Here is a 57,671-nt window from a genome sequence, read left to right as displayed (position 1 = left end):
TGGTTCTGAAAATGAACTCGACCAGCTCAAGTTCTTCCGTCATTTCTGCGGAACTATGGAAAAAGAACCTGGATGCAATCGGAGTAAAAGTTGAATTTAAAGTCAGTAACTTTGCCGACAATTTAAAAGAAGCCACCCAGTGCAAACATATGATGTGGGGTGGCGCCTGGATTGCAGATTATCCGGAAGGGGAAAACTTTGCCCAATTGCTGTATGGCCCAAATGCCCAGCAAGGTAACCTGAGCTGCTATACCTCTAAAGCCTATGACGCGCTGTATCAAACTGCGATGAAACTGCCGCCTCAGCAACGCACTCCATATTATGAGCAGATGAACCGCCAGATGGAGGCCGATAATCCATGGATTTTGCACAATACCCGGGTACGTAACTGGCTGATTCACCCACAGGTACAGGGCTTTAAGGCACATCCGGTGACTAGAGCAGTTTGGCAATATCTGGATATTGAACCTGTTAAAAAATAACTTGAGAAGATTAAGAACCAGTATGAATGTGAATACAAACGCTTTAAAAAAGCTGGCCAGTGGGGTTTTAATGGCCAGTTTAATGATGGCCGGTGCTGCACCCACATGGGCTGCCAATCCCGCCAATCCAAATAAAGTCTTAAAAACAGTCTTTCCCGCGGCTGAAACCGGTTTCGACCCCGGTTATATCCATGACCGTTATTCGGCCAAGATTAACTCGGCGATTTTCGAAACCTTATATACCTATGATTATCTGGCTTCCCCAGCGAAACTGGTGCCATTGACTGCGGTAGATATGCCTCAGGTCAGTGCAGATGGTTTGACTTATACGATTAAAGTTAAAAAGGGCATTTACTTTGCGGATGATCCGGTCTTTGGCGGTAAAAAACGTGAACTGACTGCCTATGACTATGCTTATTCTCTAAAGCGTCTCTTAGATCCAAAGCTTAATTCACCAAATAGCTGGTTGCTGGATGGTCGGATCAAAGGGCTGGAAGCATGGACAGCCATGGCCAAAAAAAATGGCAAAGTCTATGAAAATCCATTTGAAGGTATTCAGACTCCAGATCGCTATACCTTGGTACTCAAGCTGAATAATCCGGATCAGAACTTTCCGATGTTGCTGGCCCACGGTCCAGCTGCCGCAGTTGCACACGAAGTCATTGAAAAGTATAAAGACAAAGCTGGCTGGGTAATGAGTAAGCCGGTCGGTACAGGGCCTTATGTACTTAGTCGCTGGACACCGGGATCACGCATTATCTTAAAGCCAAATCCGGCTTACCGTGGTTTTGTCTGGAATTATAAAGCCAATAGTGCAGAAGACCAGGCGATTGTCAGTGCGATGCAGGGCAAAAAAATGCCTCAAATCGGCACCATTGATGTGCGTGTCATTGAAGAAGCCCAATCACGGATGTTGTCATTCAAGAAAAATGAACTGGATCTGGTGGAAATCGACGGCGATCTGGTCGTGCAGGCATTGGATGGTGACAAGTTAAAACCTGAACTGGTCAAGCAAGGCATCAAGCTGTCGCGCATGTTGGAGCCATCGATTAACTACCATTACTGGAATATGCAAGACCCGGTGGTGGGTGGCTTTACGCCAGAAAAAATTGCCTTACGTCGTGCGATGGCAATGGCTTTTTCTGTTGAAAATATGATTAGCGTATTACTAAAAGGAGATGGTGCAAAACTACACATGCCTATTCCGCCAGGAGTTGCAGGCTATTCACCCGCTTATAAAACCAGTACGCCATATTCGGTCAAGGCAGCCAACATGTTGCTGGATCGCTATAACTATAAGATCGGTGCGGATGGCTGGAGGAGAACTCCTGAAGGCAAACCTCTGGTGATTGAACTGATTACGGCCAATACCAGTCGTGGTCAGCAACAGGGCGAATTCTGGAAAAAGACCCTAGATAATATTCATATCAAACTGACCAGTAAGGCCATGCCATTTGCTGAAGGCATTAAGCTGGAAAAGCAATGTAAAACCATGTTTAAAAGCTCTGCATGGATTGCCGACTATCCTGATGCAGATAACTTCATGCAGCTGTTCTATGGCAAAAACGTCAATGTCACCAATAATGCCTGTTTCAAGCATGCGGAATATGACCGTTTATATGAACAGAGTCAGAGCATGCCACCGGGTCCTGAACGGGATCTGGTTTATCGCAAAATGACCCGTATTCTAGAGGTCAATATGCCAACCATGATGCTGTATAGCACCTACCGTAATGCATTAGCGCAACCTCATGTTATTGGACACAAGTCCCATCCGATTCTGTCCACAGAATGGATGTATATCGATATTGATACTAAAAAGTAAGAAAAAGCTGGAGATGAAGATGACATTAAAACACTTGAAATTTACCACACTCTGTCTGGCGATGATCGGGGGATCTCAAACCGTCATGGCAGAGACCCAAACCCAGCTTTTGCCTTTATTCAAGGCTGCAGAAATTCCGGCATTGTGCGATGCCAATCTGGATAAAATGCAAAAAGATATCCAGAAATTTGAAAGCCAGAAAATCAAAAATAAGGCTGAAGCCCGTCCTTATCTGGCAGCTTGGGATACATTGCAGGCATCGATTGGTGATTTTGTTTCACCTATCGGTTTATATAGCAATGTTGATCCTGATCCGGCCTTGCGTCAGGCAGCAGATGACTGTGAGCTGAAAATCAGTAAATACCTGACTTCCATGTATCAGAGTCCAAAACTGTATGCCCAGTTCAAGAAACTGAAAGCCACAGATCCGGTCGATGAAAAATTCCTGAAAGATATTCTGAATCAGTTTGAAAAAACCGGGGTACAACTCAGCGCAGAGAAACAGAAGCGTCTGAAGGAAATTATTGAAGAAAGTACCAAACTGGGGCAGGACTATTCCAAGAATGTACGTGATAACCCTGAAAAAGTTGAATTCACTGTTGCAGAGCTGAAAGGTTTACCTGCGAGCTATATCGCCGGTTTAAAGAAAAATGAAAAGGGCAATTATCTGCTCGGCTTCGACTATCCGGAATATCAGCCATTTATGGAGCTGGCAGAGAGTGATGAAGCTCGTAAACGTTATCAGACTGCCTATACCCGCCGAGGGACTGAGAAAAACCTCGAATACATGAAAAAGGCTATTGATCTGCGTTATGAACTGGCCCAACTATTCGATAAAGACAGCTATGCTTATGTTGTCTTAAAAGATCGTATGGCTAAAACCCCAGAAGCAGTGAATGGTTTTCTGGATGAGGTCTATGCCAAAGTTGCGCCATTAGAAAAGCAGGATGTTGAAGAATTACGTCAGTTCAAGGCAGAAACCTTAAAAATTCCTTTGGAAAAAGCAGAAATTGAGCGTTGGAGCCAAGGCTACTGGAGTGAAAAACTGCGTCAGGCCAAATATAAGGTGGATCAGGAAAAACTGCGTGATTATTTCCCGACTGAAGCCGCTCAAAAATGGTTATTTGCCGTATCCTCCGAATTATATGGGATTGAATTCAAGCCGGTAAAAGTCAAAGCCTGGCACGATGAAGTTGAATACTATGCCGTGCATGACAAAGCCACCGGTGAGTTTATGGGCGGACTTTATGTCGATAAATATCCACGTGAAGGCAAATATGGCCATGCTGCAGTCTGGGGCGTTTATGGTGGCAGCCGTTTAAATCATCGCCGTCCGGTCTCTGTTTTGGTGACCAACTTCAACCGTAAAGGTCTGAACAGTAATGAGCTGGAGACTTTTGTACATGAAATGGGTCATGCGCTACACGGAATTTTATCGAAAACCCGTTATACCGAGCAGTCAGGCACATCGGTAGAGCGTGACTTTGTTGAAGCACCTTCACAAATGTATGAAGAGTGGGCGCGCCGTTTCGAGACTTTATCTAAAGTAGCAGATTACTGTGAACCTGCTTGTCCGCGTGTCGATGAAGCCATGACCGAACGTTTAAAGAACGTGAAAAATTATGGCCGCGGCCTGCATTATGCCCGTCAGACTTTATATGCTCAGTACGACATGGCCCTGCACGGTAAAGATGCGAAAAGTATTGATCCATTAAAACTCTGGCAAGATATGGAAAGTAAAACTGCATTGGGTTCTGTTCCAGGTCAGCAATTCCCGGGTCAGTTCGGACACTTGATGGGTGGCTATCAGGCGGGTTATTACAGCTATATGTGGTCTGAAGTGCTGGCACTCGATATGTTGTCTGCTTATGGTGACCATCTGATGGATCCAAAAGTCGGCATGCACTATCGCGAGACTGTACTAGCACAAGGCGGACAAAAGCCGGGCGATCAGATGGTTAAGGATTTTCTGGGCCGTGATCCGGACAGCAAAGCTTTCTTTAATGAAATTTCAGGACATTAAGTCAAGGAAGGAAAGCGATGCTGGCATATATTATTCGAAGGATTTGGCAAATGATCCCCACCATGCTGGGGGTGATTCTGCTGATATTCCTGTTATTTAACTGGGTCGGAGGAGATCCGGCCTATATCTTGGCCGGTAAAATGGCCAATGCTGAGCAGATTGAAAATATCCGCCAGCAGCTCGGGGTCGATCAGCCTTATTACGTACAACTGTGGATTTTCATCCAGCAGATTTTGACCTTTGATTATGGCGTGAGCTGGAGTACCGGTGAGTCGGTATCCCAGATTATTACCACGCGTTTGGGGCCATCACTGACCATTTTGATTCCACTCACGATTCTGCAAACGATTGTTTCAATCATTCTGGCGCTCGGGGTGGCTTCAGTGCGTGGTTCGCTGACTGACCGCATGATCATGATGCTGTGTACCATCGGTATGTCGATCAGTATTCTGGTCTATATCATCGTATTCCAGTACGTCTTGGCTTATGAACTGAGCTGGTTCCCGGTACAGGGCTGGAGCGATAACTTTACTGAAAACTTATTCAAATATGCACTATTGCCAGTATTAATCATGCTGGTGGTGAGTATTGCACCGACTTTACGTCTCTACCGTAGTTTTGTCTTGGATGAAGTCAATCAGGACTATGTCCGTACCGCACGCGCCAAAGGTCTGGGCGAAAGCCGCATTCTGGGCGTGCATGTATTGCGTAATGCATCAATTCCAATCATTACCGATGTCATGGCGGGACTCCCGGCTTTACTGATCGGTGCTTTCCTGATTGAACGTTTCTTTGGTATTCCAGGCATTGGCCGTGAAGTGATTATCGCAGTTGAACGTTCTGACTTTCCGGTAATTAAAGCGATTACGGTCTATGTTGCGGCTGCGACCATGTTATTTAACCTGATTGCCGATCTGATCTATAAATGGGTCGATCCACGTGTACAGTTGAAGTAGGTGAATTATGCTGAGTGCGATATTTAAAAAAGAGCAACATGCTTCAGCAGTGCCTGAGTCTGCTTCAACCGGATTATGGCAGCTGGCGTTGCGTCGTCTGAAACGTGACCGCATTGCGATGTTCTCCCTATTTGTGGTGCTGTTTTATCTGCTGATGTTGCTGCTTTCCATGACAGGTGTGATTGCCAAGGACTGGAATAAGGAAGTGGCGGTGAGTTATGCACCCCCAAGTTTTATCTATACACCGTCTATGCCTGGAGCGGCAGGTGAAGATCAAAGTACTGAATCTGCCGTAGTACCAGTTAATCCAGTTGATCCTTTAAAAGATGTGATTGCAGAACTGGAAGCAGAAATTGCTGCTAAACAGGGCGCAGGTGTGATTGATTATTATGGTGTAGTCGATCCACTGGCTGAAGATATGAAAGCCATTGATCAGGAATTAGGGGGGCAGTTACTGGATCAGAGTAGTGAGCTTAAACAGAGCCTGTTCTTTGGCGCAGATAAATGGGGTCAGGATGTACTACTGAAAACCATTAAAGGTGCAGAAACTTCGATTTTAGTTGGCCTGATTGCTGCGCTGGTTGCGGTGGTGATTGGTACAGTACTTGGTGCGATTGCTGGCTATTTCGGTGGTTGGGTCGATGATGTGCTGAACTGGTTCTACAATATCTTTACTTCTATTCCTTATCTGTTGCTGGTGTTAGCGATTGCAGCAGTACTGCAACAAAAAGGGATCTTATCGATTATCCTGATTTTGGGTCTGACCGGCTGGACCGGGGTATTCCGCCTGGTTCGTGCGGAATATATGAAGCATACTGCACGTGAATATGTACTGGCAGCGAAAGCCATTGGGGTAAGCAATATGCGCCGTATCTTCGTGCATATTTTTCCGAATGTCAGTCATATCGCTTTGGTTCAAATGTCCATTCTTGCAGTGGCCTTTATCAAGTCCGAAGTCATTCTCAGCTTCTTAGGCTTTGGCGTACCGATTGGTGTGGTGTCATGGGGTAGTATGCTGAATGAAGCGCAAAGCGAGCTGATTTTAGGCAAATGGTGGCAGTTGACTGCGGCATCGGTGGCGATGGCGGTACTGGTGACAGCTTTCTCAATGTTTACTGATGCATTACGTGATGCATTAGATCCAAAACTGAAATAGGAGCGCAGCGATGTCTGAAATGAATCCAAGCACAGCACCCGCGTTACTTCGCGTAGATAACTTACGTGTCAGTTTTAAAGGTGAAAATAAACAGTATGTGGAAACGGTCAAAGGAATTTCATTTGAAATTCCGGCCAATACTACAGTGGCGTTAGTCGGTGAATCCGGAAGTGGTAAATCTGTGACTTCATTAGCAGTGATGGGACTATTAGCACCTGAGAACTCGAAGGTCGCTGAAGACAGTCAGATCCTGTTTGAAGGTCGGGACTTATTGAAACTCAAGTCGAGTGAAATGCGTCAGATCTGTGGCAAAGAAATTGCCATGATCTTCCAGGAGCCGATGTCCTCATTAAATCCGGTGTTTACCGTAGGCATGCAGATTTCTGAAATTCTACGCCTGCATTTGGGCATGAATAAAAAGCAGGCCCGTCAAAGAACACTGGAACTTTTGCAGGAAGTCGGTATTCCTTCACCGGAAACCAAGATTGATGCTTATCCGAGTCAGTTATCTGGTGGACAGCAGCAACGGGTGATGATTGCCATGGCTATTGCCTGTGAACCGAAACTCTTGATTGCTGATGAACCAACGACGGCATTAGATGTGACTATCCAGAAACAGATTCTGGACCTGCTTGAATCCTTGCGTCAGCGCCGTCAAATGTCGATGTTATTCATCAGTCATGACCTGGCGGTAGTTGGTGAAATTGCGGATCAGGTCATTGTAATGCGTTATGGCGAGATTCGTGAGCAAGGTTCGGTGACAGAAGTCCTGAACAATCCTCAGGATATTTATACCCAAGCCTTGTTGCATTGCCGTCCACAGCTGTCGCACCGTCCTTTGCGTTTGCCGGTGATTAGCGACTTTATGAAACAGGATAGTCTGGCGCATGACCTGCATGCGAACGCTCCGCTACAACAGGAACGTTCCCGTGGTTTAAAAGGTAATGAAGAGATCATTCTCGATGTACGTGATCTGAAAAAATCCTTCTATAGCCGTAAAGGCCTATTTGGCAAAGATGAATTTCAGGCTGTGAAAGGCGTGTCTTTTCAGCTGGCTAAAGGCAAAACCTTAGGGCTGGTTGGGGAGTCAGGTTCTGGTAAAACCACGATTGGTTTGCTCCTGATGCGACTGCAACAAGCTACAGGCGGCAAGGCGTTGTTTCAGGGTAAAGATATCTTGTCGATGACTGAAAAAGAGTTTACGGCCTATCAGCGTAAAATCCAGATCATTTTCCAGAACCCTTATGCTTCTTTGAATCCGCGTTTTACCGTGGGACAAATCCTGATGGAGCCGATGCAGATTCATCATATTGGCAAGGATGATGCAGAACGTAAACAGATGGCACTTGATTTATTAGAAAGGGTCAGCTTACCGGCTCAGGCCTTCTATCGCTATCCACATGAGTTTTCAGGTGGCCAGCGTCAGCGGATTGCAATTGCACGCTGTCTGACCTTAAAGCCTGAGATTTTGATCTGTGATGAATCAGTGTCCGCACTGGATGTATCCGTACAGGCGCAGGTACTGAACTTATTGCAGGATTTACAGGATGAATTTGGTCTGAGTTACATCTTTATTTCGCATGATTTGTCAGTGGTGAAATATATTTCTGATCAGATCATGGTGCTAAATCATGGTGATCTGGTGGAAATTGCCAACTCAGATGATCTGTATCAGTCTCCGCAACACGACTATACCAAGCGTCTGTTAAGTGCGATTCCTCAGGGTATTCCGCAGTAACTTGCTAAAGTACGAAATAAAAAATGTCCACATTGCTGGGCATTTTTTTATGACAAGAATTCACTTTTAGGAAATAGAAGGGAGATACCCGCCTTTTATATCGGGTTCTATTGAGAAGACTAGGGATAGATAAAATTAGGTCATTATTATTGTTCCTGCAAAAAAAAGAGCCACCGAAGTGACTCTATCTTATTCAAAGCCTAGAACTTTTTAAAGCCTTTATTCGCACCATATAAACCGCGTGGTGCATTACCTTCACGGTTTTCGCGGCGGCCAAACTGGTTGTCTTCACGGTTGTCACGACGTGCAAACTGGGTGCCATTCTGGTTTTCACGACGACCAAAGCCTTGATCATCGCGACGTTCACGGTTGTTGTATTGCGGCTGCTGCTCATCGGTATCACGGCGTTGCTGACGCAAGTAACCACCACGGCGCGCTGCCATTGGTTTTTCCTGCATACGCTCATTACGACGTTTCGCCATGCCGAATAAGCCGGTACCTTGACGCGGTTTCAGCTCAACTGATTTGGTCAGGTTATCGATATCCTGTTTATCCAGTTCAATCCAGCGACCTGTACGAAGTTCACGTGGCAGAATCACGGTACCGTAACGGGTACGTAATAAACGGCTGACTTTCAGGCCTTGTGATTCAAAGATACGACGAACCTCACGGTTACGACCTTCTTTCACGACAACTTGATACCAACGGTTGATCCCGTCACCACCCAGTTCAGAGAATGATTCAAACTTCGCAGGACCATCATCTAGCACCACGCCTTTCAGCATGTTGTTTTTCAGTTGTGGAGTCACTTCACCCATGACACGAACCGCATATTCACGTTCGATTTCATTTGATGGGTGCATTAAACGATTCGCCAGTTCACCGTCATTTGTGAACAGTAACAGACCGGTCGAGTTAATATCCAGACGGCCGACCATGACCCAGCGATCGCCTTGAATTGATGGCAGGTTGTCAAATACTGTTGGACGCTGTTCAGGATCATTACGTGAACAGATTTCGCCTTCTGGCTTATAGTAAATCAGGACACGACGACGGATTTCGTCTTCGATCTGGAACTGCACTTTACGACCATCGATGCGAAGCTCATCACCCGGTTCGATTCGTTCACCCACTTGGGCAATCTGCCCATTCACACTCACACGACCTGCGGCAATGACTTCTTCCATATAACGGCGAGAACCCAAACCAACACGTGCAAGCACCTTTTGCAACTTTTCACTCATGACAGCATAACCTTAGAAATAATTATTCAACAGTTCACCTATTTATGACTTCGGTGCATTCGCATCGAGCGCCATAAAAGCTTCCTTGGCATCCTGCAGGGGAGGCAATTGGCCTAAAGAATTTAAGCCAAACGCATTTAAAAATTGTGGCGTTGTCACTAACAACGCAGGTCTTCCAGGGAGTTCACGAAAGCCGGATTCTTTAATCCAGTTCCAGTCAAACAGCGTACGCAAAATCTGACTGTTATTCGTGACACCACGAATTTGTTCAATATCAGCTCGGGTCACTGGCTGATGATAAGCAATCACCGCAAGCATCTCCAGTAATGAAGGTGACAGGCGTGTCGGTCGCTCGGGCCAGGTCTGTGCAATAATATTACGATATTTTACACGCACTTGAAAACGGTAACCTTGCACAGTTTCAACCAGTTCAATAGAACGGCCATGCATCAGCATGGAAAGCTGCTGTAAATACTGGCGCAGCTCCTGCTTGCTATAGCGATCCTGAAATGCTTCTTTCAGTCGAGCTAAGGAAACTGGGGAGTCACTGGCAAAAATAATGGCTTCCAGCTGCATCAGAATTTCATGCAGATTATCTTCCGCAGACAAGGAGATATTGTGTTCTGTGTTCATACGTGTGCTCCTTGAATTGCGAGCGGTGCCTCAATGCCTGAGGCAATAATTTGAATTTTTTGCTGGCGGGTAAGTTCTAGCACGGCCATAAAGGTCACGACTACACCCATGCGTCCCTGACTTGGCTTGAGTAAGTTATCAAAAGACAAGACTTCACCGGATTCCAGACAGCTTTCAATATAGGCAATCCGTTCTTCCAGTAAAACAGGCTCCTGTTGCACCTGATGAATGACCGGTTCAGGACGGTTAAAGACGCAAAGCAAGGCATCACGCAGCAGATCAGCACTATGGCCTTCATTGGGTTGGATAAACTCGCCTAAGTGAACATTGGTCTCAAAGGTATCACGTTCCAGAATCGTCATCTGACCCAGACGTTCTGCAGCCTGCTTGATCCGTAAATAATTTTCCAGGCGCTCAATCAGGTCTTGTTTTGGATCCTGTTCAACCGCAGCCACGCTTTTCGGTTTAGGTAACAATAAACGAGATTTGAGATCGGCCAGTAAAGCAGCCATCACCATATAATCCGCGGTTAGTTCAATATTCAGGGATTTCATCGCATCCATATAGGACAGATATTGGGAGGCAATGGGCGCGATATCAACCTGTAACAGGTCAAAACCATTTTTCTGGATCAGGTAGATTAAAAAGTCGAGGGGGCCTTCAAAATGTTCTAACAGAATTTCAAACGCTGCTGGAGGAATATACAGATCCTCTGGAATCGTATTTTGCCATTCATCCAGAACCCGGATGTTTGGAGCAGATTCCATAGCGTTATGGGGCATTTGAGTCATTACAATTATAAGCCACGCGAATTTTCAAAGGCATGAAATGGCTTATTCCCCGAGCTGTTGTCAGGAGAAAAAGCACATAATTTAGTAGTTGGCATTGTACTGGAAAATTGTCGTTAAATAAAATAGATATGCATTCAAATGCAAAAAAACCATATTTATTTTAGGAGAAATTTTATTTTTTTAATTGGGTAAAACGCACAAGTCTGATATTAAACAGCATATTAGCTAAAATTAAATACAATATGGTCTGGGTGGCTTAAGAAACTGTAACTTCATATAGAAAATTTTTACAAGATTCTCAGCACCTATTAAATAATGACTGAGTTAAAGCTCATCAGGAAATATGTGATAAAAATAAGAAAAAACAGTTATCTATCGCCTAAAAAATAAACTAATATAGCCAAAAAAATATTGATAAATAACAATCATAGATCAGGTTAATTATAAAAATGCCAATCATACTTGTGTTAATCGGCGTCATCGGCTTAGGGGTATTCTGGGGCTATCCTCAATATCAGCTCATGCAGCTTGAAAATGAAATGCGTACCAATCTGAAGTCTGGCGGCTTTTCCAGCTTTGTCGAGCAGGCCAAACCAGTGATGCAGGCCATGAAACTGGATTTTAGCGTACTGGACCAGTATCCTCATATTCGTTTCTATATGCGTAATACGCTTTATACGGGCAAAGATTTACCCGACGGTGTTACTGCAATGGTCAAAACCATGAGCTGTAATTCTATTGATTCTTTTAGGACTATGGAATCCACAGCCCGGACTGCGTTATTGAATGTGCTTGAAGAGGATCAAATCACTTTTCATGTTTCAGTCAAAAACAGGTTTGGTGCTGAACTTGCAACTCATCAGCAAAAACTGTCGGAATGTCCAAACTTCTTGCAGTTAAAACATTATAAAGAAGGTGATCCGTTACCCCCAATGCCAAGTTTGAATAATCAGGTTCCTTCGATTGCACCAGCGGTCAGTACATCTACTCAGGAGCGTGCAGCGAGCTATTAAATCCTGGCATGCGTGATAAGGTTATTTTAATTCTGCTCTCGTAATACATATTCGATGATACGTTGGCAGGTAGCTGCCAGACAAACATTGCTTGTTGAATAAACTTGTAGAAGTTTTCTTGCCATCGCGATCTCAAGAAAGTATGAGTATTCAATATTGTTGATATTCAGATTTAATTCTGGCTTGGAATTTTTATCGATAGATATTGCCTTGGATTCCAGTGTCCAAGGCAATTCGGCATAGATCAGATGATCGGCAGGAAATTCATTCAGGTTCAGGAGGATATAAAACAGATCCATTTTATTTTCTGCTGAGACTTCATTAGAAGCGACTTTATTTATTCAAAAGCACTGACATCACCAACACCACGACGGATTACTTCAGGCTGATCTCCTGACAAATCCACAATAGAAGTCGTACTTAATGTGCCCAGTCCACTGTCGATAAACACATCAATACGCTTACCGAGTTGCATCTCAATGTCATAAGGATCATCTAAAGGATCCGTCTGATCTGGTAGGATGAGTGTTGACGTTAGTAACGGTTCACCGAGTTCTTTCAGCAGCATCTGGCACACAGGATTGGTAGGGATACGCAAACCAATGGTTTTTTTCTTTGGATGCATTAAACGTTTAGGCACTTCGCTGGTTGCCGGAAGAATAAACGTGGTCACAGCAGGTGTATTATTTTTCAGCAAACGATAGACGGCATTGTCGACTTTGGCATAAGTCGCAAGATCGGATAAGTCACAGCAGATAATGGCATATTGGTGCTTAGGTCCTAGACCACGAATCTGCGCGATTCGCTCCATCGCATGTTTATTACCAATCTGGCAGCCAATCGCATAGGCTGCATCGGTCGGATAAACCACAACATCACCGGCACGAATACGTTCTACCGCCTGACTGATCAGACGAGCTTGCGGATTATCCGGGTGTACACGTAAATGCAGCATAAATATTCCTCCCAACCTGCCTTAAACTTATTATGAAATGCCTTTGTATAAAGTAACAATAACAAACAGGTAGATTTGTGTAATTTAATCAAGCATTTCACGTTGAAATTCATCAGATTGTAAACTTTTGCCCGCACGGATGCAGACACAGATACAATCAATGAAGCGTTTGGCATCACGTGGCAGTTTGGCTTCATCACTAAAATAGCGTTGCACCTGGGTATAGACATTATCTTTAAAGCTGGAACCATCGCCACCATCACCGGTTAAATTATCCAGAGACACACGGAACTTACGGCCAAATGCTTTGGAGAACATCCATTCAATCGCTTGTGGCTTGATTTCGACCTGCTCAAATAATGCCTGCTGTTCCTTGGTGCGGCCATCTGGCGCATACCAGTAGCCCAGATCTGGCAGCAGACGGCGCTTGTCACCGGCAATCGTCCAGTGACTGATTTCATGCAGAGCACTATTAAAGAAGCCATGCGCAAACTGGATCCGGGCAGGGCTATCTTTTGTTGCCGGGAAATACTCCGGTTCAAACTCACCACGGACTAAAGTGACATTTAGGTGGGAAAACCAGTGATTAAAGTGTAAGATGAGCCAATCAACCTGTTCCGCTTCTGAGGATAAATTCGCCCACGGTAAGCGTTGCACTTGCTGTAGTGAGCTGTCAGAATCGGAGGTTGAAAGTGTGCTAACGAGTGATGAAACATTCACTTCTGTTTGCGGCTGCAACAGATGCATGACTGAAATTACCCAATTGGTCTGTCTAAAAATAAGTACAAAATTGTATCTTAATCTTTGACAGAGTTCTGATGAATTTGTAGAATTGCCGCCTTAATTATGTCAGCAAATACCTTTCCGGCACAGATTGAGCCGTTTAAATGGGCTGAACAGGGCTTTGTATGGTCAGGAAACCTGCCATTATCTCGCTTTGTTCGTATTGCTCGTGAAGCTGTTGGATCAATTGATGATCAATTGATTAACATAGACTGTAAGCTATCAATGGATGCCTATCATCGCATTGCATGGTTGGATGGTCATGTTGAAACGAAAGTTCCAATGGAATGCCAGCGTTGTCTGGAAACTGTTGAAATCGAACTCGTTTCAGATTTTCATCTAGCTCTTGTGGATGATGAGTCACTGATAGAGCGCTTGGATGAGGATGCTGATTTCATCGTCTTAGGTGAAAGTGAAGCAACGACGAAAGGTTCATATGATGCACCTGCCACCGCTGACTTGCTCGCACTGATAGAAGATGAATTGTTATTGTTGATGCCGCTGTCTCCTAAGCATGATGTTTGTGAGCATAAGCATCAACCTGCCGCAGAAGAAGTTGTTGAAGAAAAACGGGATAATCCGTTTGAAGTTTTGGCAGCTTTGAAGGGTAAACTTAACTAATTTTTGTGTTATACTCATGCGTATAAGACAATCGAATTTGTTCTGATCCATTTTTTCGATATTTGTAAGGAGCCATCATGGCCGTTCAGCAAAACCGTAAAAGTCGCTCTCGCCGTGACATGCGCCGTTCACATGACGCTTTAACTGAGAATGCATTAACTGTAGACCAAACTACTGGTGAAACTCATCGTCGTCACCACGTATCTAAAGATGGTATCTACCGTGGTCGTCAATTATTCGCTAAAGCATCTGCTGAATAATTGATGATGTATTAAGCGTTAAAGCTTAGTAGAAAAAATGGGAGCGTTAAGCTCCCTTTTTTTATGCTTGATTTTATACATAGGTTTTGCGGTCATCATGTGAAGTCGCGGTTTTTGTTGTATTTGGCAATTACCCAAGCCAAAATTACGTGTTAAATTGCGCTCCACAATGGGTAAGGTGATCTGATCGGCCAACTTTTAGGTCTAAGAAAAGATTCGCACCTCTTGAATGAAAGGATTTTATTTATGTCTGCTAAACAACTCGAACAAGCAGCTCAAGCAACTAAAACTGCATTTGTGTTCCCAGGTCAGGGTTCGCAAAAAGTCGGCATGCTCGCTGAACTTGCAGAACAGTTTAGTGGTATCCGCGATACATTTGCTGAAGCATCTGAAGCGGTGGGTTTTGATCTGTGGCAGATTGCACAGACGGGTGAAGGTCTGGATCAAACCGAATTTACTCAACCGGTACTATTAACAGCATCAATCGCTTTATGGCGTGTATGGTTAGAGCTGGGTGGAGTAGCACCAAAATATATGGCGGGCCATTCACTCGGTGAATACAGCGCGTTAGTTGCAGCGGGTGCTTTAAGTCTGGGTGATGCAGTCAAGCTGGTGAACCTGCGTGGTAAGTTGATGCAAACTGCTGTACCTCAAGGCGTAGGTGCAATGGCAGCGATTCTGGGTCTGGATGATGCCAAAGTGATCGAGCTTTGTGCACAAGCAACAGCAGCAGGCGAAGGTTCAGTTGAAGCAGCCAACTATAATGCTCAGGGGCAAGTCGTAGTTGCTGGTAATAAAGAACGTGTAGAAGCCGTGATGGCACTGGCCAAAGAAAATGGCGGTAAAGCGATTGCACTACCAGTTTCAGTTCCTTCACATTGTTCACTGATGAAACCTGCCGCTGAGCAGTTCGCAACAGCTTTGGAACAAACTGCCATTGAGATGCCACGCATACCTGTATTACAAAATGTAGGCGCAAAAGCAGCTGCGGACGTGACTGAACTTCGTCAGGCTTTGACTGAGCAGCTGTATGAGTCAGTGCAATGGACTAAAACACTACAATTCCTTCAAGATGAAGGCGTTGAGTACATTGTAGAATGTGGCCCAGGTAATGTACTGGCCAATATGGCAAAACGTTTACCGAATATCGAAAAAGCACTTCCATTAGATACTCAATCTCGTCTGGAAGATGCGCTTAACACCGTATTGGTGGCAGAAGGGAAAATTGCATGACACAGGAACGTAAAGTTGCCTTGGTGACAGGTGCAAGCCGCGGCATTGGTGCTGCAATTGCACAACAATTAATTCAAGACGGTTATTTTGTCGTAGGTACTGCAACTTCTGAAGCGGGTGCAGAGAAACTTAACGTACAATTTGCTGAACATGGTGCCGGTAAAGTTTTAGATGTACGTGATGGTGCTGCGATTGATGCACTGGTCAGCGATATTGAGCAAAACTATGGTCCTGTGCTGGTACTGGTGAATAATGCCGGTATTACCAAAGACAATCTGTTATTGCGTATGTCGGAAGACGACTGGGATGATATTTTAAACATTCATCTGAAAGCCGTTTATCGTTTATCTAAACGTGTGCTGAAAGGTATGACTAAGGCACGTTTCGGCCGTATCATTAATATCAGTTCTGTGGTGGCGCATTTTGCTAACCCAGGTCAGGCAAACTACTCTGCAGCAAAAGCAGGTATTGAGGCATTTGGTCGCAGTCTGGCTAAAGAAATGGGTAGTCGTCAGATTACTGTCAATGCTGTTGCACCAGGCTTTATCGCGACTGAAATGACTGAACAGTTAAGTGAAGAAATTCGCAAGAAAATGAGTGATCAAGTGGCTTTAAACCGTTTAGGTGATCCACAAGATATCGCGAATGCCGTAAGTTTCCTGGCATCGGACAAAGCCAGTTACATTACAGGTACAGTCATTCACGTTAATGGTGGTTTATACATGAGCTAAACGGCACATGTATTAACTTTCCAAATTTTATAGATTCAATTAAACTAACGGCATTAAAAACGCCACAAGCAATGAGGAGAATTCCTGTGAGCGATATCGAACAACGCGTTAAACAAGCGGTTGCAGAACAACTTGGTATTAAAGTCGAAGAGATTAAAAACGAAGCATCTTTCATGGATGACTTAGGTGCTGACTCTCTAGACCTAGTTGAACTTGTTATGTCTTTCGAAAATGACTTCGACATCACTATTCCTGATGAAGATTCTAACGAAATCACAACTGTTCAATCTGCTATTGACTATGTTACTAAAAAACTTGGTTAATACTGATTTTCAGCTTTGCTGAACCTAAAGACCACCGCAAGGTGGTTTTTTTGTGCCTGTAGAATAGATATAGGGTGATTTTACAATCGATAACCTTTTGCTTACCAATGACTAACTTTGTATCTGCTGCTTTCCTTGTACAAATAAGAATGATCTGATGAATAACAAGAATGGAGTCCACTATGGGTCTTTTTGATTTTGTAAAAGGCGTTGGTAAAAAGAACACTGCAGCTGCGGAGCCACAACAGACACCGGCAGCAACTCAACAGGCACCTGCCGCTGCACCTAAAGCAGCATCGGCTGAACCTTCTGCACAGGAAATAGCGAACAAATTATTAGGCCATGTTAAAAGCCTAGGACTGCCAATTACAGGATTGTCGATCAGCTATAACTCAACCTCAGATCTGGCAACCGTACGCGGACAGGTACAAAGTCAGGCGGATCGTGAAAAGATTATTTTAGCGGTAGGAAATGTTGATCATGTCGCTAAAGTGGATGACCAGCTGACTGTAGCGAATCCGGAACCTGAAAGTAAGTTCTATACGGTTAAATCGGGTGATACCTTATCTAAAATTTCGAAAGAATTTTATGGTGATGCCAACCAGTACAACAAGATTTTCGAGGCAAATCGCCCTTTACTGAAAAATGCAGATGATATTTTCCCGGGTCAGGTACTACGTATTCCTGCCTAGTTTTAAATAATCATCAATATAAATAATAAAATTTTATTTTAAACTTATCTAATTCAGATAAACGGTTCACAACAAAGCCCCTTATGGGGTTTTGTTGTGTCTACCACTTGAACTCGGGTCAGAATTAGATTCCTACATCCAGATATGAACTTTCCTTTACTTCTTCCATCACCACATAACTATGTGAGGAAGCAGAAGAGGGGAGCTTTTTTAATAAATCCCCAAGCAGACGCCGGTAAGCACTCATTTCCTTTAGGCGGGCTTTCACCAGGTAATCAAAATCTCCCGAGATCAGATGACATTCCAGCACTTCAGGAATTTCACTTAAGTCACGCGCGACCTGTTCAAATACATCGCCCGATTTGGCAGAAAGTTTGATTTCCAGAAATACTAGTAAGTTCTTTTCCAGCTTTTCCGGATTGAGCCGGGCATGGTAACCCATGATGATCCCATCCCGTTCCAGTCGCTTGACCCGCTCGGAACAGGGTGTGGTGGAGAGGTTGACTCGGGAGGCAAGTTCACTAATGGCAATGCGTCCATCGCGCTGCAGGATATCTAAAATCATGCGATCAATGCGGTCTAATTTGCGCATCTATTATTCCCTTAATTTTTAAAAATGACGCGAAGAATCTAGTGAATTTGCTGAATATATCAGTTTAAAACAGTGAAATTCACTATTGATCCAAAAATATACTGGTGAAATAAACTATAAATGTCATTGAGGGTAATGTCATGCGCGTAATTGTATTGGGTGGTGGTGTCATTGGTGTAACAAGTGCCTACTATCTTGCGCAGCAGGGAGCAGAAGTGACTGTCCTTGACCGTCAGGCAGGTCCGGCTGAAGAAACCAGTTTTGGTAATGCGGGCCAGATTTCTCCTGGTTATTCGACACCATGGGCAGCACCTGGCATTCCATTTAAAGCAGTGAAATGGATGTTCCAGCATCATGCACCATTGGCGATTAATGTTGATGGTAGTCTGTGGCAGTTACAGTGGATGGCCCAGATGCTGAAAAACTGTAATGCTCAACATTATGCAGTGAATAAAGAACGTATGGTGCGGGTCGCTGAATATAGCCGTGACTGTTTACGTAATCTACGTCGTGATATCGGCATTTCTTATGAAAACCGTTCTAAGGGAACCTTGCAGATTTTCCGTAAGGAAGCACAGCTCGACGCAGTGCAACGTGATATCGAAGTGCTGAAAGAAACCGGCGTGGATTTTGAGTTGCTGGATCGTGAGCAGCTAGCCAAAGTTGAACCGGCACTGGCAGAAGCTAAAGATAAACTAGTAGGTGGTTTGCATCTGCCAAATGATGAAACCGGTGATTGCTACCTGTTTACCAATGCACTGGCCAATTACGCCAAAGGCATGGGCGTACAATTCAAGTTTAACCAGCAGGTTGAAAAACTGCTGTTTGAAGGTGACCAGATTAAAGGTGTGCTGGTCAACGGTCAGGTATTGACCGCAGATAAATATGTGCTGGCTTTCGGTAGCTATTCCCGTGATTTCCTGAAGCCGTTACACCTGGATCTGCCGGTGTATCCGGTTAAAGGTTATTCATTGACCATTCCAATTGTGGATCAGACTCATGCACCGCAATCGACTGTGCTGGATGAAACTTACAAGATTGCATTGACTCGTTTTGATCAGCGCATCCGTGTCGGTGGTATGGCAGAGCTGACAGGCTTTAATTTGGGTCTGAATGAAGATCGTCGCGCAACCTTGGAAATGGTCACTCGTGACCTGTTCCCGGGCGGCGATATGGCGCAGGCCAGTTTCTGGACCGGCTTACGTCCAATGACCCCGGATAGTACGCCAATCATTGGACCAACACGCTTTAATAACCTGTTCCTGAATACTGGACACGGTACCCTAGGCTGGACCATGGCCTGTGGTTCAGGAAAGCTGATCAGTGATCTGGTACTGGGTCAAGCACCTGAGATTAGTACTGAAGGCTTGTCGCTGAATCGTTATCAGCAGGTTGCTTAAGCTTTTAAGGATTATCAGTTTCAGGGAAGAAATTTATGCCACGTCCAATACACGCGGTGATTCATCAACAGGCATTGCAACATAACCTGCAAGTTGCACGTTCCTGCGCACCTCAAAGCCAGGTCTTTGCAGTGGTTAAAGCTGATGCCTATGGGCACGGTATTGAGCGGGTTTATCCCGCATTAAAAAGTGCTGATGGTTTTGCCTTTCTGGATCTTACTGAAGGAAAGCGTTTGCGTGCCTTAGGCTGTGACAAACCCTTATTGTTACTGGAAGGCATTTTTGGCCTTGAAGATTTATTCGACTGCGCCAAGTACGGGATAAGTTTTGCAATTCATGCCCAGCATCAACTGGAATGGTTAAAAACCTTTGTCGACTTACAACCAGACGTACAGTTTGATGTCTTTTTAAAAATGAATAGCGGAATGAACCGACTGGGTTTTTTACCTGAGCAGTATCGTGTCGCTTTTCAGGAATTAAAAAATATTAAGCAAGTATGCTCCATCAGTCATATGACACATTTTTCCGATGCGGATGGCATGCGCCTTGGACAGGAAGGTATTGAACATCAACAGCTGGTCTTTACCGAAACCATTCAAAATCTGCCGGGCAAAACTTCACTCAGTAATAGTGCTGCCATTCTGCGTCATCATCAGCATATACAGTCAGACATTGTACGTAGCGGCATCATGCTTTACGGCAGCTCACCTGACTATCCCGCCCATACGATTGATCACTGGAACTTAAAGCCGACCATGAGTCTGCGTAGCGAACTGATCGCGATTCAGCAGGTTCGGGCAGGAGACAGCATTGGTTATGGCTCTACTTTTATAGTTGAGCAAGATATGCAGATTGGAATTGTGGCCTGTGGTTATGCGGATGGTTATCAGCGAATCACACAAACTGGAACACCAGTTTTGGTAGATGGGATTCGAACCCAAACGGTCGGTCGCGTCAGTATGGATATGCTGGCGGTTGATCTAGGTTCTGTACCTGATGCGCAGATTGGTAGCGAAGTTGTGCTGTGGGGACAATCCATACACGGCACAGTATTGCCGATTGATGAAGTGGCCGCGGGTTCGGGTACGGTTGGCTATGAGCTGATGTGTGCCATTACTCAACGTGTGCCCGTGCAGATTGAAAGCTAAAGATTAAACAAATATTAGAAATAAGAGAGGATAAAATTATGACGGAACATGCAGATATTCAGCGTTTGAACAGCAATCAGGTCATGAGTGCTGTCACCATTCACAATAAAACGGTGTATTTATCAGGGCAGGTGCCAGACAGCAGCAGTCTGGATATTCGTGGTCAAACGCGTGAAGTGCTCATGAAGATTGATCAACTCCTTAAACTGGCAGGTACAGACAAAAGCCGTCTGTTATCTGCACAGCTCTTTGTTAAAAACCTGGAAGACTTTCAAACCGTCAATGCGCTCTGGATTGAATGGCTCGAGGGATGTGGTACACCAGCACGCGCAACCATTCAGGCGGATCTGGTGAATCCCGCCTGGTTAATTGAAATTGCAGTGATTGCAGCGCTCCCTTAAGTTGTTTCAGATTTTTATATCTCCCAACTTGATTTTGTAAGCACATCTGGCCTGATCATTTAATTTATTAAATGAAACTGCATCTGTAATCAGGATTTCAGGAAGAAATCCGATCAGATGAGCGAGGGCCTGATGTGAAAAAGGAACCGAATATGAATACAGCCTCTTCTAAAGATGATGCATCATCATCTCCCCATGAATTACAACGTAAGCTCTCTAACCGCCATTTGCAGTTAATTGCCATTGGTGGTGCCATTGGTACAGGCCTGTTTATGGGTTCTGGTAAAACGATTGCACTGGCAGGGCCTTCAATCTTGTTTATCTACATGATTATTGGAGCCATGTTCTTTTTCCTGATGCGTGCATTAGGGGAAATCCTGTTATCCAATTTGCACTATAAATCCTTCATTGATATGGCGCATGACCTGATTGGTCCGGGGGCTGGCTATTATATTGGCTGGTCGTACTGGCTGGGCTGGATTCTGGTCGGTATTGCCGACTTAGCGGCAATTATCAATTATCTGAATTTCTGGCTGCCACCCGATATGGCTTTTACACCCATGGGACAGGCCATGATCAGTGCGGGCTGTGTATTGCTGGTACTGGGAATTAACCTGCTGACCGTGAAGCTGTTTGGTGAAATCGAGTTTTGGTTCGCCCTGATTAAAATTCTGGCGATTCTGGGCCTGATTGTGATTGGCGGATATATGATCTTCAGCGACTTCCAGGCACCAAGTGGATCGGCTGCCAGCCTGACCAATGTCTGGGCCTATGATGGTATGTTCCCTAAGGGCACAATGGGCTTTCTGGCTGGCTTCCAGATTGCGATGTTTGCTTTCGTAGGTGTAGAGCTGCTGGGTACGATGGCGGCTGAAACCAAGGATCCGGAAAAGAACTTGCCTAAAGCAGTGAATGCGATTCCTACGCGAATCATCCTGTTCTATGTATTGTCTCTGCTGGTGATTATGTCTGTAACACCGTGGGTAGAAATTCCTGCTGATCAAAGCCCTTTCGTGACCCTTTTCCTGCATGCGGGTATTCCAGTGTCAGCCATTATCATGAATCTGGTGGTGCTGTCTTCTGTGATGTCCTCCATGAATAGTGGCGTGTTCTCTACCAGCCGGATGCTGTTTGGTCTGGCACGTGATGGTCAGGCACCTCAGGCTTTGGCTGAGCTTTCAAGTCGCGCAGTTCCGGCTAAAGGTCTGTTATTTTCTTGTGCCTTTATTATGGCAGGTGCAGCTTTCCAGTACTTTGTACCGAACACGATGGAAGCCTTTACGCTGGCCAGCTCACTCTGTGTGATTCTATTTATCAGTATCTGGGGGCTGATTATGGTGTGTTATATCCGTTACCGTAAACAGCAACCTGAAAAACATGCCACTTCGACCTTCAAGATGCCAGGCGGAATCTGGATGTCCTATCTGGTGCTGATCTTCTTGTTCTTTGCCTTAGTTATTTTAAGTCTGGAAGCAGATACCATGAAGGCACTGATGATTAGTCCGCTGTGGTTGGTGATTCTGTTTACTACTTATCATACTTTGTATAAACCACGTCTTCGTAAACGTCAGCAAATTCTCTCCGGAGAATAAAGTGCAGACATAAAAAATCCCCGATCAATCGGGGATTTTTTATTTTAGGGAATTTTAGAAAGTAGGTTTTACCACCACTAAAATCACCACAGCAAATAAAATCAGCGTTGGCATTTCATTAAAGAAGCGCCAGAACTTGTGTGACTTGTAATGGGCATTTCCCATCAGTTTCTTACGATAATAACCACATACCAAATGGTAAATGACCAGCAAGCCAACCAAGCCGACTTTCAGATAGAACCATAAGGCTTCATGGTAATGACGCGTTGCATCACCCCAATCGACCAGAAAGTGTGCTGTGATCAGCGTGGCGACCATAGCTGGCCACATAATCCCGCGATACAGCTTGCGTTCCATAATTTCAAAGCGTTGATGACTTACGACATCTTCGCTCATGGCATGGTAGACATAAAGCCGTGGCAGATAGAACAATGCAGCAAACCAGCAAACCACAGCAATAATATGTAATGCTTTTACCCACAAGAAAGCATCAGAAGGAGCATCCATCAAGTCACCCTAAAATGGGCGGCTTAGCCTTCCCATTTTTTGAAAACGAGACAAGCATTTACGCCGCCGAAACCGAAACTGTTACTCATCACAGTATTCAATTTTGCGTCACGTTTTTCAAGTACGATATCAAATGGTTTTGCGCCTTCATCCAGTTCAGTCACATTGATGTTTGGTGCAATAAAGTCATTTTGCATCATCAGGATAGAGTAGATCGCTTCCTGTACACCTGCAGCACCCAGGCTGTGACCTGTCATAGATTTAGTCGAGCTGAGTGGAGGAACCTGACCTTCACCGAAGGCACGTGCCATAGCTTTAAGTTCAGTAACATCACCTGCTGGGGTAGAAGTACCATGTGTATTCACATAGTCAATTTTATCTACACCATGCTGTTTGGCTTCTTCTAGAGCCATCAGGATACAACGTGTTGCACCTTCGCCAGATGGAGCAACCATGTCAGCACCATCAGAGTTGGCTGCATAAGCTACAACCTCAGCCAGAATATTCGCGCCACGTGCCTGAGCATGTTCCAGTGACTCAAGCACCACAAAACCGCCACCACCAGCAATCACGAAACCGTCACGGTCTGCTGAATATGGACGAGAAGCTGTTTCAGGTGTGTCGTTGTATTTAGAGCACAGTGCACCCATCGCATCAAACAGCAGGCTTTGAGACCAGTGATCTTCTTCGCCACCACCGGCAAGCATTAGATCCTGTTTGCCTAATTGAATCAGGTTATAAGCATAACCAATGGCATCGGCAGAAGTTGCGCAGGCGCTGGTAATCGAGTGGGCAATCCCTTGTAATTTGAATGCCACACCGACGTTTGCTGTAATGGTATTCGACATGTTACGTGGTACGAAGAATGGACCAACTTTGCGTGCGCCTTTTTCTTCCAGCAATTTTGTCATTTCTACTACAGAAGCTGTCGAGTTGCCACCTGAACCACCCGCAATACCATAACGTGGATTATTCGCCAGATCTTCCTGCTTTAAACCCGCATGCTCAACAGCAGCCACAGCAGCATTATAGGCATACATCGCGCACACGCCCATAAAGCGTTTCAGCTTACGGTCAATACCATCAAAATCCTGTTCAGCAGCAGCGCTAACATGACTCTTGAAATTCAGTTCAGCATAAGTCGGATTAAAACGTGTTCCTGAAATCCCGTTTTGTAAAGAGTGATTCACATCCTCTAATGTATTACCAATGCACGAGTTAATACCCATACCAGTGATGACAACACGTTTCATCTACAGATCCTTATAGTTTATCTCTGGGGCAGCGGGAGATATTTGGCGTTGATAAGACAGCAAAATATAGCGCTGACCCCTATTTCACAATGCAGAACATCATAGCAGAAAGATTTTTGAAATCTTATGGCAAATGTTATGCCGTGTGACAGTAGGTTGAGTTTATAAAGTACTGTGTAGAGCTTTTACTAAATGAAACAGAATAAGGTTGAGATAAATGCTGACTACACCTAGTATTTATACCAAATACAAGCACGTGCATGCTGAGGTAAAAAATGGTAAATGCTAATAATAAACAATCTAATGGTCTGATTTCGAATGCCTTTGGAGTGGCGAAAAAGTTCAGTTCAACAGGTTTGGAACTGTTAAATCATGTTGCACCAGATTCTGTGACTAAAACCTTCAATACCGATCATGCTGTTGATGGCTCGGCAAAAGTCAAAAGCCCTTTTGCTTCAAAAAAATATGAAAATCCTAAAGACATGCTACGCGAACATCTTCCAAATGTTTCCCGTCAGCTGCTGGGCCGTCGTTTTAATACCGTGAATAATGTCGCGCATTTTGTTTCTCCCCAGCTGGCCGACAAAGTATCTGACTACTTTTATAATCACCTGAATCAATTCAGTAACCAGATGAGTTCGGTTGATGCCATTCTGAATGAAGCAGGGGCGAAGGATCTGGAAGAACTGACTCAGGATACTACGCGTTCACAACGCATTTCTCAGGCGTTTGCCGAACAAAATAAATGGATGGCGACGGTACAAGGCGCTGTAAGTGGCGTCACTGGCGTATTGGGAACTGCGATTGATATTCCAGCTTCTTTATTGATGGCACTGCGTACCATCTATCAAGTAGGACGTTCTTATGGTTTTGATCTGAGCAAGGAAGACGATCAGGAAATCGTACAGCATATCTTTAGACAGATTGATCTCAGTCTGATTGCAGAAAAACAAGCACTCTTGATGGGGCTTAAAGCGCTGAGCAGTACTTTAAAGACACATGACCTTTCCCAGTTGCAGACTATGCTTGGATCAAGCAACGATGTAGAAACACTGAAAAAATGGCTCAGCAATCAGGATGGCAGCATGAAGTGGGAATGGATGAACCATTTCCCAAAACTGTCTTTATTAGAACAGTTAACCAAATTGACTCCATTGGCGAGTGCAGGGATTGGCGCAGTCTATAGTCATCGCTTTGTGAATGATGTGAACCAGAAAGCTCAAGAAGTATTCTCGCATGCTCGTCAGTATCTACAACAGCATCAGGATCTAGGTTTGTCACCATACGCTGCCTATGAAAAAGCAGTTGATCTGCTCCAGCAAGCAGCACCGAAGCTGATGGAAAATCTTGATCATTCAGCAGCGGACAAAGATAAGCCAATTCTGGATAAAGAAATCCCAATTGAAGGCAATCAAACTATTAAGCAGGTCAAGCTGGTTAAGAAGGATCAGGAAAGTCTAAGCCCAGAAGAAGCTGAAGTGAAAAAAGATGAAAAAGTCAGTGAAGGTCTGGATGAATTGACCGATAAACTGGTTGAACATGCCGACGCTAAACAGGAACAAAAACCAGCTATTCCAAAAGATTCTTTTGATGCAGATGCAGCACTGGAAGAAGAGCTTGGCTTACAGGAAAATGACACAGAAATGTTACAGGCAGCCGCTGAAGAAGAGACGGATACAAACAATCCAGAAAACTCCGAGACTGTAGGCAAACAAACGCAAGCTGAGGAAACTACGGAAGATGTTACAAAAAATGCTGCCACAAAATCGAAAAAATAAGTGATTTTCGCCATAAAATAAACGCTTAAAGTCGAGATGCGATCGTGTTTTGCCTGACTCCGGCATATTGACCGATTTTGCATCTTGACATACAATTGCATGCCCTCAAAAAGTAGTATTTTTTTGGGGCTTTTTATTAACGGGAGAATTGCCACATGGCAACAACAAATCAGTTGATCCGTAAGGGTCGTACGACTTTAGTTGAAAAATCTAAAGTTCCTGCGTTGAAGGCTTGTCCACAGCGCCGTGGTGTTTGTACACGTGTTTACACAACTACACCTAAAAAACCTAACTCAGCAATGCGTAAAGTTTGCCGTGTTCGCTTAACTTCAGGTTTCGAAGTTTCTAGCTACATCGGTGGTGAAGGCCATAACCTGCAAGAGCACAGTGTTGTTCTTATCCGTGGTGGTCGTGTTAAAGACTTACCAGGTGTACGTTACCATACCGTTCGTGGTTCTTTAGACTGTGCTGGTGTTAAAGATCGTAACCAAGCTCGCTCTAAATACGGTACTAAACGTCCTAAGAAATAATCTTTCGAGATTAAGCTCTTAGTTCGCTAGAACTGCAATCCTTTATCGTCTCGCTTGTCTGATTTCTGCATTTAATTTTGTGAAAATTCAAGCGACGTGTAGTAAGGCCAGCGAATGCACACGACACTTTGTGCTACTGCTGGATTAACCTGAAGTGTCATATTTATAGGTAGTTTTAAAATGCCAAGACGTCGCGTAGTCGCTGCTCGTGAAATCCTTCCGGATCCTAAGTTCAGCAGCCAAACAATCGCTAAATTCATGAACCACGTAATGCAAGATGGTAAAAAATCTATTGCTGAAAGTATCGTTTACGGTGCTTTAGACCGCGTTCAAGAAAAATCTAAAGTAGATCCAGTTGAATTTTTCGAGACTACTCTTGAAAAAGTTCGTCCTATGGTCGAAGTAAAAGCACGCCGTGTTGGTGGTGCTACATACCAGGTACCTATGGAAGTGCGCCCATCCCGTCGTACTGCCTTGGCTATGCGTTGGTTAGTAGATGCTGCTGCTAAGCGTTCTGAAAAAACTATGGCTTTACGTCTTGCTGGTGAGTTGCTTGATGCAGCTGAAGGTAAAGGCGCAGCGGTTAAAAAACGTGAAGATGTGCACCGTATGGCTGAAGCCAACAAAGCCTTCTCTCACTATCGCTTCTAAGCGGTTAAAACAGCCCCTATTCAGGAGGATGATGAGCCAGTTTTCGCTGTTTTGTCATCGAATCGCTTTAAGTTGCCCAGCAGCTTAAAGCGTCCTGTTTTAAACAACAAAATTTAGGAATGCAAGAAATCATGGCTCGTCAAACCCCAATTTCTCGTTACCGTAACATTGGTATCTCAGCGCACATTGACGCTGGTAAAACAACGACTTCTGAACGTATTTTGTTCTACACAGGTGAGAGCCACAAACTAGGTGAAACTCACGAAGGTTCGGCAACTACGGACTGGATGGAACAAGAGCAAGAACGTGGTATTACCATTACTTCAGCAGCTGTAACATGCTTCTGGAAAGGTATGGGCAACCAGTTCGAACAACACCGTATTAACGTTATTGACACCCCAGGACACGTTGACTTCACAATCGAAGTTGAGCGTTCTATGCGTGTTCTTGACGGTGCGTGTATGGTTTACTGTGCTGTAGGTGGTGTACAACCTCAGTCTGAAACTGTATGGCGTCAAGCGAACAAATATAAAGTTCCACGTATTGCGTTCGTTAACAAAATGGACCGTACTGGTGCGAACTTCTTCCGTGCGGTTGAACAAATGAAAACTCGCTTGGGTGCTAACCCAGTGCCAATCGTTGTTCCAATCGGTGCTGAAGAAAACTTCCAAGGTGTTGTTGACCTTATCGAAATGAAAGCGATTATCTGGGATGAAGCATCTCAAGGTATGAAGTTCGAATATGGCGACATCCCAGCTGACCTAGTTGATACTGCTAATGAATGGCGTACAAACATGGTTGAAGCAGCTGCGGAAGCATCTGAAGAGCTTATGGACAAATACCTTGAAGAAGGTGATTTGACGAAAGAAGAAATCGTAGCTGGTTTACGTACGCGTACGCTTGCAAACGAAATTCAACCGATGATGTGTGGTTCGGCGTTCAAAAACAAAGGTGTTCAACGTATGTTGGACGCAGTAATTGAATTCCTTCCAGCGCCGACTGACGTTGAAGCAATCAAAGGTATCTTAGACGACAAAGACGAAACTGAAGGTTCTCGTGAAGCGTCTGATGATGCACCGTTTGCTGCGTTAGCGTTCAAAATCATGAACGACAAATTCGTTGGTAACTTAACGTTCGTACGTGTTTACTCTGGTGTTCTTAAAGCGGGTAGCCCGGTTTATAACCCAGTGAAAATGAAACGTGAGCGTATCGGCCGTATCGTACAGATGCACGCAAATGACCGTCACGACATCGAAGAAATTCGTGCGGGCGACATCGCGGCATGTGTAGGTCTTAAAGATACAACGACTGGTGATACATTATGTGATGAAAACCACGTAATTACACTAGAGCGTATGGAATTCCCAGAGCCAGTAATTGCACTTGCAGTTGAGCCTAAAACTAAAGCTGACCAAGAAAAAATGTCAGTTGCTTTAGGTCGTTTGGCGAAAGAAGATCCATCGTTCCGCGTACGTACTGACGAAGAATCTGGTCAAACCATCATTGCTGGTATGGGTGAGCTTCACCTTGACATCATCGTTGACCGTATGAAACGTGAGTTCAACGTTGAAGCAAACATTGGTAAACCAATGGTTGCTTACCGTGAAACGATCAAAAAATCTGTTGAACAAGAAGGTAAATTCGTTCGTCAAACAGGTGGTAAAGGTAAATTTGGTCACGTATACGTACGTCTTGAGCCAATGGACCCTGAATCTGGTAAAGACTACGAGTTCGCTGAAGAAGTTGTCGGCGGTGTAGTACCGAAAGAATTCTTCGGTGCGGTTGACAAAGGTATCCAAGAACGTATGAAGAATGGTGTCCTTGCTGGTTACCCAGTAGTTGGCATCAAAGCGACATTGTTCGACGGTTCTTACCATGATGTCGACTCTGACGAATTATCGTTCAAAATGGCGGGTTCTTATGCCTTCCGTGACGGTTTCATGAAAGCAGATCCTGTTCTTCTTGAACCAATCATGAAAGTTGAAGTAGAAACTCCAGAAGACTACATGGGCGATATCATGGGTGACTTAAACCGTCGTCGTGGTATGGTTCAAGGTATGGACGATCTTCCTGGCGGTACTAAAGCAATCCGTGCTGAAGTTCCACTTTCTGAGATGTTTGGTTACGCAACTCACATGCGTTCTATGTCTCAAGGTCGTGCGACTTACTCTATGGAATTTGCTAAATATGCTGAAACTCCACGTAACGTGGCTGAAGGCATCATTGCTAAGTTCCAAGCTGGCGGCAAAAAAGGTGACGACGAGTAATCTTTCGATTACTATATTGCCTAACTAAATTTATAGTTAAAATCTAATACTCATGCAGGTTTACTGCATGAGTAATCTACAAAGGAAGATGAACATGGCTAAGGCTAAGTTTGAACGTAATAAGCCACACGTTAACGTGGGCACAATCGGTCACGTTGACCATGGTAAAACAACTTTAACAGCTGCGATTGCAACTGTATGTGCTAAAAAATTCGGTGGTGAAGCGAAAGACTACGCTGCAATCGACTCTGCACCAGAAGAAAAAGCACGTGGTATTACAATTAATACTTCACACGTAGAATACGATTCTCCAACTCGTCACTATGCTCACGTAGACTGCCCGGGCCACGCCGATTATGTTAAAAACATGATTACTGGTGCTGCTCAGATGGACGGTGCGATCCTTGTATGTGCTGCGACTGACGGTCCAATGCCACAAACTCGTGAACACATCCTGCTTTCTCGTCAGGTAGGTGTACCTTACATCGTTGTATTCTTGAACAAATGCGACCTTGTAGACGACGAAGAGCTTCTTGAACTGGTTGAAATGGAAGTTCGTGAACTTCTTTCTACTTACGACTTCCCAGGTGATGACACTCCTGTAATCCGTGGTTCAGCACTTGCTGCACTGAACGGTGAAGCTGGTCAATACGGTGAAGACGCAGTTGTAGCTCTTGTTGAAGCGCTTGACTCTTACATCCCAGAACCAGAACGTGCAATCGACCAAGCATTCTTGATGCCAATCGAAGATGTATTCTCAATTTCTGGCCGTGGTACAGTTGTAACTGGCCGTGTTGAAACTGGTATCATCAAAGTTGGTGAAGAAGTTGAAATCGTGGGTATCAAAGACACAGTTAAGACTACTGTAACTGGCGTTGAAATGTTCCGTAAACTTCTTGACGAAGGCCGTGCTGGTGAGAACTGTGGTATCTTGCTTCGTGGTACTAAACGTGAAGACGTACAACGTGGTCAAGTACTTGCTAAACCAGGTTCTATCAAACCGCACACTAAATTCGATGCAGAAGTATACGTACTTTCTAAAGACGAAGGTGGTCGTCACACTCCATTCCTTAACGGTTACCGTCCACAGTTCTACTTCCGTACAACTGACGTAACTGGCGCGATTTCTTTGAAAGAAGGCGTTGAAATGGTTATGCCTGGTGACAACGTAGAAATGTCAGTAGAACTAATTCACCCAATCGCAATGGACCCAGGTCTACGTTTTGCGATCCGTGAGGGTGGTCGTACAGTTGGTGCTGGTGTAGTTGCTAAAGTAACTGCATAATCGCTGATTGTGTGAAAAAAGCGTCCCTTTGGGACGCTTTTTTTATATCTGTAAATTCAACCTACTCATTTTCAAGCATATTTAAATTGTCTAACAATATATTTACAAGCTGTCCTTAAGTGATATTTCACTGACCTTATCTACCCTTATGTGAAAAATTCAACGCAGTAATATAACTATAAGAATTTTAATAATTAGATTTCAGCTCTATATAGAACTGATGGGAGTAAGTGTATGAATGCTCAAGTGAAAATTACCAATCGTGCAGGCGCAAGTTTTCCGGTACGTCGTATGAGTTTTGATTTTGATCAAGTGCCAGAATACTGGATGAATGGTTCAGCAGGACTGACTCACTTTATGACTGCACTCTCTGCATTATTCCCGGCAGGCGAAAAATTCTTTATTGATTCTGTTCGCGCTGTACGTCAGCACCCAGCAATTAAAGACAATGAAGCATTGCAAAAAGAAATTTCTGCCTTTATTGGTCAGGAAGCCATGCATACCCAGGAACATGTTGGCTTTAATGCCTCAGCGCAACGCCATGGCCATGATGTTGATACGCTAGATCATTATACTGACCGAGTCATTCAAACTGCACGCAAAATCTTTGCGGCAGTCGGTAAGCCAGTTGGTATTACCCAGGAAATGGTCGACCTCACTGCGACGACTGCACTAGAACATTTTACTGCGACCATTGCATCTCAGTTACTGACCAATCAGCATATTCAGGAACTGATGAAAGATGACACCATGAAAACCATGTGGCTCTGGCATGCAATTGAAGAGAATGAACATAAGGCCGTGGCCTATGATGTATTCGAAGGTGTTTTCGGTAAAGGTTTAAAATCTTATCTACTGCGTACCACTTCACTGGTTGCAGCGATGGTCACGCTATTCTTTGTACAAAGCTACTTCGTATTGCGTTTATTGAAAGAAGACCGTCAGTTAAGTCTTGGAGCTTTAAAAGAAATCTATACTTATGGTTATAGCCCATCTAAAGGAATTATTACCGGTATGGGTAAAGAAATGCTGATGTACTTTAAACCTGGTTTTCATCCAAATGATCATGACACCCATAGCTTATTACAAAGCTGGAAACAAAAACTGGGCCTTTAATTTAAAACTAGATTAAAAGACTGAAGAGCAACCTAAGTTGCTCTTTTTTTTGCTCGATTTTTTAAATAAAGTTTCTATAATGCGGAGGTTAATTCTAGATAAGATGAACGAAGATGATTCGTTTGATGCAAGCTGCGGATGTACCAGCCGTTGCCAAGATTGAAACCAAAGTACAATCCCATCCCTGGACCTTTAAACAATTTGAAGATGCTGTTACTGCCTATCAAAGCACTGTGATTGAACAAGCAGGGCAAGTCGTAGGGTTCTGCATTTTACAGCCGGTGTTGGATGAAGCCAATTTATTACTGATGGCAATTGATCCTGCGCAACAGGGCAAAGGTTTAGGTTATCAGTTGCTAGATGCCTCAATTGCATTATTGAAAAATAGTCCAGTACAAATCTTTCTGGAAGTACGGGAAAGCAATACTGCTGCAATTAAACTGTATGAAAAAACCGGTTTTCATCAGATTGATCTGCGCAAGAACTATTATCCGAATTCGAATGGCACTCGGGAACATGCCATTATTATGGTGAAGTCCTGTACTGATGATTTTGCCAGCCTGTTTAAATAATATTCCAGCTCTTATTTGACGACTAAATTACTTGATGATGGGATTATTCCATCCGCTAGGCAAGGTCGTCATCAAGGAGTTTCCCAGATGTTCAATCTCCACAGGGGTAAGGGTGCGGTTTAATCGGCGCCATTGCCCGTCAATCAATAATTCAAGTGGCAGGTATTGAGACTTGTAGTTCATTTTGGCTGAATGTGGCACCCAGTAGCCCAGATAAACAAACTGTAAGCCAAGTTTTTGAGTGTGCTCAATCTGTTTCAGAATCGCAAAGGCACCAAGGGAACGGCGGTTCTCATCAGGATCAAAGAAAGTATACACCGCTGAAACGCCATCATCGAGCAGGTCACAAGTCGATACACTGATGAGACGGTCATCTTTCCATAATTCCAGAAAGAAACTATCGGTACAGCTTTGCAGTAAAAACTTTTCGAACTGGTCACGGCTAGGTGGATACATATCACCATCTGCATGACGTTCATTAATATAACGTTCATAGAGGGCGTAATGTATATCTGTGGCCTGTTCAGGATGGGTAATTTTAACCGTCAAATCCTGATTACGTTTCCAGGCTTTTTTTTGCGAGCTGTTCATTTGGAATTCATGAACAGGAATACGTGAAGATAAACATTGACGGCACAGGTGGCATTCAGGCCGATAGACAAAATCACCACTACGACGGAAACCGGTACGAGAAAGCTCGGACAGCGTCACTACATCAATACGGTGCGCTGGATCAAGAAAAACCATGCGCGCGGACTTGTTGGGCAGATAGCTACAGTCATGCGGCGGCGTAATATAATACTGTAAATCGTTCAGTAGGGACTGTGGTTGATAAGAGTTCATAACAAGTGCCCTCTGTTATTTTCATTCACTTAATCGCGCAGACTGCGCTATTGTTTTACTTGAAAATACACCGTCTTGATACTTTTTCCAAATGATCGCAGGCTGTTTTATCACATCTTGTAACGATTTAAGATATGTATGGCGAGAAATTGTACAGGCACCTAGACTCATCAAGTGATCATTCACCAATTGACAGTCAATCCAGGGCAGCTGATTTTCTCTGCCAATCAGCATCAGGGCATAGAAAGCCATTTTAGAAACATCGGTTTGGGTACTAAACATGGATTCACCGAAACAGCCCTTGCCGATAGTCACCCCATAGAGTCCACCTACTAGGCGATCTTCATCCCAAACCTCAATACTATAACCATAACCCGCATTAAACAGGTCGCAATAACCTTGAATGATCTCTTTACTAATCCAGGTCTCATCTGCATAAGCGCGAGGCAATGAGCAGGAACGGATGACTCTTTCAAAAGCATGATTCACCGTAATTTTATAATCCTGTTTTTTCATGCTTCGAAGCAGGGATTTACTTGGATGATAATCTTCTGGCCGAATAATACAGCGTGGTTCCGGACTCCACCAGCAGATCGGATCACCTTCAGAAAACCAGGGGAAGAGACCATGGGTATAGGCCTCATACAAAGTAGAAGGGGAGAGGTCTGCACCGATACAAATCAGGCCTTCACCCTCAAGATCTGCTTCTTCAGGATTGGGGAAAATGTACTGTGAAGGAGGAAGAAGATGCATGCAGAACCCTGATCTTGAAATAGACTGTTTTTATCATACATAAAAAAACCGCCCATGATGGACGGTCTTTTTATTTTCGCTGCTTAGTCTAATTTACCCATGGCATCGAGATATTTTTCTGCATCCAGTGCCGCCATACAGCCTGAACCTGCAGAAGTAATCGCCTGACGGTAGATACTGTCTGCGATATCGCCTGCAGCGAATACACCCGGGATAGAGGTTTGGGTGGCATTCCCTGCGGTACCACTTTGAACCTGAATATAACCATCACGCAGTTCTAGCTGGCCTTCGAACATAGTGCTATTTGGTTTATGACCAATAGCAACAAATAGACCTGATACTTCAACGTCCTGAGTTGAATCATCTTGAGTTGATTTTAAACGTACCGCAGTGACGCCAGTGGTATCACCCAACACTTCTTCTACCTGATGATTCCAGATAATACTGATTTTGCCTTCTTTTTCTTTTTCAAAAAGATGGTCTTGCAGGATTTTTTCAGAACGCAACGTATCACGACGATGAACTAGGGTCACATGAGAAGCGATGTTAGAGAGATATAACGCTTCTTCAACAGCGGTATTACCACCGCCCACAACCATCACTTTTTGTTCTTTATAGAAGAAACCGTCACAGGTTGCACAAGCGCTCACGCCTTGACCCATAAATGTAGCTTCTGATTCCAGACCCAGGTATTGCGCAGTTGCACCAGTACAAATGATCAGGGCATCACAAGTGAACTCTTCCATATCGCCTTTCAGGACGAATGGACGAACGTTAAGGTCAACTTCATTGATATGATCATAAACAATTTCAGTACCAAAACGTTCTGCATGAGCCTGCATACGTTCCATTAAAGCTGGACCAGTCAGACCTTCAGGATCGCCAGGCCAGTTATCTACTTCAGTCGTTGTGGTTAATTGACCACCCAGTTGCAGACCTGCAATCAGGGTCGGTTTTAAGTTTGCACGCGCTGCATAGACTGCTGCGCTATAGCCAGCAGGGCCAGAACCTAAAATAATCAGTCGTGAGTGACGTGCGCTCATTCGCTGTATCCTTTTTTATTTAGAAATTTATTGAATTATACGTGAAACTGTATAACAGTGGTGTGAGATTAAAGTCGATATTATTGATCATCGAAATCGATTTGGGCTATATAGAAGAAGTACACAATAATGCATCTTTTTTGATGCAACAGGTGCATAATATGCATTTTATTGCGACGCTTTTTTTGAAGCATACCAGCAAAAGAATATTCATGAAGAATTGGTTACAGGACAGTATATGACAGCGGTGTCGAGTGCCTATGCACAGCGCTTAGTAATGACATTATTTTTAGTCTCATTTGGGATTTATCTGTTTCTTGCAACAGTGACCTATACACCATTTGATCCGGGGTGGATGCATATCTCTAGTGATACGCAGACAGTTTCAAATGCCAGTGGGGTTGCAGGGGCCTGGATTTCAGACCTGTTATTTGGTTTTCTCGGTTGGGCAAGCCTGCTGATCCCTGTGTATCTGTTTATGGAAGCAATCCAGGTCTGGTGGCCGCGCAGCTTCCTGAACCGTCCATTCCGCTATGCTGCCCAATTCTTCCTGTTATTGACTACATCGGCGTTGCTGTTCCTGTTCTGGCAAGTTCCAGCCGATACGCTGGATAATTCTTCAGGCGGGATCATTGGCTATGAACTGGGCCAAAGTCTTGAACAATTACTAACTGTCTATGGCGCAGCTTTTTTCTTGCTGGTGCTTTGGGTGGTTCTGTTTACCTTGGCATTTGGTGTGAAATGGAACAAGACCTGGAGCAGTCTCAAGGCAACACCTGCTTATCTGCAAGACCTGTTCTACCGTAATGTGCCAGAAGGTATGTCTGATTTTGACCGTACCGCACCTGTAATTAAAAAAGAAGCGGTAAAAGCAGCTGCCAAAAAAGTGACAGTACCAGTCACTGCCGCACCTGAGCATGATCTGGTAGAAGTCGACCCTGTAGTTCGCGATCATGTCGCTGAACGCCTGTTTGAGGATTTTGCAGATAAAGAATCGCACCAGCCTCACCACTATGAAGAAGATATTTCTGAACCTGTACAGACATCAGCTTCAGAACCTGTTCAGGAACAAGCACCGCGAACAGTAGAGCCGGATCGTGTGGTGGCAACAGGGGAGGTGTGGCGTGCGTTACATTCCAATGAAGACCAGCGTCACAAGCAGGATATCGATGCTTTGCTTAAAGCTGCAGAAGAAGAGCAAGCTGATTTTTCTCCTGATGCATTTGCAGCTGCGTCAACGAATCACAATGCTCATGAAGTGACATCATCATCTACCGCCAAGAATAATCTGGACTGGGATGATGATGAAATTTTTGATGAGTTATTGGCCGCAGTCCCGCAAGGTAAAACCGCAACGGATGTGCATACCCCGTTCAATTCAGCAGCAGCTGAAAAATCCCTCAGAATTGTAGAAGATGCTGGAACAATCAGCTCAACTGCGGCTGCTCCACTTATGGCTGCACATGCGATTAAAAATACCAGCCTGGAAGCGGACTTTGAGGATCTGGACGATTTACTGGTTGAAGCTGATGAACCAAAACCTGCACCTGTACGTGCATCAAGTTATGCCCAATCTTCTGCTTTTGTTCAAGCACCGATTCAGCGTGTAGAGACAGCAGCTCAAACCGCAGCGACCAATGCAGCAGTTCGGGAAGCATTGTCCAAAGAAGAATTTATTGAAGCTTGGCATGAAACTGCCGGTAAGCCTCAGGATGAAGACGAGTTTGACTTCGATGCGCCACTGACCGATGCCGCTGGTCGTCCAATGTCACGAGCCATGCAGGTCGCTGAGCGCCGTAAAGACCTGTCACCATTGCCGGGTCTGGAATTGCTGGATAAAGTCGATCCGAACAAAAAAGTGAATTTCACTGAAGAGCAATTATCCCGTTTATCAGAACTTCTGGAAATCAAGCTTCAGGAATTTAACGTTAAAGCCAAAGTGGTCGAGGCTCAGCCAGGCCCAGTCGTGACCCGTTTTGAACTGGACCTTGCGCCTGGTGTGAAAGCTTCCAAAGTCACTAATATTTCACGTGACTTGGCTCGTTCGATGTCAATGGCTTCAGTACGTGTAGTCGAAGTTATTCCAGGTAAGCCTTATATCGGCATTGAAGTTCCGAACAGTAGCCGTGAAATGGTGCGTTTGATTGAACTGGTACAAATTCCAAAATTCAATGATCCAGATGGCATTTTGTCGATGGCCATGGGTAAGGATATTTCAGGCAATCCGGTGATTACTGAACTGGGTAAAGCACCGCATATGCTGGTAGCAGGGACTACGGGTTCTGGTAAGTCGGTGGCGGTTAACTCGATGATTCTATCGATGCTATTGAAGTACACACCAGACCAGTTACGCCTGATCCTGATCGATCCGAAACAGCTTGAATTGGCCAACTATAACGATATTCCACACCTGTTAACCCCAGTTGTGACCGATATGAAAGATGCAGTCAGTGCCTTGAACTGGTGTGTGAATGAAATGGAACGTCGTTACAAACTGATGTCTTTCCTGAAAATTCGTAAGCTCAGCGACTATAACCGTAAGGTAGAAGAGGCGCTTGCCAATGGTGAAGAGCTATTTGATCCAACCTGGAAAGCGAGTGAATCAGTCGCAGGGGAACGTGCACCGCGCTTAACGCCATTGCCATCGATTGTGATTGTTGCCGATGAGTTCGCGGATATGATCATGCAGGTCGGTAAGAAAGCTGAAGAGATGATTACCCGTCTGGCACAAAAATCCCGTGCTGCCGGTATTCACCTGTTACTGGCAACTCAGCGTCCCTCAGTAGATGTGATCACTGGTCTGATCAAGGCGAATATTCCGACACGTGTCGCACTTCGTGTGAACTCGAAAATCGACTCACGTACCATTCTCGATGCAGGTGGTGCAGAAGATCTGCTCGGTCATGGTGATATGCTGTTCCTTGGCCCGGGTAAAATTGAGCCAGAGCGCGTACACGGTGCCTTTATTGCCGATGATGAAGTGAACCGGATCTGTGATGCATGGCGTGAACGTGGGGCGCCTAACTATGTGGATGAGATCCTGACTCCATTTGATGAAGAACCGTCTAGTCGCGGCTTTGAGGATGGTGGAGATGGTGGATCTGATCGAGATGCGCTGTATGATCAGTGTGTGGCTTTTGTTTTGGAAACCCGCAAAGCATCAACTTCATCTTTGCAGCGTAAGTTCAGTCTGGGTTATAACCGTGCTGCACGGATCATTGACCAGATGGAAGAAAATGGCATTGTCAGCTCAATGGGTGCCAATGGGAAGCGTGAGATCTTGGTTTAAATCCAGAATCTCTAGCGATTAAAAAAGCCTGCTTTAAGCAGGCTTTTTTATGCATTACAACTTATGCAAATTTTTCTAATACTGCGAGGAACTCGGCACTTTGACGCGGATAAGTGGCAATCACGTCATGAATGCGCTGTCCTTCCGGATTGGTGGCGTTAAGATCGCGACCGTCTGCGACAAATTTGGTTAGCAGGCGTTCATAATCAAAAGGGCGCATATGCTTGAATGCATGATAAAGCACATGAAAATCTGCATTGACGCCTGCAGGAGGAAGCTGATTCAGGTAGGCATATACACGCTCATCTGACCATTCTTCGTTAAAGGTCGCTGGTTGAGATAATGCCATCGCAATCTCCTTGATGTAATTCTTCGGCATGAAAAAAGGCAAAATATGAGTTCGCAAGAGGCAAAGTCTTATCATGCACTTTGTCTATTCGAAGTATCACTTCACGTTTTGAGATGAGGTAAAAAAAATACTAATTACTATCAAGTCTACGCGAAGCCAAGCTTCTGGTCTTGCGTCTCAACAAAGCGGCGCTTTGTTGAGGCTCATATTTTGCCTTGAATCAATTTACTTGACTAATCAAAATTCAGATTATCGCTCTTCAGGTAAATTGATATTCATTTCAAGCATTTCAATATTTGCTTCAGAACGTACCTGCATCTGAATGTGCTGTTCATCAACCCCACGGACGTAGCGATTGACCACTTGCATGATTTCTGTCTTCATCTGGTCAATTTTATCCTGACTCAAACGGCGCCCCAAACCCTGTTCAGAAGCAACAATGACTTTCAAACGGTCTTTCGCGGTTTGTGCGCTTGATGGTTTATCCTCGCTACTAAAAAGTTTACTCCAGAATCCAGCCATGTTTACGCTCCAAATAATCGTGCTAACCAGCCCTTAGGTTTTACTTCGATATGACGGTAAGGGCGCTCTTCACCCAGGAAACGTGCTACAAGGTCATCATAAGCCTGACCTGCGGCAGATTCGGTAAAGTGAATCACTGGTTTACCTTCATTCGATGCCTGTAGAACGCTTGGACACTCAGGAATAACCCCTAAGGTTGGAACACGTAAAATATCTTTAGAAATATCGTCAATCGTTAACATTTCCTGTTTATCGGCACGTTCCGGATTGAAACGGGTAATACACAGGTGTTTACGGATGCGACCTTCGTTTTGTTCTACTTTTTTAGTTTTGCTGTCTAGCATGCCAATGATGCGGTCAGAGTCACGTACTGAAGAAATTTCAGGGTTAGTCACAATGATAGCTTCATCTGCATGGTACATGGCTAAAATGGCACCACGTTCAATACCTGCAGGTGAGTCACACACGATATAATCAAATTCCTGTGAAAGCTCATCCATTACACGTTCTACGCCTTCATCAGTTAAAGCATCTTTATCACGTGTTTGTGAAGCAGGTAAAATATATAAATTTTCAATATCTTTATCGCGAATCAGTGCTTGTTGTAATCGTGCTTCGTTATTGAGAACATTTACAAAATCATATACTACACGGCGTTCACAGCCCATAATCAAATCAAGGTTACGCAAGCCTACATCAAAATCGATTACCACAGTTTTGTGGCCACGTAGGGCTAAACCTGTTGCAAAAGATGCACTTGTTGTAGTCTTACCTACGCCACCTTTGCCTGATGTTACGACAACAATTTTCGCCACCGAATCCACTCCTGTTATGGTTCAAATCCCCTATAAAATGGGGTTTTTGGTGTTTATTTATACATTAAAATTGTAGAGCTTCAAATACAAGCTCTTGTTGATCATTCAAGTAAATATGCACGGGTTTTTTCACAACATTCGGTGGAATGTCGTCGGCCACACAGTAAGTACCTGCAATAGAAATCAGTTCGGCCTCCAGCGCATGGCAGAAAATACGCGCTGCAGTATTGCCACCCGCACCTGCAATCACACGGCCACGCGCGCTGCCATAAATATGGATATTGCCTGAAGCAATCACTTCTGAACCACTGTTTATTCCGGCCGTAATAATAATGTCACCCTGATTCTGCACAATGCATTGGCCGGTGCGCAGAATTTCATCGTGATAAGAAGTCACATGCGCGACGATCGGTGCTGCATCAGCTTTTTCATCGTCAGCAGCAGATTCGGATTTGACTTCCATGACCTGTTCTTTGGTCGCCTTAATTTCCTGTAACTGACGGTCTGGTGGCAGAACAGGGAACTGAATCGCACGAGCCTGATCCCCCAGAATCCCTTCAGTCACTGCCATAGGCTGAACTTCGAGATCAATCAGTAACTGGATCAGGGCAATCAGTTCCTGATCGACTGAACTTTCAATCACCGCCAATGTGCCTGGCGGAAAAGCCGCTTGTAATTTTGGTTTCAGTTGCTGGCGGATTGCATCATGATCATTGGTATCGAGGCTAATGCGTAGCGCATTGACCATTCTGCCTTTTATCCGTATGTCAGCCATAATTTTTCCTTAATACTTCTGACTTGCTGTTTTATGTCGAAGCAATGTTGTAAATAGTGCAAATCCTAGAACAAATTTCGTTAATTCTCTAGCGATCCAAGTTATTTTTTTTATACGAATAGAATCAGCTTATCTTAGCCGAGTCTGCAAATGAAAACTCATCTATCTATTGAGCCCTGATTTTGTTCGTGTTCTTCTAAAATCTGTTGCCACTGTTTTACTTTGACCTGTTTTTGAATGGCTTCAAGTGTTTCAAAAACAGCCGATTCGACTAATTTATCAATATGTGGATTATGTTCAATCTGAATCTGGCTAATCTTATCTGAAATCATGGCAAAAGTCGGGTTTTCTTGTGATCCACTATGTGTAAAAGGATCGATCAGGCCTTGGGTGATATTTTCTCCCAGACGTTGACCAATACTCTGGATCTGTCGCTCCAGTCGCCCGCCCACAATGGGAATCAGACGCAGAAGCTGAGTGAGTTCAGGTGTATCTTCAATGGCCTGATTGACGACTTGCCCGACATTTTTTGAAATCATGAAGCGCTGTGCCTGTAATTCCTTGCCCAAAGACTCTTGCAAGATATCTGCCAAAGCAACAGCCAGTAATTTACGGTGATGTTCCACCAAATCATCAATTAATTGTTTATGTGATGTGCTGGTGCTGAGTTCACGTTTAATGCCATCCAGTACCGTCAATACTACACGGCTCGAAAGTTCTTCCATCAGCAGGTTATAGTAGAAATTACCCCGTCTATACCAGCTTGCCGGTATGACTTTGTATCCATGGCTATGCAGGTTGTAGCCAATCGCGACTGCACGTAACAAACGCAGAAAACGTAGCTGTGGGATGATGGATAAAATTTCATACCAGTGCACAAAGGGAAAGAACCACCAGCGGGCATGGTGGCGCATAACAATGGCAATGAACCAGCGAACGATGAGTTCAATAATCAGGAAGGTGGTAAACCATCCCTCGGTAATCATTACCCAGGGACGTAATTCACTTTTATAAAACTGCAAGACATCAGGCAGACGAATGAAGTCAAACAACCAGTGCCCAAAATCGCTCATCAGAATGGCATTGGCACAGAGACAGAACAAATTGATGATGATGACAACCATCATGAAAATGTCATAAATCAGTGCAATTTTCCAGCCCCAGGTGCCTTTGCGAATAAACTTAAATGAGCTGGACACGAGGTCCGGGTTGTCGTTCTTCATAGTCTCTCTGGCAAATGTCAGGCAGAAGCGGAAATCAGGTTCTGCTGCATTTGCTCAATTAATTGGTCTTTTTCAGTCCAGATTTGGTCTACCCATTGCTGGAAACGCGCACGGTAATCTGCATCATCTTCATAATTGCCGCCGAGTACCCAGTCTGGAATGTCAATTTTTCTCAAGTTCACGGCAATACGCGGGACTTCGCCTAACCAGAATTCCCCATAACCTGGCACACCGTCAGGATAAACAATAGTCATATCCACCAGTGCATCAATTTTGTCCCCCAGAATGTTCAGTGCCAGCGCGAGACCGCCCGCCTTAGGCTTCAACAAATGCTTATAAGGCGATTTTTGCTGTTCATGCTTTTCTGGGGTAAAACGTGTACCTTCCAGATAATTCAGCAAGGTAAATGGCTGGCTAACCAGTTGTTCACATGCCTTACGTGCTTCTTCCATATCCCGGTATTTCAGGGCAGGGTTTTTGGCAATCTGTTCCTTGCTATGCCGTTTCATCATCGGGAAGCCCAGAATTTTAAAGGCTTGACCTACAAATGGAATAAAAATTAGTTCCCATTTTGTAAAGAAGCGGGTGAGAGGCATACGTGTTAAACCGAAATACTGGTTTACCGTGGTATCCACCCAGCTCTGATGATTACAGGTCATTAAATAACGCCCCTGCATGTTCAGATCCAGAGATTCATCAATGCTGATTTGCCATTTGGTATTTTTCAGGACATTGTCAATTAGCCAGTTATTTACGCTTAACCAGCTATTGGTAATCTTGATATTGGTTTCATCAATCTTAGAAGATTTCTTAAAAAGTTTGGTCAGCCCCAAAGCCAGTACAGGTGGCCCATGAAAAAAAGTACTGCCAGTCATGACAGATGTCACCGTGAGGCCACGGGTAAGTTTTTTTAAAGTCGTTTGTTGCTTGCTTTTAGATGACATATAAAAACAGTCCCAGAGAATAATCGTCTAAATTTCATCACATTTTGAACAATATAGAGGGAGTTGAGCGAATAGAAAAGTCCGATCGTTAAACTATGAAGAAACTATGATGAAATTCAGGAAATTGGTTACACATAAACATTATAAAATATTACTAAAAGATTTATTATTAACAAAAATTCAATGGTTATCCCATTATTTTTAAATCATTATCTGACCTAAGATATAAATTACACTACAAAGGAGGCATGCAATGCGTGCACTATTAATTTCAGCAGCTGTAGCAGGGGCAGTAGCACTTACAGGTTGTCAAACTACTGGCAATAACCTGGGTGGTGTTGAGTACGACAAAACAGCTTTGGGTACAGTAATTGGTGCTGCTGCAGGTTATGGTATTTCTAAAAGTAATGCCAATACTAGCCGTCAAAACAACCGTGCAGCTGCAATTGGTGCAGTTGTAGGTGGTGCTGCTGGTGTTTATCTTGACAATAAAGAGAAAAAATTACGTCAGGCAACTGCGGGTACAGGCGTAGACGTTAACCGTAATCCAGATGGTTCAATCAACCTGGTAATGCCTGGTGCGATTACATTTGACACTAACAAGTCAAACATCAAACCAAACTTCTATGCAACATTAAACAAAGTTGCTCAAGTTCTGACTGAAGACAGCCAAAGCGGTATTTTGGTAACTGGTTATACAGACAGCACTGGTAATGACTCAATCAACATTCCATTGTCTCAAGCACGTGCACAATCTGTTGCGAACTACCTTGCTGGTCAAGGCGTAGCACGTACTCGTATTAATGCACAAGGTCTTGGTTCAGCGAACCCGATCGCAGACAACTCAACTGCGGCTGGTAAAGAACAAAACCGTCGTGTTGAAATTGCAGTATATGCCGTTCAGTAATCACTGATTTTGCAGAAAAACCACCTTCGGGTGGTTTTTTTATGTCTGAAAGATGACGCAGGAAAATGAATTTTCAATTAGGCATCTGGGCATGAGATGACTATAATCGGAGCCGAATCTAGAAGAGGAAGCCATATGTCACTCGCCAGTCAGTTAAATGACAAGCAACTTGAAGCCATGAAATATACTCAAGGACCCTTGTTAGTACTTGCCGGAGCGGGTTCAGGCAAGACCTCGGTAATTACAAGAAAAATCGCCTACTTGGTCAAGCATTGCGGCATTCCGGCACATCGTATTACGGCCATGACCTTTACCAACAAGGCGGCACGTGAGATGAAAGAGCGTGTCACCAAATTGCTGACCCGAGAAGAAGCCAAAGGCCTTTCAGTCTCGACCTTCCATACTTTTGGTCTGAATCTGCTGCGTTTAGAACTCAAACACACACCGCTAAAAAATAATTTCTCGATTCTGGATGCCGATGACTGTAAGCGGATTCTGATGGATCTGATGCATCGCGATAACTTGTCGGGTGCAGAAAGCAAAGAACTGATTGCTAAAGCCATGAAGGTGATTTCGGACTGGAAAAACGATCTGATTCCACCAGAACAGGCTCACACGACTTGTGAAACCCCGGAAGATGTTCAGTTCGCGCATTTATACCAACTTTATGAGCGTAATCTGCGTGCCTATAACGCTGTAGACTTTGATGACCTGATTGTGATGCCAACGCGCCTGCTGCAGGAAAATGCGGAAGTTCGCGATAAATGGCAAAACCGCGTGCGTTATCTGCTGGTGGACGAATATCAGGATACCAACACTGCACAGTATATTCTGGTGAAATTACTGGTCGGGGTCATGGGCCAGTTCACTGCGGTAGGGGATGATGATCAGTCGATTTATGCCTGGCGTGGTGCCAAGCCAGAAAATATGGCACTGTTACAACAGGATTTCCCGAATCTGAAAGTGATCAAGCTGGAACAGAACTATCGTTCCACTAGCCGTATTCTGAAAGCTGCCAATACCGTGATTGGCAACAACCCGCATATCTTTGATAAAAAGCTCTGGTCAGATAAAGGTCACGGTGAAGTGATTCGGGTTATCACTTGTCGTAATGATGATGATGAAGCAGAACGCGTAGTGAAAGACCTGATCACGCATAAGCTGATGAATGGTAAAAATTGGAAAGATTACGCGATTCTGTATCGTGGTAATTTCCAGGCACGTATTCTGGAAACTCAGCTGCGCCAGATGCAGATTCCTTACAAGCTCTCTGGTGGTCAGTCTTTCTTTGCGCGTGCAGAGATCAAGGACATCATGAGTTACCTGCGTCTGATCATTAACCCGGAAGATGACAGTGCTTTCCTGCGGATTATTAATACGCCGAAACGTGCGATTGGCCCGGTGACGCTGGAAAAACTCGGTCTGTTTGCCCAGGAAAATAATCTGTCTCTACTGTCAGCGGCAGGCGATCAGCGTTTAACTATGGTCATTCCAAAGAAAGCGACCACACAACTGGCAGAATTTTCAGATTTCATTAATAACTTTACCCGTAACTTGCTGGAAGACGATGAACCTGTACCAATCATCCGTCAGATGATGGTGGAAGCGGGCTATATTGACTATATCAAGGAATCCGCAGCGACACCGGCACAGGAAAAAACTAAGCTCGATAATATTGAAGTGCTCTACAGCAGTATTCAGAGCCTGATCAATCGTGCTGAAGATGTTGAAGAGAAAAATATCGAAAGTGTCATCCGTAAGATGGTGCTCCTCGATATGCTGGAACAGCAGCAGGAAGAAGAAGATACTGATAAGGTTAACCTTCTGACCTTGCATGCATCCAAAGGTCTGGAATTTCCTTATGTCTACTTAATCGGACTGGAAGAAGAAATTTTGCCACATAAGAACTCGATTGCTGCCGAAACAGTCGAGGAAGAACGTCGTTTAATGTACGTGGGGATTACCCGTGCGCGTCAGGGCTTGACTATTACCTTAGCGGAACAGCGTAAGGCGGGTGGACAGATGAAACAGATGACCCCAAGCCGCTTCCTGGATGAGCTGCCAGAAGATGAACTGGAATGGTTAGGTCGCAAGAAAAAACTTGCAGGCAATATTGATCCAAAACAGCAGGCTCAGCACTATCTGGATAATTTGCGTGCCTTGATTAAACGGTAAAAGTAACAGAACGCTACAATTTTGATTCTTTAAATTTTTTGATATTAAACAACAGGAATAAATACATGAAAGTTCAGGTGAAAGTCCTTGATTCACGTCTGGGTCAGGAATGGCCATTGCCGACTTATGCAACGACTGGCTCAGCAGGACTCGATCTTCGTGCATGTGTCAACGAAACGACTGTGATTGAACCGGGTCAAACAGTTTTAGTAAAAACTGGTTTGGCAATTTATATTGAAGATCCAGCATTTGCTGGTTTGATCTTGCCACGTTCTGGTTTAGGTCATAAACACGGGATCGTTTTAGGTAACCTGGTGGGTCTGATCGATTCAGATTACCAAGGCGAGCTGATGGTTTCTGTATGGAACCGCAGTCAGACGGCATTTAGCCTGGAACCTGGTGAGCGTTTAGCCCAATATGTATTAGTCCCTGTGGTACAGGCCGAATTTGATCTGGTGAATGAGTTTGAAGCAACCGAGCGTGGCGCGGGCGGTTTCGGTCATACTGGTAAAAACTAAAATTAAAGGATGACTTAACTTGGATGTTTTGAGTTAAGTCATCTTTTTTTAGAGTTTTAATCATAAAAACAATAAAAAAATGACAGAGCTATTTAATAAACTTTATTCTTGAATTTTATTTCAATGAAAAATATTTAAATAAATTTTTAGTATCATTTAAATAGAAAAATAAAATCATTCAGAATTTAAGAAAATAGATGATAAATAATGCAAGAAGTCATTTTTAGTTGGGTTTATTTATTTTACTAGTTATACAAATTAAATACATAAAAGATTAATAATTATACTTTTATAATTGATTGTCACATTCAATTCATATAAAAATACAGAGTCTTAAAACAAAAACAAATGTTTAAAGTCATGATGATTGCTTAATCATTATTTTATCTCCTTATATTCAATAGTGAAAAGAACAGTTTATGGGATCCATGAATCAACCCTTTCCGGCTCACATTTTTCGTGCCTACGATATCCGGGGTAAAGTCAGTTTACTCAGTACAGGTGTGATTGATGCTATTGCGCATGGTCTGGCTCAGCAATATCAAGCTGCGGGGCAGACTCGGGTTGCGATTGGCTATGATGCCCGCATCAGCAGTCCGGCTTTTGCTGAAACCATTCGCCGTATTTTTCAGGACTATGCTATTGAAGCTGCCATTATCGGCTGTTGTTCCAGTCCGATGTTGTATTACACAGCGCGTCAGTTTGATGGTAATGGTGTGATGGTCACGGCCAGCCATAATCCTAAAGAAGATAATGGAATTAAATGGATTATTGTAGGGGAGCCGCCTTGTCCCGAGATGATTCAGCAGGTCGCACAAAAAGCAAAACTTCATGTAAATAGTTCTTTATCGTGTTTGAATGATTTGCCTCACCAAATTATTCCCGAATTTTGTCTGCAATATCAGCAGGAAATGCTTGAAGATATTCAGCTGAAGCGCCCATTTAAAGTGGTGCTGGACGGTCTGAACGGTTCGGCAGGACGTTGTGCCAACTTGGTGCTGCAAAAACTAGGTTGTGAAGTTACCGCCTTACGTTGTGAAGCCAATGGGCATTTTCCTGATCATGCGCCTGATCCTTCTCAGGAAGCACATTTACAAACCTTACGTCAGGTCGTCATGCAACAGCAGGCGGATCTGGGTATTGCCCTAGATGGTGATGGGGACCGGTTGGTACTGGTGGATGAGCAGGGTGTCATTATTAGTGCTGATCAGCTTCTCTGTTTATTCGCAGAAATTTGTATGACTGGCACAAAAGCATGTCAGTTTGTTTATGACGTTAAATGTTCAACCCTGATTCGCGATACAGTTCAACGCCTGGGCGGAAAACCGGTGATGATTCGTACTGGTAGCTCATTCCTGCGAAAATATCTGGCGCAGTCCCAGCATCAGGCCATTTTTGGTGGTGAATATGCCGGGCATTATGTTTTTAATGACGGACGTGGCTGGGGCTATGATGACGGTCTTTATGCAGCGCTTCGGGTCATGGAATATCTGGATCAGAAAGGTATGACCTTAAGTGAAGCCTTGCGTGCTTATCCAAAACGTCATGGAACTGAAGACTTATATATTTCCACTCATCAGGTGCAGCCTGCTGAGCTTTTAAACTTTGTTGAGCAGCAATCTACGCAATTAAATGCACAAATCAGTAAAATTGACGGGATACGTCTTGATTTTGATGATGGTTTTGGCATCATTCGAGCATCCAATACGGGTGAATATTTCACGGTGCGCTTTGATGCCAATGATGCACAAGGCCTGAATGAAATTCGACATCTGTTTGTATCCATGTTGCGTGACCGTTATCCACAGATCGCTCAAGACATTTTAGATGCTCAATAAGGAGAGGCGAATGCCAAATCAGCATACAGGCATCGACAAAGCACAAATTTTGACTGAAGCTTTGCCGTATATCCAACGCTTTGCGGGTAAAACCCTGGTGGTAAAATACGGTGGCAACGCGATGACGGATCCTGAGCTAGAAAGCTCTTTTGCACGTGACATCGTTTTATTAAAAACAGTCGGTTTAAATCCGATTGTGGTACACGGCGGTGGTCCACAAGTCGATTCTATGCTGAAACAGCTAGGTCGTGAATCTGACCGTATTGATGGTATGCGCGTGACAGATCCGGCAACCATGGAAGTGGTCGAGATGGTTCTGGGCGGTAGCGTAAACAAATCAATTGTGAACCTGATCAACAAACATGGTGGCCGTGCAATTGGTTTAACCGGTAAAGATGGCAACCTGTTACGCGCCAAAAAGCTGTTAATGGAAAAGACGGCTGAAGACGGTTCAATCCAAAAAGTGGACCTGGGTATGGTGGGTGAAGTCGTTGGCGTGAAAACTGACGTACTGGAAATGTTTACCAACAGTGACTTTATTCCGGTGATTGCGCCGCTCGGTGTCGATGAAGAAGGCAACACCTATAATATCAATGCGGATCTGGTTGCGGGTAAAGTGGCAGAAGCATTAGGGGCAGAAAAGCTGATTCTTCTGACCAATATTACGGGGGTGCTCGACGAAAATAAAAATCTGCTGACCGGTTTAACGACTCAGGAAGTTGATCGTCTGATTGAAACGGGTGTGATCTATGGTGGCATGATTCCTAAAGTCGGCTGTGCACTTGACGCAGTAAAAGGCGGCGTGATCAGTGCACATATCGTGGATGGTCGTGTACCACATGCGAGCCTGTTAGAAATCTTTACTGATCATGGTGTAGGAACTTTAATTACCAATCGTTCTAATCCACATCGTCCATAAAGATAAATTGAATATCAAAGAGTCTCACTTGAGGCTCTTTTTTATTTCTTTTATTTTAAGATTTTGATCACTAGAAATATGAAAGTTAAATCTAAAGTATTTATTTTTAAGCTAAGTTTTGAAGCTTAAACTCCTTTTGCTAAATTAAATATAAAAAAATAGTTTATTAGCATTTTTAGCGCATAGCATTGCAATGATCGAGATTTGAAAAGGTTCAGCCTGTGATGCACAATAACCTTAAGAACACTCTGTGACCTGAATGAAGATTATGTGCCAGCTACTTGGAATGAATTGTGCGACACCAACAGATATTACCTTTTCATTTCGAGGTTTTTCTCAGCGGGCGGGGATTACCTCAGATCATTCTGATGGTTTTGGGATTGCTTTCTTTGAAGATAAGGCTTGCCGGTTATTTGTTGATAATCAGTCAGCTGTTGAATCACCGATTGCAGAATTGGTGCGTAATTATCCGATCAAATCCCGTAATGTAATTGCACATATCCGTAAAGCGACACAAGGCAAAATTAATCTGGAAAATTCGCATCCGTTTAGCCGTGAATTATGGGGACGACAATGGATCTTTGCTCATAATGGTGATTTAAAAGATTTTTTACCTGAGCTTTCTGGACGTTTTACGCCAGTTGGCAATACTGACAGTGAGCGTGCTTTCTGTTATTTGCTGGATCAGCTGGTGAAACATTTTGGTTATGATGAACCGAAGCTGGATCAGGTTTTTGATTTGTTGGCCGAGATTTCTCCATCCATTGCAGAGCATGGCACTTTTAATTTCTGTTTATCCAATGGTCAGGCTTTATTTACCTATGCAACGACTAAACTGCATTGGCTGGTTCGTAAATATCCATTTAAGCCAGCCCAACTGATTGATATCGAAGTTGAAGTTGATTTTAGCCAAGTCACCACGCCTGAAGATCGAGTCGCTGTGATTACCACAGAGCCGCTAACGCAGAATGAAGAATGGACAGCATTTCAGGAAGGTGAAATGATTTTGTTCAGAGATGGAGCCAAATATCGTTCCCAATTGACACATGTCGCCCGTCTGGAAAGAGAACGTTTGGATCCTTCGCTTAAAAGAGTGACTAAAGCAGATTTATATTAAATCTGGTTAAAATTCGATATTAGAAAACAGGACATCGCTCCTGTTTTTTTGAATTTGATATTTATTTTATAGTGAAATCATTAAAATAAATAAACCATGAAATATAAAATCGATCAAAAAATACTTTATTCTTGTAGTCGGGTTTAAAATATAATTGATTGGATAAACAATGATTTACATTAATTAAGTAGAAAATAAACTGAAAACCAACCGATTTACTTCATTTTTATTTAAATCAATTAGATATATGATCTTTTTCAAGCGATAAATCATTAATATCAATAGGTGGTCGTAATGAAAATGAAATGGGTTCCAGATTATAATACTGGTATCGATGTGATTGACGATCAGCACAAACGAATTCTCGATTATATCAATGAGATTGATGGAATTGATGCCAATACCGATCGTGCTCGTATTAAACAGATTCTAGAAAATATTATTGATTATACCCAGTCTCATTTTACCTTTGAAGAATCACTTCAGGAAGAAGCGGGTTATAAATATCGTGTGCCACATAAACGTGTGCATGACCTGTTTATTAAAAAGATTGAATCTTATCGTGACCGTTTTGAATTGGGCCAATCTATTGAAGCGGAATTACATGAAGTATTATCTAAATGGCTGATCAATCATATTCAGCATGATGATGCGGATTATGTCGGTGCGGTAAAAGAAAATATGATGGGAATCATTAAAGATAAAGAAAAGAAAAAGGGTAAAAACTGGTTTGCCCGTTTCTTCTCATAACTCGATTGTTGTTAAAATAAAGATAAATCGGGAAAATAAAAAATAAAGCTTAATAATAAATTTGCGCAGCAAATCACGGGCATGGTGGTTTGCTTTTTTGTTTTTGATTTTCATCGCCTCACAAGGCAAAATAGCGCTAGATTTTTATAGGAATACATCATGCAGGACAATGCTATGTCAAAATGGTTATCGCCTCTGATGGCTTTCTGTTTATCCTTTCTTATTATTGCGACACTCGCACCGATAACAGGTATTCAGATTGACCGTCAGCTTGATTTCTGGATGTTGTGGTTAGCGACCATGCTAATACTGGCCCTTCCAGTCTGTTATCTGGAAATTGCTCTGGCGAAACGCTCAAAAACCACTGCATTACAGGCATTGTCGAGCCTTACCCGTGAAGCTGATAGTTCTCAGCGCTGGCGGATCGTCGGCTGGCTGGCGGTTGTATTTATCCCATTCCTTGCGGGTGCGATGCTCAATCATGCTTCTAATGTGATTGCAGTGGCCAATCTCGATGTTCAGCAGCCAGTGATTTTTGCGGTGCTGGCAATTGCTGCATTTGTATTATCGCTGGTGCCACGTTTAATTCTGGTTGGGATTACCACGATCGGCGTACTTGCATCTTTGATCATGGCGAATGTGATGGGAACTGAATTACCGGCTTGGCAGGTAACACCCGTCCAATTCTTAGAGTGGGGCAATGCCACTGTATTGGCTTTGGTGGCGAGTGGTCTAGGTATGGGGCTGTATTGGCAATCAAGTCTGGCTGTCGTAAAACAGCAGGATGTTGCGACTAAAACAGCCTTACCGATTTGGGTGGCGCAGCTATTAGCGATCATCGCCTTTGGTTTCTTTGCAGTAAAAGCTGAAATCCCTGCATTTGCTTTAATCGCAGCCATTGTCGCAGCCGCTGCTTTGCTTATGCAAATGGCACGTGAGCAATTACAGCAACGTCAAATGAATATTATCATTCAGTGGGCGATTGTGATCGCTGCCACCTTGGTCTGGTTAATTCCAAATGTTGCTCCAATTTTCAATAATCTGCTGATTCTTTGGGGACTGGTGATCAGTCTGATTTATGCCTTGTTTGCTGGCTGGATCATGAAGATCAGCCATTTACGTAAATCGATGAACTTTAGTTCAGAAGCAGTGTATAACATCTGGCGTATTGCGGTTCGTATTGTCTTACCAGTATCAATTATTCTGGCGATTGTTGCGGTATTAGGACAATTTTTCTGATGACTGAGGCAATGATCTGGGTGGCCTATGCTACCCCGGAACAACAGTTTCATATTGCCGTACCTTTCCAGCCCGGCATGACTGCATTGGATGCAATTGAGCAAAGCGGAATCCGTGCACAGGTGGAATTGCCTGAACCTCTGAATCTGGGTATTTTTGGCGCTAAGCTACAGGATCATACCCAGCCATTGGCAGCAGGGGACCGGGTAGAGATTTATCGTGCTTTAACCATTAATCCCAAGGATATCCGCCGTAAACGCGCTGAGAAGAATCCGGTAGGACGTTATGCCAAAGGTAACCGTTTCAAGCAAAATAAACGTTCCGATTAGTGGAATGTGGCTTTATTGAACAGATGGTCTGATTATTTGATAAATCAATCTATTTAATTAAAAAAACCCCTGATCATACAGGGGTTTTTTTATGCAAAAGCGATTATAGTGGTGGGGCATTTAAGATCGCTTCTTTGGAACCTGGTAGACCTGGTTGAGATTCTGGAATGGTTTCCAGACCTTCAATACGCTCTACGATACCAGACTGATTAAAGTAAATTTTTAGATGCTGGCCTTGGGCTGCTGGGATCTTGGCTTTTTTAGCATAGGTTCCTGGGGTATAGTTGTAGATGTAGTCCCAGCGTAGCGGATTGAGCGGATCAGATACTGTTGGACTACCGAGCAGGAAACGCACCTGTTGGTGGCTCATTCCTACCTGAATTTTAGAGGCTTGTGCTTGAGTTAAAGGTGTTCCTTGAGGAATATCAACTTTGTACACACCTAATGTCGAACAGCCGACAAGCAATGAAGTGACGAATAACGTCAGCATGATTTTTTGCATTTTGCTACACTATCCCAAATTAATTATGATGCATTTGATCCAAGGATAGATCATACTGCATCTAAACTTTGTTGCCTATTCCAACTTTGATTTTGTTGAGAGACCTTTTTACATGCCTATTTCAAACCAAGATTTACGAAAAGCTGGACTGAAAGTTACCCTTCCACGAATTAAAATATTAGAACTATTAGAAAACTCTAGACGGCATCACCTTAGCGCTGAAGACATTTATAAGACTTTACTCGAACAAGGGGAAGATGTGGGTCTTGCAACTGTGTATCGTGTGTTAACACAATTTGAGGCAGCAGGGATTATCGAGCGTCATAATTTTGAAAATAATCATTCAGTTTTTGAAATTATGCAGGAAGATCACCATGATCACTTGGTTTGTCAAAATTGCAACAAAGTCGTTGAATTTACAAATGATGTGATTGAACATGAACAGCACGAAGTTGCGAAGAAATTTGGTTTTGCATTGACTGGACATTCACTTAATCTTTACGGTTATTGTGACGCGCCTGAATGTCAGGAAGCTTACCGTAAGAAATAATTTAGCTTTAGGCTGAAATAAAAACAGGCTTTATTAAAAGCCTGTTTTTTTTATGCTTTGAAAATGATCAGGTTTGACCATCAAAAGTAATATTGGAATGCGCACGTAATAAATGCTCGCCACCTTCTTCTGACAGTTTGATTTGCAGACGCAGGTCGTTTGGTGAGTCGGCGTGTTTTAGTGCATCTTTATAGCTAATCTGCTTGGCCTTATATAGGTCATATAATGCCTGGTCGAAGGTTTGCATGCCCAGTTCGCGTGAACGTTTCATCAAATCCTTGATTTCATGCACATCGCCCTTACGGATCAGATCCGCAATCAATGGCGAATTGATCAGGATTTCAATCGCTGCACGGCGGCCATTACCATCGATAGTTGGAATTAGCTGCTGTGCCACAATGGCTTTCATGTTCAGGGACAGATCCATAAACAGCTGGCTGTGACGGTCGGCTTCGAAGAAGTGAATGATACGATCGATGGCCTGGTTGGCGTTGTTGGCGTGCAGGGTCGCAAAAACCAGGTGACCGGTTTCCGCAAAGGCAATCGCATAGTCCATGGTTTCACGAGAACGGATCTCACCGATCAGAATCACGTCTGGTGCTTGACGCAGGGTATTTTTCAATGCGACTTCAAAGGAGTCAGTATCAATGCCGACTTCGCGTTGGGTAATGATACAACCCTTATGCTGGTGCACAAATTCGATCGGGTCTTCAATGGTAATGATATGACCTTTGGAATTTTCATTACGGTAGCCAATCAAAGAGGCGAGGGAAGTTGATTTACCGGTACCGGTTGCACCCACAAAAATAATGATACCGCGTTTAGTCATTGCCAATTCTTTTAGAATAGGCGGTAATTTCAGCTCATCCATAGTCGGAATGACGGTTTCAATACGACGCAGTACCATACCTGGCTGATCGCGTTGCTGGAATGCGCTGACACGGAAACGTGCCGATTTGTCCGGGTTGCTGATGGCGAAGTTACACTCGCGTGTGTCCGCAAATTCCTTGCGCTGCTTCTCGGTCATGATTGAGTTAAGTAGCTGTCCCACAGCTGCACCCGGTAATTTTACCGAGCCAATCGGTACAATCTGACCATTAATTTTGATAGAGGGTTCAACATCGGCTGTAATGAACAGATCCGAGGCCTTTTTCTCTACCATGTAGTTGAGTAAGCCGTTAAAGTCCATGATAAAACCCCAAAAAATTAATTATTCTTATAAGAATGATTCAGGCTGTTTTGCTGCAGTACGGGCGACTTGCGGACTGATAATGCCTTTCGATACCAGCGTTTTCAGGCTTTGATCCAGCGTGGTCATGCCATAGTTGGCACCGGTTTGAATCGCAGAGTACATCTGTGCCACTTTGTTTTCACGGATCAGGTTACGGATCGCCGGAATACCGATCATGATTTCGTGTGCAGCCACACGCCCCCCCCCATTTTTCTTCAACAGGGTTTGCGAAATAACAGCTTGCAGCGATTCTGACAACATGGCACGCACCATGTCTTTTTCTTCAGCAGGGAACACGTCAATCACACGGTCAATGGTTTTTGCCGCTGAGGTGGTATGCAGGGTACCGAAGACCAAGTGACCGGTTTCCGCAGCAGTAAGTGCCAGACGGATGGTTTCAAGGTCACGCATCTCACCGACCAGAATAATATCCGGGTCTTCACGTAATGCAGAACGTAATGCTTCATTAAATCCATGCGTATCACGATGTACTTCACGCTGGTTGATCAGACATTTTTTTGATTGGTGTACAAATTCGATTGGATCTTCGACGGTCAGGATATGGTCATAGCGGTTGTCATTGATATAGTCCAGCATTGCCGCCAGCGTCGTTGATTTACCCGAACCGGTTGGTCCTGTCACCAGTACAATACCACGTGGATATTCACAGATATCTTTAAAGATCTGGCCCATACCTAGATCTTCAATGGTCAGTACTTTAGATGGAATGGTACGGAATACTGCGCCTGCACCGCGGTTCTGGTTAAATGCGTTCACACGGAAACGGGCTACGCCTGGAACTTCAAAAGAGAAGTCAGTTTCCAGATTTTCTTCATAATCACGGCGTTGCTTGTCATTCATGATGTCGTACACTAGTTTGTGTACTTCTTTATGTTCTAGTGCAGGCAGGTTGATGCGGCGTACTTCCCCGTCCACACGAATCATGGGTGGTAAACCTGCTGATAAGTGTAAATCCGACGCACCATTTTTAGCAGAAAAGGCTAACAGTTCTGTAATATCCATAAGGTCCCCGAGTTCATTAAAATGTTATTTATTTTGCTAGAATAATAAGGCTTTCCCACAGCTTAACCAACACTTAGTTGATGAGCAAGGGAAAAAAATCCGCACGAAATGAGAACCCCATCAATGAATATGCTGCAACAGTCACGAAATCAGGTTTTAGCTCAGATCCAGTCCGCCTGCGCTCTGGCGGGGCGTGAGCCGGATTCGGTGCAACTTCTGGCCGTCTCCAAAACCCAGCCTAGCCCTGTGCTGGCAGAAATGTATCAGGCTGGTCAGCGTGCCTTTGGTGAAAACTATTTACAGGAAGCACTGGAAAAAATCACGGCACTCAAAGACATGGATATTGAGTGGCATTTTATCGGTCATGTGCAGCGCAACAAGACCAAACATCTGGCAGAAAATTTTGCCTGGGTGCATGGGGTGGATCGTCTGATTATTGCTGAACGTTTATCTAATCAGCGTAGTGATTCTCAAGCTGCACTTAATATCTGTCTGCAAGTCAATATTGATGGGCAGGATAGCAAGGACGGTTGTCAGCCTGAGGAAGTGGCCGATCTAGTAGCACAGATCAGTCAATTACCGAATTTGCGCTTACGTGGTCTGATGGTCATTCCTGCGCCAGAAAATACTCAGGCTTTCGCAGATGCCAAAGCCTTGTTCGAGCAGGTCAAAAGCCATCATGCAAAACCTGAAGACTGGGATACTTTAAGTATGGGGATGTCTGCCGACATGACCGAGGCGATTGCAGCAGGTTCTACCATGGTACGTGTGGGAACTGCCTTGTTTGGCGCACGTCCTAAAAAAACGGACTGATTTATACTGACAATTGAGTTTTGGGAAAGCGTTATTGCAGAGTAGTTGATAACGCTTTTTTTCTTTGGGGTTCCAGCCATTTGGCCATGAACCAGGCAAAGAAAATTAAGCTGCACATGCTCATAAATAAGGATAAAACGGCACCCTCAAGACCGTGATCAAGCGTTGCAGGAAAGCAGCCTAGAATAAAAAGCAGTAAAGGGAAATGGGTGACATAAAGTGTATAGGAGAAATTTGCAGATTGAGGCCAAACTGGTTGATATTGGCTTTGTTGATGTTGCAGCTGCACAATCCAGCAGACAAAGGCGGGTCCTATACACAGGTTAAACGGCACAAAATAATTTACACGATATAAGTCAGCCTGTTCAATGACATGAAACTGGTAAGCATCCGCACAGGCAATTATAAACGCCAAGCCAAAGAGCACTAATTTAACGAGTTGTAGTCGACTCAAAAAACGCAGCTGGATCTGCCGGAATGAACTGGCAAAGGCAACTAGCCAGAGCAGAAAATAAAACAGAAACTGCTCTGTACACGACAAATTTCACAGAACCCTTATCCTATCAGGATTCTGCTTTCTTAAAATTGCCAAAATTTCCTTAAACTCTTCTTTTTTCCCAAAACCAATTAAACGCTGAATCGCCATTTGAACA

57 protein-coding genes and 1 pseudogene (1 of these 58 running past the window's edge) are annotated in these 57,671 nt (G+C 43.9%); 36 read left to right on the top strand and 22 right to left on the bottom strand.

Annotated features, from left to right (window positions below; translation table 11 throughout):
* The 6 genes in view from FTU19_RS03675 to FTU19_RS03650 are tightly spaced (at most 22 nt apart) and all read left to right on the top strand, a layout consistent with a single transcriptional unit that may run on beyond the window.
* A protein-coding gene (locus tag FTU19_RS03675) for an ABC transporter substrate-binding protein (protein WP_159123547.1) crosses the window boundary here: on the top strand, positions 1 to 482 show its 3' portion. 1,276 nt of this gene lie to the left of the window's left edge; only the last 482 of its 1,758 coding nucleotides appear in the window; the start codon falls outside the window, past its left edge; its stop codon occupies positions 480 to 482.
* Positions 483 to 504: 22 nt separating this feature from the next.
* On the top strand, positions 505 to 2,307 hold the full coding sequence (locus FTU19_RS03670; RefSeq protein WP_180130136.1) for an ABC transporter substrate-binding protein: 1,803 nt from the start codon (positions 505 to 507) through the stop codon (positions 2,305 to 2,307).
* A gap of 19 nt (positions 2,308 to 2,326) precedes the next feature.
* Complete coding sequence (locus tag FTU19_RS03665) at positions 2,327 to 4,330, top strand: M3 family metallopeptidase (RefSeq protein WP_180130133.1); 2,004 nt, start codon at positions 2,327 to 2,329, stop codon at positions 4,328 to 4,330.
* Between the two features lie 17 nt (positions 4,331 to 4,347).
* Positions 4,348 to 5,286, top strand: coding sequence for an ABC transporter permease (locus tag FTU19_RS03660; RefSeq protein WP_004783323.1), 939 nt, complete (start codon positions 4,348 to 4,350; stop codon positions 5,284 to 5,286).
* Positions 5,287 to 5,293: 7 nt separating this feature from the next.
* Positions 5,294 to 6,442: an ABC transporter permease gene (locus FTU19_RS03655; protein WP_180130131.1), complete on the top strand. Its 1,149-nt coding sequence runs from the start codon at positions 5,294 to 5,296 to the stop codon at positions 6,440 to 6,442.
* 10 nt (positions 6,443 to 6,452) lie between these two features.
* Positions 6,453 to 8,180, top strand: a complete 1,728-nt coding sequence (locus FTU19_RS03650; protein WP_034701592.1) for an ABC transporter ATP-binding protein — start codon at positions 6,453 to 6,455, stop codon at positions 8,178 to 8,180.
* A gap of 200 nt (positions 8,181 to 8,380) precedes the next feature.
* On the opposite strand, the gene rluB is transcribed toward FTU19_RS03650, so the two are convergent.
* From rluB to FTU19_RS03635, 3 genes are read right to left on the bottom strand one after another with little or no spacing between them, the layout of a single operon-like run.
* Positions 8,381 to 9,424: a 23S rRNA pseudouridine(2605) synthase RluB gene (gene rluB, locus FTU19_RS03645; RefSeq protein WP_004783318.1), complete on the bottom strand. Its 1,044-nt coding sequence runs from the start codon at positions 9,422 to 9,424 to the stop codon at positions 8,381 to 8,383.
* A gap of 42 nt (positions 9,425 to 9,466) precedes the next feature.
* Positions 9,467 to 10,057 (bottom strand): SMC-Scp complex subunit ScpB, encoded by a 591-nt coding sequence (gene scpB, locus FTU19_RS03640; protein ID WP_005234269.1) that lies wholly within the window; start codon positions 10,055 to 10,057, stop codon positions 9,467 to 9,469.
* Positions 10,054 to 10,848 carry a ScpA family protein gene (locus FTU19_RS03635; RefSeq protein WP_180047965.1) on the bottom strand — a complete coding sequence of 265 codons (795 nt, stop codon included), beginning with the start codon at positions 10,846 to 10,848 and terminating at the stop codon, positions 10,054 to 10,056. The genes scpB and FTU19_RS03635 overlap by 4 nt, the downstream gene beginning before the upstream one ends.
* A 449-nt stretch (positions 10,849 to 11,297) precedes the next feature.
* Here FTU19_RS03635 and FTU19_RS03630 point away from each other — a divergent pair, with 449 nt between their 5' ends.
* Positions 11,298 to 11,861, top strand: a complete 564-nt coding sequence (locus tag FTU19_RS03630; RefSeq protein WP_179992874.1) for a hypothetical protein — start codon at positions 11,298 to 11,300, stop codon at positions 11,859 to 11,861.
* A gap of 26 nt (positions 11,862 to 11,887) precedes the next feature.
* Here the strand turns inward: FTU19_RS03630 and FTU19_RS03625 are convergent, their stop codons facing one another.
* The 3 genes from FTU19_RS03625 to FTU19_RS03615 form a co-directional block, all read right to left on the bottom strand.
* Positions 11,888 to 12,160 carry a hypothetical protein gene (locus tag FTU19_RS03625; RefSeq protein WP_125278773.1) on the bottom strand — a complete coding sequence of 91 codons (273 nt, stop codon included), beginning with the start codon at positions 12,158 to 12,160 and terminating at the stop codon, positions 11,888 to 11,890.
* A 38-nt stretch (positions 12,161 to 12,198) separates the two neighbouring features.
* Positions 12,199 to 12,816, bottom strand: a complete 618-nt coding sequence (locus tag FTU19_RS03620) for an L-threonylcarbamoyladenylate synthase (RefSeq protein ID WP_180130128.1) — start codon at positions 12,814 to 12,816, stop codon at positions 12,199 to 12,201.
* An 84-nt stretch (positions 12,817 to 12,900) separates the two neighbouring features.
* Entirely contained in the window at positions 12,901 to 13,563 is a 663-nt protein-coding gene (locus FTU19_RS03615; protein WP_180130124.1) for an elongation factor P hydroxylase, read from the bottom strand.
* A 99-nt stretch (positions 13,564 to 13,662) separates the two neighbouring features.
* Here FTU19_RS03615 and FTU19_RS03610 point away from each other — a divergent pair, with 99 nt between their 5' ends.
* The 6 genes from FTU19_RS03610 (at position 13,663) to lysM (ending at position 17,459) form a co-directional block, all read left to right on the top strand.
* Positions 13,663 to 14,220, top strand: coding sequence for a DUF177 domain-containing protein (locus FTU19_RS03610; RefSeq protein ID WP_180070283.1), 558 nt, complete (start codon positions 13,663 to 13,665; stop codon positions 14,218 to 14,220).
* Between the two features lie 77 nt (positions 14,221 to 14,297).
* Positions 14,298 to 14,480: a 50S ribosomal protein L32 gene (gene rpmF, locus FTU19_RS03605; RefSeq protein ID WP_004783304.1), complete on the top strand. Its 183-nt coding sequence runs from the start codon at positions 14,298 to 14,300 to the stop codon at positions 14,478 to 14,480.
* 246 nt (positions 14,481 to 14,726) lie between these two features.
* Entirely contained in the window at positions 14,727 to 15,713 is a 987-nt protein-coding gene (fabD, locus tag FTU19_RS03600; protein WP_175966821.1) for an ACP S-malonyltransferase, read from the top strand.
* Positions 15,710 to 16,444, top strand: coding sequence for a 3-oxoacyl-ACP reductase FabG (gene fabG, locus FTU19_RS03595; RefSeq protein ID WP_159123542.1), 735 nt, complete (start codon positions 15,710 to 15,712; stop codon positions 16,442 to 16,444). The genes fabD and fabG overlap by 4 nt, the downstream gene beginning before the upstream one ends.
* Positions 16,445 to 16,530: 86 nt before the next feature.
* On the top strand, positions 16,531 to 16,767 hold the full coding sequence (gene acpP / locus FTU19_RS03590; protein ID WP_004783299.1) for an acyl carrier protein: 237 nt from the start codon (positions 16,531 to 16,533) through the stop codon (positions 16,765 to 16,767).
* A 182-nt stretch (positions 16,768 to 16,949) separates the two neighbouring features.
* Positions 16,950 to 17,459, top strand: coding sequence for a peptidoglycan-binding protein LysM (gene lysM / locus FTU19_RS03585; protein WP_180130121.1), 510 nt, complete (start codon positions 16,950 to 16,952; stop codon positions 17,457 to 17,459).
* A gap of 124 nt (positions 17,460 to 17,583) precedes the next feature.
* Here the strand turns inward: lysM and FTU19_RS03580 are convergent, their stop codons facing one another.
* Complete coding sequence (locus FTU19_RS03580) at positions 17,584 to 18,051, bottom strand: Lrp/AsnC ligand binding domain-containing protein (protein ID WP_004783295.1); 468 nt, start codon at positions 18,049 to 18,051, stop codon at positions 17,584 to 17,586.
* A 140-nt stretch (positions 18,052 to 18,191) separates the two neighbouring features.
* Here FTU19_RS03580 and FTU19_RS03575 point away from each other — a divergent pair, with 140 nt between their 5' ends.
* The 4 genes from FTU19_RS03575 to FTU19_RS03560 all read left to right on the top strand — a co-directional run bounded on the left by FTU19_RS03575 (position 18,192) and on the right by FTU19_RS03560 (position 22,592).
* Complete coding sequence (locus FTU19_RS03575; protein WP_125278766.1) at positions 18,192 to 19,451, top strand: D-amino acid dehydrogenase; 1,260 nt, start codon at positions 18,192 to 18,194, stop codon at positions 19,449 to 19,451.
* A 35-nt stretch (positions 19,452 to 19,486) separates the two neighbouring features.
* Positions 19,487 to 20,599, top strand: coding sequence for an alanine racemase (gene alr / locus FTU19_RS03570; RefSeq protein WP_180002410.1), 1,113 nt, complete (start codon positions 19,487 to 19,489; stop codon positions 20,597 to 20,599).
* A gap of 38 nt (positions 20,600 to 20,637) precedes the next feature.
* Positions 20,638 to 21,000: a RidA family protein gene (locus FTU19_RS03565; protein ID WP_034701622.1), complete on the top strand. Its 363-nt coding sequence runs from the start codon at positions 20,638 to 20,640 to the stop codon at positions 20,998 to 21,000.
* A 152-nt stretch (positions 21,001 to 21,152) separates the two neighbouring features.
* Entirely contained in the window at positions 21,153 to 22,592 is a 1,440-nt protein-coding gene (locus tag FTU19_RS03560; protein WP_034701631.1) for an amino acid permease, read from the top strand.
* 54 nt (positions 22,593 to 22,646) lie between these two features.
* Here the strand turns inward: FTU19_RS03560 and FTU19_RS03555 are convergent, their stop codons facing one another.
* Both FTU19_RS03555 and FTU19_RS03550 read right to left on the bottom strand, forming a co-directional pair.
* Positions 22,647 to 23,099 carry a CopD family protein gene (locus FTU19_RS03555; RefSeq protein ID WP_179992879.1) on the bottom strand — a complete coding sequence of 151 codons (453 nt, stop codon included), beginning with the start codon at positions 23,097 to 23,099 and terminating at the stop codon, positions 22,647 to 22,649.
* A 23-nt stretch (positions 23,100 to 23,122) separates the two neighbouring features.
* A complete protein-coding gene (locus tag FTU19_RS03550) occupies positions 23,123 to 24,352 on the bottom strand; it encodes a beta-ketoacyl synthase N-terminal-like domain-containing protein (RefSeq protein WP_005234293.1) in 1,230 nt (409 codons plus the stop codon).
* A 275-nt stretch (positions 24,353 to 24,627) separates the two neighbouring features.
* On the opposite strand from FTU19_RS03550, the gene FTU19_RS03545 reads away from it, so the two are divergent.
* The 7 genes from FTU19_RS03545 (at position 24,628) to rimI (ending at position 32,551) form a co-directional block, all read left to right on the top strand.
* The gene (locus tag FTU19_RS03545) at positions 24,628 to 26,130 is read left to right on the top strand and encodes an EcsC family protein (protein ID WP_180130118.1); all 1,503 of its coding nucleotides are present in this window, start codon (positions 24,628 to 24,630) and stop codon (positions 26,128 to 26,130) included.
* A gap of 155 nt (positions 26,131 to 26,285) precedes the next feature.
* Positions 26,286 to 26,660 (top strand): 30S ribosomal protein S12, encoded by a 375-nt coding sequence (gene rpsL / locus FTU19_RS03540; RefSeq protein ID WP_004783283.1) that lies wholly within the window; start codon positions 26,286 to 26,288, stop codon positions 26,658 to 26,660.
* A 180-nt stretch (positions 26,661 to 26,840) separates the two neighbouring features.
* On the top strand, positions 26,841 to 27,311 hold the full coding sequence (gene rpsG / locus FTU19_RS03535) for a 30S ribosomal protein S7 (protein ID WP_004783282.1): 471 nt from the start codon (positions 26,841 to 26,843) through the stop codon (positions 27,309 to 27,311).
* A gap of 131 nt (positions 27,312 to 27,442) precedes the next feature.
* Entirely contained in the window at positions 27,443 to 29,578 is a 2,136-nt protein-coding gene (gene fusA, locus FTU19_RS03530) for an elongation factor G (protein WP_159123545.1), read from the top strand.
* A gap of 94 nt (positions 29,579 to 29,672) precedes the next feature.
* Complete coding sequence (gene tuf, locus FTU19_RS03525; RefSeq protein WP_004781663.1) at positions 29,673 to 30,863, top strand: elongation factor Tu; 1,191 nt, start codon at positions 29,673 to 29,675, stop codon at positions 30,861 to 30,863.
* Between the two features lie 234 nt (positions 30,864 to 31,097).
* Complete coding sequence (locus FTU19_RS03520; RefSeq protein ID WP_180054089.1) at positions 31,098 to 31,979, top strand: metal-dependent hydrolase; 882 nt, start codon at positions 31,098 to 31,100, stop codon at positions 31,977 to 31,979.
* Positions 31,980 to 32,092: 113 nt separating this feature from the next.
* The gene (gene rimI / locus FTU19_RS03515; RefSeq protein WP_180002414.1) at positions 32,093 to 32,551 is read left to right on the top strand and encodes a ribosomal protein S18-alanine N-acetyltransferase; all 459 of its coding nucleotides are present in this window, start codon (positions 32,093 to 32,095) and stop codon (positions 32,549 to 32,551) included.
* Positions 32,552 to 32,578: 27 nt separating this feature from the next.
* Here the strand turns inward: rimI and FTU19_RS03510 are convergent, their stop codons facing one another.
* The 3 genes from FTU19_RS03510 to trxB form a co-directional block, all read right to left on the bottom strand.
* Positions 32,579 to 33,394 carry an arginyltransferase gene (locus tag FTU19_RS03510; RefSeq protein WP_005234302.1) on the bottom strand — a complete coding sequence of 272 codons (816 nt, stop codon included), beginning with the start codon at positions 33,392 to 33,394 and terminating at the stop codon, positions 32,579 to 32,581.
* A gap of 21 nt (positions 33,395 to 33,415) precedes the next feature.
* Positions 33,416 to 34,147, bottom strand: coding sequence for a leucyl/phenylalanyl-tRNA--protein transferase (gene aat / locus FTU19_RS03505; protein ID WP_180011912.1), 732 nt, complete (start codon positions 34,145 to 34,147; stop codon positions 33,416 to 33,418).
* A gap of 83 nt (positions 34,148 to 34,230) precedes the next feature.
* Entirely contained in the window at positions 34,231 to 35,190 is a 960-nt protein-coding gene (gene trxB, locus FTU19_RS03500; RefSeq protein WP_180011373.1) for a thioredoxin-disulfide reductase, read from the bottom strand.
* Positions 35,191 to 35,428: 238 nt separating this feature from the next.
* On the opposite strand from trxB, the gene FTU19_RS03495 reads away from it, so the two are divergent.
* Positions 35,429 to 38,479: a DNA translocase FtsK gene (locus FTU19_RS03495; RefSeq protein WP_180011375.1), complete on the top strand. Its 3,051-nt coding sequence runs from the start codon at positions 35,429 to 35,431 to the stop codon at positions 38,477 to 38,479.
* Positions 38,480 to 38,540: 61 nt separating this feature from the next.
* Here the strand turns inward: FTU19_RS03495 and FTU19_RS03490 are convergent, their stop codons facing one another.
* The 6 genes from FTU19_RS03490 to FTU19_RS03465 form a co-directional block, all read right to left on the bottom strand.
* Positions 38,541 to 38,828 carry a PA4642 family protein gene (locus tag FTU19_RS03490; RefSeq protein ID WP_004783267.1) on the bottom strand — a complete coding sequence of 96 codons (288 nt, stop codon included), beginning with the start codon at positions 38,826 to 38,828 and terminating at the stop codon, positions 38,541 to 38,543.
* Positions 38,829 to 39,077: 249 nt separating this feature from the next.
* Positions 39,078 to 39,350, bottom strand: coding sequence for a cell division topological specificity factor MinE (gene minE, locus FTU19_RS03485; RefSeq protein ID WP_004783265.1), 273 nt, complete (start codon positions 39,348 to 39,350; stop codon positions 39,078 to 39,080).
* Positions 39,351 to 39,352: 2 nt separating this feature from the next.
* Positions 39,353 to 40,165, bottom strand: coding sequence for a septum site-determining protein MinD (gene minD, locus FTU19_RS03480; protein WP_166137968.1), 813 nt, complete (start codon positions 40,163 to 40,165; stop codon positions 39,353 to 39,355).
* A 64-nt stretch (positions 40,166 to 40,229) separates the two neighbouring features.
* Positions 40,230 to 40,940: a septum site-determining protein MinC gene (gene minC, locus FTU19_RS03475; RefSeq protein WP_180002419.1), complete on the bottom strand. Its 711-nt coding sequence runs from the start codon at positions 40,938 to 40,940 to the stop codon at positions 40,230 to 40,232.
* 158 nt (positions 40,941 to 41,098) lie between these two features.
* Positions 41,099 to 42,163: a preprotein translocase subunit SecA gene (locus FTU19_RS03470; RefSeq protein ID WP_166137962.1), complete on the bottom strand. Its 1,065-nt coding sequence runs from the start codon at positions 42,161 to 42,163 to the stop codon at positions 41,099 to 41,101.
* A 17-nt stretch (positions 42,164 to 42,180) separates the two neighbouring features.
* Positions 42,181 to 43,107, bottom strand: a complete 927-nt coding sequence (locus FTU19_RS03465; RefSeq protein WP_180130115.1) for an acyltransferase — start codon at positions 43,105 to 43,107, stop codon at positions 42,181 to 42,183.
* 253 nt (positions 43,108 to 43,360) lie between these two features.
* Here FTU19_RS03465 and FTU19_RS03460 point away from each other — a divergent pair, with 253 nt between their 5' ends.
* From FTU19_RS03460 to FTU19_RS03420, 9 genes are all read left to right on the top strand, one after another.
* Positions 43,361 to 44,014: an OmpA family protein gene (locus FTU19_RS03460; protein WP_034704448.1), complete on the top strand. Its 654-nt coding sequence runs from the start codon at positions 43,361 to 43,363 to the stop codon at positions 44,012 to 44,014.
* A gap of 135 nt (positions 44,015 to 44,149) precedes the next feature.
* A complete protein-coding gene (locus tag FTU19_RS03455) occupies positions 44,150 to 46,189 on the top strand; it encodes a UvrD-helicase domain-containing protein (protein ID WP_180130113.1) in 2,040 nt (679 codons plus the stop codon).
* Between the two features lie 65 nt (positions 46,190 to 46,254).
* Complete coding sequence (dut, locus tag FTU19_RS03450) at positions 46,255 to 46,707, top strand: dUTP diphosphatase (protein ID WP_004783254.1); 453 nt, start codon at positions 46,255 to 46,257, stop codon at positions 46,705 to 46,707.
* 419 nt (positions 46,708 to 47,126) lie between these two features.
* On the top strand, positions 47,127 to 48,545 hold the full coding sequence (locus FTU19_RS03445) for a phosphomannomutase/phosphoglucomutase (protein ID WP_180130110.1): 1,419 nt from the start codon (positions 47,127 to 47,129) through the stop codon (positions 48,543 to 48,545).
* Between the two features lie 10 nt (positions 48,546 to 48,555).
* Positions 48,556 to 49,464 carry an acetylglutamate kinase gene (gene argB / locus FTU19_RS03440; RefSeq protein WP_159123314.1) on the top strand — a complete coding sequence of 303 codons (909 nt, stop codon included), beginning with the start codon at positions 48,556 to 48,558 and terminating at the stop codon, positions 49,462 to 49,464.
* A 268-nt stretch (positions 49,465 to 49,732) separates the two neighbouring features.
* Entirely contained in the window at positions 49,733 to 50,581 is an 849-nt protein-coding gene (locus FTU19_RS03435; protein WP_179992931.1) for a class II glutamine amidotransferase, read from the top strand.
* 294 nt (positions 50,582 to 50,875) lie between these two features.
* Positions 50,876 to 51,331 (top strand): bacteriohemerythrin, encoded by a 456-nt coding sequence (locus tag FTU19_RS03430; protein ID WP_004783243.1) that lies wholly within the window; start codon positions 50,876 to 50,878, stop codon positions 51,329 to 51,331.
* Positions 51,332 to 51,490: 159 nt separating this feature from the next.
* The gene (locus FTU19_RS03425; protein WP_180130108.1) at positions 51,491 to 52,570 is read left to right on the top strand and encodes a hypothetical protein; all 1,080 of its coding nucleotides are present in this window, start codon (positions 51,491 to 51,493) and stop codon (positions 52,568 to 52,570) included.
* A complete protein-coding gene (locus FTU19_RS03420; RefSeq protein ID WP_005221123.1) occupies positions 52,570 to 52,899 on the top strand; it encodes an RnfH family protein in 330 nt (109 codons plus the stop codon). Before FTU19_RS03425 ends, FTU19_RS03420 begins: the two co-directional genes overlap by 1 nt.
* A gap of 103 nt (positions 52,900 to 53,002) precedes the next feature.
* Here the strand turns inward: FTU19_RS03420 and FTU19_RS03415 are convergent, their stop codons facing one another.
* A complete protein-coding gene (locus FTU19_RS03415; RefSeq protein ID WP_004783238.1) occupies positions 53,003 to 53,401 on the bottom strand; it encodes an outer membrane protein assembly factor BamE in 399 nt (132 codons plus the stop codon).
* A 112-nt stretch (positions 53,402 to 53,513) separates the two neighbouring features.
* On the opposite strand from FTU19_RS03415, the gene fur reads away from it, so the two are divergent.
* Positions 53,514 to 53,951, top strand: a complete 438-nt coding sequence (fur, locus tag FTU19_RS03410) for a ferric iron uptake transcriptional regulator (protein WP_004783237.1) — start codon at positions 53,514 to 53,516, stop codon at positions 53,949 to 53,951.
* Between the two features lie 67 nt (positions 53,952 to 54,018).
* Here fur and FTU19_RS03405 read toward each other — a convergent pair whose 3' ends face one another.
* Both FTU19_RS03405 and FTU19_RS03400 read right to left on the bottom strand, forming a co-directional pair.
* Complete coding sequence (locus FTU19_RS03405; RefSeq protein ID WP_004783234.1) at positions 54,019 to 55,140, bottom strand: PilT/PilU family type 4a pilus ATPase; 1,122 nt, start codon at positions 55,138 to 55,140, stop codon at positions 54,019 to 54,021.
* A gap of 27 nt (positions 55,141 to 55,167) precedes the next feature.
* The gene (locus FTU19_RS03400; RefSeq protein ID WP_004783232.1) at positions 55,168 to 56,205 is read right to left on the bottom strand and encodes a type IV pilus twitching motility protein PilT; all 1,038 of its coding nucleotides are present in this window, start codon (positions 56,203 to 56,205) and stop codon (positions 55,168 to 55,170) included.
* Between the two features lie 123 nt (positions 56,206 to 56,328).
* On the opposite strand from FTU19_RS03400, the gene FTU19_RS03395 reads away from it, so the two are divergent.
* Positions 56,329 to 57,018: a YggS family pyridoxal phosphate-dependent enzyme gene (locus FTU19_RS03395; RefSeq protein ID WP_180130105.1), complete on the top strand. Its 690-nt coding sequence runs from the start codon at positions 56,329 to 56,331 to the stop codon at positions 57,016 to 57,018.
* Positions 57,019 to 57,049: 31 nt separating this feature from the next.
* Here FTU19_RS03395 and FTU19_RS03390 read toward each other — a convergent pair.
* Positions 57,050 to 57,544: pseudogene (locus FTU19_RS03390) on the bottom strand (acyltransferase); the annotation flags it as partial.
* Positions 57,545 to 57,671: the final 127 nt, after the last annotated feature.

The organism is Acinetobacter sp. YH12072, from assembly GCF_013419565.1.
In the GTDB taxonomy this organism is placed as follows: domain Bacteria; phylum Pseudomonadota; class Gammaproteobacteria; order Pseudomonadales; family Moraxellaceae; genus Acinetobacter.
The sequence above is the reverse complement of the archived record's forward strand: the minus strand, read 5'-3'. Positions and strand labels throughout refer to the sequence as shown.

Coding starts and splice junctions, on each gene's coding strand:
- FTU19_RS03460 (WP_034704448.1), top strand. CDS start 43,361: ATGCGTGCACTATTAATTTCAGCAGCTGTAGCAGGGGCAGTAGCACTT.
- fur (WP_004783237.1), top strand. CDS start 53,514: ATGCCTATTTCAAACCAAGATTTACGAAAAGCTGGACTGAAAGTTACC.
- FTU19_RS03400 (WP_004783232.1), bottom strand. CDS start 56,205: ATGGATATTACAGAACTGTTAGCCTTTTCTGCTAAAAATGGTGCGTCG.
- lysM (WP_180130121.1), top strand. CDS start 16,950: ATGGGTCTTTTTGATTTTGTAAAAGGCGTTGGTAAAAAGAACACTGCA.
- alr (WP_180002410.1), top strand. CDS start 19,487: ATGCCACGTCCAATACACGCGGTGATTCATCAACAGGCATTGCAACAT.
- rpsL (WP_004783283.1), top strand. CDS start 26,286: ATGGCAACAACAAATCAGTTGATCCGTAAGGGTCGTACGACTTTAGTT.
- FTU19_RS03580 (WP_004783295.1), bottom strand. CDS start 18,051: ATGCGCAAATTAGACCGCATTGATCGCATGATTTTAGATATCCTGCAG.
- rimI (WP_180002414.1), top strand. CDS start 32,093: ATGATTCGTTTGATGCAAGCTGCGGATGTACCAGCCGTTGCCAAGATT.
- FTU19_RS03395 (WP_180130105.1), top strand. CDS start 56,329: ATGAATATGCTGCAACAGTCACGAAATCAGGTTTTAGCTCAGATCCAG.
- minC (WP_180002419.1), bottom strand. CDS start 40,940: ATGGCTGACATACGGATAAAAGGCAGAATGGTCAATGCGCTACGCATT.
- FTU19_RS03610 (WP_180070283.1), top strand. CDS start 13,663: ATGTCAGCAAATACCTTTCCGGCACAGATTGAGCCGTTTAAATGGGCT.
- FTU19_RS03550 (WP_005234293.1), bottom strand. CDS start 24,352: ATGAAACGTGTTGTCATCACTGGTATGGGTATTAACTCGTGCATTGGT.
- rpsG (WP_004783282.1), top strand. CDS start 26,841: ATGCCAAGACGTCGCGTAGTCGCTGCTCGTGAAATCCTTCCGGATCCT.
- trxB (WP_180011373.1), bottom strand. CDS start 35,190: ATGAGCGCACGTCACTCACGACTGATTATTTTAGGTTCTGGCCCTGCT.
- dut (WP_004783254.1), top strand. CDS start 46,255: ATGAAAGTTCAGGTGAAAGTCCTTGATTCACGTCTGGGTCAGGAATGG.
- FTU19_RS03520 (WP_180054089.1), top strand. CDS start 31,098: ATGAATGCTCAAGTGAAAATTACCAATCGTGCAGGCGCAAGTTTTCCG.
- tuf (WP_004781663.1), top strand. CDS start 29,673: ATGGCTAAGGCTAAGTTTGAACGTAATAAGCCACACGTTAACGTGGGC.
- FTU19_RS03495 (WP_180011375.1), top strand. CDS start 35,429: ATGACAGCGGTGTCGAGTGCCTATGCACAGCGCTTAGTAATGACATTA.
- FTU19_RS03635 (WP_180047965.1), bottom strand. CDS start 10,848: ATGACTCAAATGCCCCATAACGCTATGGAATCTGCTCCAAACATCCGG.
- FTU19_RS03615 (WP_180130124.1), bottom strand. CDS start 13,563: ATGCATCTGTTGCAGCCGCAAACAGAAGTGAATGTTTCATCACTCGTT.
- argB (WP_159123314.1), top strand. CDS start 48,556: ATGCCAAATCAGCATACAGGCATCGACAAAGCACAAATTTTGACTGAA.
- FTU19_RS03665 (WP_180130133.1), top strand. CDS start 2,327: ATGACATTAAAACACTTGAAATTTACCACACTCTGTCTGGCGATGATC.
- FTU19_RS03565 (WP_034701622.1), top strand. CDS start 20,638: ATGACGGAACATGCAGATATTCAGCGTTTGAACAGCAATCAGGTCATG.
- FTU19_RS03490 (WP_004783267.1), bottom strand. CDS start 38,828: ATGGCATTATCTCAACCAGCGACCTTTAACGAAGAATGGTCAGATGAG.
- fabG (WP_159123542.1), top strand. CDS start 15,710: ATGACACAGGAACGTAAAGTTGCCTTGGTGACAGGTGCAAGCCGCGGC.
- FTU19_RS03670 (WP_180130136.1), top strand. CDS start 505: ATGAATGTGAATACAAACGCTTTAAAAAAGCTGGCCAGTGGGGTTTTA.
- FTU19_RS03430 (WP_004783243.1), top strand. CDS start 50,876: ATGAAAATGAAATGGGTTCCAGATTATAATACTGGTATCGATGTGATT.
- FTU19_RS03510 (WP_005234302.1), bottom strand. CDS start 33,394: ATGAACTCTTATCAACCACAGTCCCTACTGAACGATTTACAGTATTAT.
- minE (WP_004783265.1), bottom strand. CDS start 39,350: ATGGCTGGATTCTGGAGTAAACTTTTTAGTAGCGAGGATAAACCATCA.
- FTU19_RS03415 (WP_004783238.1), bottom strand. CDS start 53,401: ATGCAAAAAATCATGCTGACGTTATTCGTCACTTCATTGCTTGTCGGC.
- FTU19_RS03445 (WP_180130110.1), top strand. CDS start 47,127: ATGGGATCCATGAATCAACCCTTTCCGGCTCACATTTTTCGTGCCTAC.
- FTU19_RS03650 (WP_034701592.1), top strand. CDS start 6,453: ATGTCTGAAATGAATCCAAGCACAGCACCCGCGTTACTTCGCGTAGAT.
- FTU19_RS03545 (WP_180130118.1), top strand. CDS start 24,628: ATGGTAAATGCTAATAATAAACAATCTAATGGTCTGATTTCGAATGCC.
- FTU19_RS03425 (WP_180130108.1), top strand. CDS start 51,491: ATGCAGGACAATGCTATGTCAAAATGGTTATCGCCTCTGATGGCTTTC.
- FTU19_RS03455 (WP_180130113.1), top strand. CDS start 44,150: ATGTCACTCGCCAGTCAGTTAAATGACAAGCAACTTGAAGCCATGAAA.
- FTU19_RS03420 (WP_005221123.1), top strand. CDS start 52,570: ATGACTGAGGCAATGATCTGGGTGGCCTATGCTACCCCGGAACAACAG.
- FTU19_RS03620 (WP_180130128.1), bottom strand. CDS start 12,816: ATGCTGCATTTACGTGTACACCCGGATAATCCGCAAGCTCGTCTGATC.
- FTU19_RS03575 (WP_125278766.1), top strand. CDS start 18,192: ATGCGCGTAATTGTATTGGGTGGTGGTGTCATTGGTGTAACAAGTGCC.
- rpmF (WP_004783304.1), top strand. CDS start 14,298: ATGGCCGTTCAGCAAAACCGTAAAAGTCGCTCTCGCCGTGACATGCGC.
- aat (WP_180011912.1), bottom strand. CDS start 34,147: ATGCATCTTCTTCCTCCTTCACAGTACATTTTCCCCAATCCTGAAGAA.
- FTU19_RS03655 (WP_180130131.1), top strand. CDS start 5,294: ATGCTGAGTGCGATATTTAAAAAAGAGCAACATGCTTCAGCAGTGCCT.
- FTU19_RS03625 (WP_125278773.1), bottom strand. CDS start 12,160: ATGGATCTGTTTTATATCCTCCTGAACCTGAATGAATTTCCTGCCGAT.
- FTU19_RS03560 (WP_034701631.1), top strand. CDS start 21,153: ATGAATACAGCCTCTTCTAAAGATGATGCATCATCATCTCCCCATGAA.
- fusA (WP_159123545.1), top strand. CDS start 27,443: ATGGCTCGTCAAACCCCAATTTCTCGTTACCGTAACATTGGTATCTCA.
- FTU19_RS03660 (WP_004783323.1), top strand. CDS start 4,348: ATGCTGGCATATATTATTCGAAGGATTTGGCAAATGATCCCCACCATG.
- FTU19_RS03405 (WP_004783234.1), bottom strand. CDS start 55,140: ATGGACTTTAACGGCTTACTCAACTACATGGTAGAGAAAAAGGCCTCG.
- scpB (WP_005234269.1), bottom strand. CDS start 10,057: ATGAACACAGAACACAATATCTCCTTGTCTGCGGAAGATAATCTGCAT.
- FTU19_RS03630 (WP_179992874.1), top strand. CDS start 11,298: ATGCCAATCATACTTGTGTTAATCGGCGTCATCGGCTTAGGGGTATTC.
- FTU19_RS03435 (WP_179992931.1), top strand. CDS start 49,733: ATGTGCCAGCTACTTGGAATGAATTGTGCGACACCAACAGATATTACC.
- rluB (WP_004783318.1), bottom strand. CDS start 9,424: ATGAGTGAAAAGTTGCAAAAGGTGCTTGCACGTGTTGGTTTGGGTTCT.
- FTU19_RS03470 (WP_166137962.1), bottom strand. CDS start 42,163: ATGAAGAACGACAACCCGGACCTCGTGTCCAGCTCATTTAAGTTTATT.
- FTU19_RS03555 (WP_179992879.1), bottom strand. CDS start 23,099: ATGGATGCTCCTTCTGATGCTTTCTTGTGGGTAAAAGCATTACATATT.
- fabD (WP_175966821.1), top strand. CDS start 14,727: ATGTCTGCTAAACAACTCGAACAAGCAGCTCAAGCAACTAAAACTGCA.
- FTU19_RS03465 (WP_180130115.1), bottom strand. CDS start 43,107: ATGTCATCTAAAAGCAAGCAACAAACGACTTTAAAAAAACTTACCCGT.